The 57,671-nt window shown below is 53.3% G+C and carries 56 protein-coding genes (1 of these 56 cut by a window edge); 17 read left to right on the forward strand and 39 right to left on the reverse strand.

The window, feature by feature from the left end:
- Positions 1 to 428 precede the first annotated feature (428 nt).
- The 4 genes from AACY98_RS09825 to AACY98_RS09840 all read left to right on the forward strand — a co-directional run bounded on the left by AACY98_RS09825 (position 429) and on the right by AACY98_RS09840 (position 3,733).
- On the forward strand, positions 429 to 1,043 hold the full coding sequence (locus AACY98_RS09825) for a DUF3592 domain-containing protein (RefSeq protein ID WP_339804617.1): 615 nt from the start codon (positions 429 to 431) through the stop codon (positions 1,041 to 1,043).
- Between the two features lie 370 nt (positions 1,044 to 1,413).
- Positions 1,414 to 2,433 carry a hypothetical protein gene (locus AACY98_RS09830; RefSeq protein WP_339804619.1) on the forward strand — a complete coding sequence of 340 codons (1,020 nt, stop codon included), beginning with the start codon at positions 1,414 to 1,416 and terminating at the stop codon, positions 2,431 to 2,433.
- Positions 2,434 to 2,746: 313 nt separating this feature from the next.
- Entirely contained in the window at positions 2,747 to 3,154 is a 408-nt protein-coding gene (locus tag AACY98_RS09835) for a hypothetical protein (protein ID WP_339804621.1), read from the forward strand.
- 180 nt (positions 3,155 to 3,334) lie between these two features.
- Positions 3,335 to 3,733: a hypothetical protein gene (locus AACY98_RS09840; RefSeq protein WP_339804623.1), complete on the forward strand. Its 399-nt coding sequence runs from the start codon at positions 3,335 to 3,337 to the stop codon at positions 3,731 to 3,733.
- A gap of 12 nt (positions 3,734 to 3,745) precedes the next feature.
- On the opposite strand, the gene AACY98_RS09845 is transcribed toward AACY98_RS09840, so the two are convergent.
- Positions 3,746 to 4,432, reverse strand: a complete 687-nt coding sequence (locus AACY98_RS09845) for an SMI1/KNR4 family protein (RefSeq protein ID WP_339804625.1) — start codon at positions 4,430 to 4,432, stop codon at positions 3,746 to 3,748.
- 291 nt (positions 4,433 to 4,723) lie between these two features.
- On the opposite strand from AACY98_RS09845, the gene AACY98_RS09850 reads away from it, so the two are divergent.
- The gene (locus AACY98_RS09850) at positions 4,724 to 5,389 is read left to right on the forward strand and encodes a hypothetical protein (RefSeq protein WP_339804627.1); all 666 of its coding nucleotides are present in this window, start codon (positions 4,724 to 4,726) and stop codon (positions 5,387 to 5,389) included.
- A gap of 74 nt (positions 5,390 to 5,463) precedes the next feature.
- On the opposite strand, the gene AACY98_RS09855 is transcribed toward AACY98_RS09850, so the two are convergent.
- Both AACY98_RS09855 and AACY98_RS09860 read right to left on the reverse strand, forming a co-directional pair.
- A complete protein-coding gene (locus tag AACY98_RS09855) occupies positions 5,464 to 5,784 on the reverse strand; it encodes a DMT family transporter (RefSeq protein WP_126980097.1) in 321 nt (106 codons plus the stop codon).
- A 252-nt stretch (positions 5,785 to 6,036) separates the two neighbouring features.
- Positions 6,037 to 6,825 carry a hypothetical protein gene (locus AACY98_RS09860; protein ID WP_339804630.1) on the reverse strand — a complete coding sequence of 263 codons (789 nt, stop codon included), beginning with the start codon at positions 6,823 to 6,825 and terminating at the stop codon, positions 6,037 to 6,039.
- A 129-nt stretch (positions 6,826 to 6,954) separates the two neighbouring features.
- Between AACY98_RS09860 and AACY98_RS09865 the strand changes: the two genes are divergently transcribed.
- The gene (locus tag AACY98_RS09865) at positions 6,955 to 7,332 is read left to right on the forward strand and encodes a hypothetical protein (protein ID WP_339804631.1); all 378 of its coding nucleotides are present in this window, start codon (positions 6,955 to 6,957) and stop codon (positions 7,330 to 7,332) included.
- A 77-nt stretch (positions 7,333 to 7,409) separates the two neighbouring features.
- Here the strand turns inward: AACY98_RS09865 and AACY98_RS09870 are convergent, their stop codons facing one another.
- Positions 7,410 to 7,811, reverse strand: coding sequence for a hypothetical protein (locus AACY98_RS09870; RefSeq protein WP_126980094.1), 402 nt, complete (start codon positions 7,809 to 7,811; stop codon positions 7,410 to 7,412).
- 375 nt (positions 7,812 to 8,186) lie between these two features.
- Positions 8,187 to 8,765: a hypothetical protein gene (locus AACY98_RS09875; protein ID WP_339804634.1), complete on the reverse strand. Its 579-nt coding sequence runs from the start codon at positions 8,763 to 8,765 to the stop codon at positions 8,187 to 8,189.
- A gap of 316 nt (positions 8,766 to 9,081) precedes the next feature.
- Between AACY98_RS09875 and AACY98_RS09880 the strand changes: the two genes are divergently transcribed.
- Together AACY98_RS09880 and AACY98_RS09885 are read left to right on the forward strand one after the other, a co-directional pair.
- A complete protein-coding gene (locus AACY98_RS09880) occupies positions 9,082 to 10,434 on the forward strand; it encodes a hypothetical protein (protein ID WP_339804636.1) in 1,353 nt (450 codons plus the stop codon).
- Between the two features lie 50 nt (positions 10,435 to 10,484).
- A complete protein-coding gene (locus AACY98_RS09885; protein WP_339804638.1) occupies positions 10,485 to 11,216 on the forward strand; it encodes a class I SAM-dependent methyltransferase in 732 nt (243 codons plus the stop codon).
- A 68-nt stretch (positions 11,217 to 11,284) separates the two neighbouring features.
- Here AACY98_RS09885 and AACY98_RS09890 read toward each other — a convergent pair whose 3' ends face one another.
- Positions 11,285 to 11,698 carry an OsmC family protein gene (locus AACY98_RS09890; protein WP_339804639.1) on the reverse strand — a complete coding sequence of 138 codons (414 nt, stop codon included), beginning with the start codon at positions 11,696 to 11,698 and terminating at the stop codon, positions 11,285 to 11,287.
- A gap of 229 nt (positions 11,699 to 11,927) precedes the next feature.
- On the opposite strand from AACY98_RS09890, the gene AACY98_RS09895 reads away from it, so the two are divergent.
- The 3 genes from AACY98_RS09895 to AACY98_RS09905 all read left to right on the forward strand — a co-directional run bounded on the left by AACY98_RS09895 (position 11,928) and on the right by AACY98_RS09905 (position 13,776).
- Positions 11,928 to 12,188 (forward strand): hypothetical protein, encoded by a 261-nt coding sequence (locus AACY98_RS09895; RefSeq protein WP_126980089.1) that lies wholly within the window; start codon positions 11,928 to 11,930, stop codon positions 12,186 to 12,188.
- A 118-nt stretch (positions 12,189 to 12,306) separates the two neighbouring features.
- Positions 12,307 to 13,017, forward strand: coding sequence for a hypothetical protein (locus AACY98_RS09900; protein WP_339804642.1), 711 nt, complete (start codon positions 12,307 to 12,309; stop codon positions 13,015 to 13,017).
- Between the two features lie 60 nt (positions 13,018 to 13,077).
- The gene (locus AACY98_RS09905) at positions 13,078 to 13,776 is read left to right on the forward strand and encodes a hypothetical protein (RefSeq protein ID WP_339804644.1); all 699 of its coding nucleotides are present in this window, start codon (positions 13,078 to 13,080) and stop codon (positions 13,774 to 13,776) included.
- A gap of 87 nt (positions 13,777 to 13,863) precedes the next feature.
- Here the strand turns inward: AACY98_RS09905 and AACY98_RS09910 are convergent, their stop codons facing one another.
- Complete coding sequence (locus AACY98_RS09910; RefSeq protein ID WP_339804646.1) at positions 13,864 to 14,505, reverse strand: hypothetical protein; 642 nt, start codon at positions 14,503 to 14,505, stop codon at positions 13,864 to 13,866.
- Between the two features lie 165 nt (positions 14,506 to 14,670).
- On the opposite strand from AACY98_RS09910, the gene AACY98_RS09915 reads away from it, so the two are divergent.
- Positions 14,671 to 15,360 carry a tetratricopeptide repeat protein gene (locus AACY98_RS09915; RefSeq protein WP_339804648.1) on the forward strand — a complete coding sequence of 230 codons (690 nt, stop codon included), beginning with the start codon at positions 14,671 to 14,673 and terminating at the stop codon, positions 15,358 to 15,360.
- 50 nt (positions 15,361 to 15,410) lie between these two features.
- Here the strand turns inward: AACY98_RS09915 and AACY98_RS09920 are convergent, their stop codons facing one another.
- The 9 genes from AACY98_RS09920 to AACY98_RS09960 all read right to left on the reverse strand — a co-directional run bounded on the left by AACY98_RS09920 (position 15,411) and on the right by AACY98_RS09960 (position 22,082).
- Positions 15,411 to 15,902: a DUF2514 family protein gene (locus AACY98_RS09920; RefSeq protein WP_339804650.1), complete on the reverse strand. Its 492-nt coding sequence runs from the start codon at positions 15,900 to 15,902 to the stop codon at positions 15,411 to 15,413.
- A 165-nt stretch (positions 15,903 to 16,067) separates the two neighbouring features.
- Positions 16,068 to 16,532 (reverse strand): D-Ala-D-Ala carboxypeptidase family metallohydrolase, encoded by a 465-nt coding sequence (locus AACY98_RS09925; protein ID WP_339804652.1) that lies wholly within the window; start codon positions 16,530 to 16,532, stop codon positions 16,068 to 16,070.
- Positions 16,529 to 16,855, reverse strand: a complete 327-nt coding sequence (locus tag AACY98_RS09930) for a hypothetical protein (RefSeq protein ID WP_339804654.1) — start codon at positions 16,853 to 16,855, stop codon at positions 16,529 to 16,531. Before AACY98_RS09930 ends, AACY98_RS09925 begins: the two co-directional genes overlap by 4 nt.
- A 5-nt stretch (positions 16,856 to 16,860) precedes the next feature.
- Entirely contained in the window at positions 16,861 to 17,253 is a 393-nt protein-coding gene (locus tag AACY98_RS09935; RefSeq protein ID WP_339804656.1) for a hypothetical protein, read from the reverse strand.
- A gap of 142 nt (positions 17,254 to 17,395) precedes the next feature.
- A complete protein-coding gene (locus AACY98_RS09940; RefSeq protein WP_339804658.1) occupies positions 17,396 to 17,782 on the reverse strand; it encodes a GtrA family protein in 387 nt (128 codons plus the stop codon).
- A 38-nt stretch (positions 17,783 to 17,820) separates the two neighbouring features.
- Complete coding sequence (locus AACY98_RS09945; RefSeq protein ID WP_126980080.1) at positions 17,821 to 18,936, reverse strand: NTP transferase domain-containing protein; 1,116 nt, start codon at positions 18,934 to 18,936, stop codon at positions 17,821 to 17,823.
- Between the two features lie 49 nt (positions 18,937 to 18,985).
- Positions 18,986 to 20,389 (reverse strand): hypothetical protein, encoded by a 1,404-nt coding sequence (locus AACY98_RS09950; RefSeq protein WP_339804660.1) that lies wholly within the window; start codon positions 20,387 to 20,389, stop codon positions 18,986 to 18,988.
- 78 nt (positions 20,390 to 20,467) lie between these two features.
- Positions 20,468 to 21,256, reverse strand: a complete 789-nt coding sequence (locus tag AACY98_RS09955) for a hypothetical protein (protein ID WP_339804662.1) — start codon at positions 21,254 to 21,256, stop codon at positions 20,468 to 20,470.
- A gap of 10 nt (positions 21,257 to 21,266) precedes the next feature.
- The gene (locus AACY98_RS09960) at positions 21,267 to 22,082 is read right to left on the reverse strand and encodes a glycosyltransferase family 2 protein (RefSeq protein ID WP_339804664.1); all 816 of its coding nucleotides are present in this window, start codon (positions 22,080 to 22,082) and stop codon (positions 21,267 to 21,269) included.
- Between the two features lie 201 nt (positions 22,083 to 22,283).
- Here AACY98_RS09960 and AACY98_RS09965 point away from each other — a divergent pair, with 201 nt between their 5' ends.
- Complete coding sequence (locus AACY98_RS09965; protein ID WP_339804666.1) at positions 22,284 to 23,849, forward strand: hypothetical protein; 1,566 nt, start codon at positions 22,284 to 22,286, stop codon at positions 23,847 to 23,849.
- Positions 23,850 to 23,904: 55 nt separating this feature from the next.
- Here AACY98_RS09965 and AACY98_RS09970 read toward each other — a convergent pair whose 3' ends face one another.
- From AACY98_RS09970 to AACY98_RS09980, 3 genes are all read right to left on the reverse strand, one after another.
- Positions 23,905 to 25,482: a hypothetical protein gene (locus AACY98_RS09970; protein WP_339804668.1), complete on the reverse strand. Its 1,578-nt coding sequence runs from the start codon at positions 25,480 to 25,482 to the stop codon at positions 23,905 to 23,907.
- A 170-nt stretch (positions 25,483 to 25,652) separates the two neighbouring features.
- Positions 25,653 to 26,483, reverse strand: coding sequence for a class I SAM-dependent methyltransferase (locus AACY98_RS09975; RefSeq protein WP_339804670.1), 831 nt, complete (start codon positions 26,481 to 26,483; stop codon positions 25,653 to 25,655).
- A gap of 28 nt (positions 26,484 to 26,511) precedes the next feature.
- Entirely contained in the window at positions 26,512 to 28,035 is a 1,524-nt protein-coding gene (locus AACY98_RS09980) for a hypothetical protein (protein ID WP_339804672.1), read from the reverse strand.
- A gap of 329 nt (positions 28,036 to 28,364) precedes the next feature.
- On the opposite strand from AACY98_RS09980, the gene AACY98_RS09985 reads away from it, so the two are divergent.
- Positions 28,365 to 28,970, forward strand: coding sequence for a hypothetical protein (locus tag AACY98_RS09985; protein ID WP_339804674.1), 606 nt, complete (start codon positions 28,365 to 28,367; stop codon positions 28,968 to 28,970).
- Positions 28,971 to 29,083: 113 nt separating this feature from the next.
- Here the strand turns inward: AACY98_RS09985 and AACY98_RS09990 are convergent, their stop codons facing one another.
- Genes AACY98_RS09990 through AACY98_RS10015 form a run of 6 tightly spaced genes read right to left on the reverse strand, consistent with a single transcriptional unit; the run spans position 29,084 to position 41,569 of the window.
- Positions 29,084 to 34,423, reverse strand: coding sequence for a hypothetical protein (locus AACY98_RS09990; RefSeq protein WP_339804676.1), 5,340 nt, complete (start codon positions 34,421 to 34,423; stop codon positions 29,084 to 29,086).
- Positions 34,424 to 34,425: 2 nt separating this feature from the next.
- Entirely contained in the window at positions 34,426 to 37,407 is a 2,982-nt protein-coding gene (locus AACY98_RS09995; RefSeq protein WP_339804678.1) for a lytic transglycosylase domain-containing protein, read from the reverse strand.
- 1 nt (position 37,408) lies between these two features.
- Positions 37,409 to 38,131 carry a hypothetical protein gene (locus AACY98_RS10000; protein WP_339804680.1) on the reverse strand — a complete coding sequence of 241 codons (723 nt, stop codon included), beginning with the start codon at positions 38,129 to 38,131 and terminating at the stop codon, positions 37,409 to 37,411.
- Positions 38,132 to 38,176: 45 nt separating this feature from the next.
- Entirely contained in the window at positions 38,177 to 38,647 is a 471-nt protein-coding gene (locus tag AACY98_RS10005; RefSeq protein ID WP_126980067.1) for a hypothetical protein, read from the reverse strand.
- The gene (locus AACY98_RS10010; protein WP_339804683.1) at positions 38,647 to 40,932 is read right to left on the reverse strand and encodes a hypothetical protein; all 2,286 of its coding nucleotides are present in this window, start codon (positions 40,930 to 40,932) and stop codon (positions 38,647 to 38,649) included. The genes AACY98_RS10005 and AACY98_RS10010 overlap by 1 nt, the downstream gene beginning before the upstream one ends.
- Positions 40,925 to 41,569 carry a hypothetical protein gene (locus AACY98_RS10015; RefSeq protein WP_126980065.1) on the reverse strand — a complete coding sequence of 215 codons (645 nt, stop codon included), beginning with the start codon at positions 41,567 to 41,569 and terminating at the stop codon, positions 40,925 to 40,927. The genes AACY98_RS10010 and AACY98_RS10015 overlap by 8 nt, the downstream gene beginning before the upstream one ends.
- Between AACY98_RS10015 and AACY98_RS10020 the strand changes: the two genes are divergently transcribed.
- The gene (locus AACY98_RS10020) at positions 41,568 to 42,980 is read left to right on the forward strand and encodes a hypothetical protein (RefSeq protein WP_339804684.1); all 1,413 of its coding nucleotides are present in this window, start codon (positions 41,568 to 41,570) and stop codon (positions 42,978 to 42,980) included. The two genes, AACY98_RS10015 and AACY98_RS10020, sit on opposite strands and share 2 nt — an antisense overlap.
- 138 nt (positions 42,981 to 43,118) lie before the next feature.
- On the opposite strand, the gene AACY98_RS10025 is transcribed toward AACY98_RS10020, so the two are convergent.
- From AACY98_RS10025 to AACY98_RS10050, 6 genes are all read right to left on the reverse strand, one after another.
- Positions 43,119 to 43,793, reverse strand: coding sequence for a DUF3592 domain-containing protein (locus tag AACY98_RS10025; protein ID WP_339804686.1), 675 nt, complete (start codon positions 43,791 to 43,793; stop codon positions 43,119 to 43,121).
- A gap of 260 nt (positions 43,794 to 44,053) precedes the next feature.
- On the reverse strand, positions 44,054 to 44,560 hold the full coding sequence (locus AACY98_RS10030; RefSeq protein ID WP_339804688.1) for a hypothetical protein: 507 nt from the start codon (positions 44,558 to 44,560) through the stop codon (positions 44,054 to 44,056).
- Positions 44,561 to 44,723: 163 nt separating this feature from the next.
- Positions 44,724 to 44,957 (reverse strand): hypothetical protein, encoded by a 234-nt coding sequence (locus AACY98_RS10035; RefSeq protein WP_126980061.1) that lies wholly within the window; start codon positions 44,955 to 44,957, stop codon positions 44,724 to 44,726.
- Between the two features lie 66 nt (positions 44,958 to 45,023).
- Positions 45,024 to 45,551, reverse strand: a complete 528-nt coding sequence (locus AACY98_RS10040) for a hypothetical protein (protein WP_339804691.1) — start codon at positions 45,549 to 45,551, stop codon at positions 45,024 to 45,026.
- 186 nt (positions 45,552 to 45,737) lie between these two features.
- Positions 45,738 to 46,181, reverse strand: a complete 444-nt coding sequence (locus AACY98_RS10045) for a Bbp16 family capsid cement protein (RefSeq protein WP_339804693.1) — start codon at positions 46,179 to 46,181, stop codon at positions 45,738 to 45,740.
- 31 nt (positions 46,182 to 46,212) lie between these two features.
- The gene (locus AACY98_RS10050) at positions 46,213 to 47,259 is read right to left on the reverse strand and encodes a major capsid protein (RefSeq protein ID WP_126980058.1); all 1,047 of its coding nucleotides are present in this window, start codon (positions 47,257 to 47,259) and stop codon (positions 46,213 to 46,215) included.
- A gap of 389 nt (positions 47,260 to 47,648) precedes the next feature.
- Here AACY98_RS10050 and AACY98_RS10055 point away from each other — a divergent pair, with 389 nt between their 5' ends.
- On the forward strand, positions 47,649 to 48,080 hold the full coding sequence (locus tag AACY98_RS10055; RefSeq protein ID WP_339804695.1) for a hypothetical protein: 432 nt from the start codon (positions 47,649 to 47,651) through the stop codon (positions 48,078 to 48,080).
- A 242-nt stretch (positions 48,081 to 48,322) separates the two neighbouring features.
- Here AACY98_RS10055 and AACY98_RS10060 read toward each other — a convergent pair whose 3' ends face one another.
- From AACY98_RS10060 to AACY98_RS10090, 7 genes are all read right to left on the reverse strand, one after another.
- A complete protein-coding gene (locus AACY98_RS10060; RefSeq protein ID WP_339804697.1) occupies positions 48,323 to 48,745 on the reverse strand; it encodes a VOC family protein in 423 nt (140 codons plus the stop codon).
- A gap of 118 nt (positions 48,746 to 48,863) precedes the next feature.
- Positions 48,864 to 49,778 (reverse strand): toxin-antitoxin system YwqK family antitoxin, encoded by a 915-nt coding sequence (locus AACY98_RS10065; RefSeq protein WP_126980055.1) that lies wholly within the window; start codon positions 49,776 to 49,778, stop codon positions 48,864 to 48,866.
- Between the two features lie 583 nt (positions 49,779 to 50,361).
- Positions 50,362 to 51,498 (reverse strand): toxin-antitoxin system YwqK family antitoxin, encoded by a 1,137-nt coding sequence (locus AACY98_RS10070; protein WP_339804700.1) that lies wholly within the window; start codon positions 51,496 to 51,498, stop codon positions 50,362 to 50,364.
- A 34-nt stretch (positions 51,499 to 51,532) separates the two neighbouring features.
- Positions 51,533 to 52,324 carry a toxin-antitoxin system YwqK family antitoxin gene (locus AACY98_RS10075; RefSeq protein ID WP_339804701.1) on the reverse strand — a complete coding sequence of 264 codons (792 nt, stop codon included), beginning with the start codon at positions 52,322 to 52,324 and terminating at the stop codon, positions 51,533 to 51,535.
- 184 nt (positions 52,325 to 52,508) lie between these two features.
- Positions 52,509 to 53,150: a toxin-antitoxin system YwqK family antitoxin gene (locus AACY98_RS10080; RefSeq protein WP_339804703.1), complete on the reverse strand. Its 642-nt coding sequence runs from the start codon at positions 53,148 to 53,150 to the stop codon at positions 52,509 to 52,511.
- A 767-nt stretch (positions 53,151 to 53,917) separates the two neighbouring features.
- A complete protein-coding gene (locus tag AACY98_RS10085) occupies positions 53,918 to 54,607 on the reverse strand; it encodes a toxin-antitoxin system YwqK family antitoxin (protein ID WP_339804705.1) in 690 nt (229 codons plus the stop codon).
- A 108-nt stretch (positions 54,608 to 54,715) separates the two neighbouring features.
- Positions 54,716 to 55,774, reverse strand: a complete 1,059-nt coding sequence (locus tag AACY98_RS10090; protein WP_339804707.1) for a toxin-antitoxin system YwqK family antitoxin — start codon at positions 55,772 to 55,774, stop codon at positions 54,716 to 54,718.
- 164 nt (positions 55,775 to 55,938) lie between these two features.
- Between AACY98_RS10090 and AACY98_RS10095 the strand changes: the two genes are divergently transcribed.
- Entirely contained in the window at positions 55,939 to 56,958 is a 1,020-nt protein-coding gene (locus AACY98_RS10095; protein ID WP_339804709.1) for a hypothetical protein, read from the forward strand.
- A 105-nt stretch (positions 56,959 to 57,063) separates the two neighbouring features.
- Here the strand turns inward: AACY98_RS10095 and AACY98_RS10100 are convergent, their stop codons facing one another.
- On the reverse strand, positions 57,064 to 57,671 hold the 3' portion of the coding sequence (locus tag AACY98_RS10100) for a hypothetical protein (RefSeq protein ID WP_339804710.1). It continues 163 nt past the right edge of the window; 608 of the gene's 771 nt are visible here — the last part of the coding sequence; its start codon lies off the right edge, out of view — the gene reads right to left on this strand; its stop codon occupies positions 57,064 to 57,066.

A 57,671-nucleotide genomic window follows, 5' to 3' on the forward strand; every position in this document is an offset into this window, starting at 1 on the left:
CCTAATTTTTTGAGATCAATGATTTATAGGTTGTTGACCAAAATAATTGCATTTACAAAGAAGGCATATTTAATGAACAAAACGCGCTCTGCGTAAGAGGACTTTCTCCCGAAAATCCCGCGAAGATGCCCTGCCACAGAGGCATTCGGCATTTTCATGACAAGCATTAAAACACCGCAAACAAATGCATTAAAAGGCCTTAAAAAATAAATCCGCGTAAAAATACATGTTGTATTTATGTAAAAAATCAAATGCCACATGACTGCGACAGGCTTACGTTTGCTGCCCTTGCTCACAATCAAGTTGTTTTCAGTAAACGCATGGCGCTCAGATGGGCCAATATGCAGGACAATGCTGCACGCTTGTGATCGCGGGAGCGGTTACCGCGCCATGATCATCTGTGCCCCGGGCAGTACATAACCGCCAGCATGCGTGCTACACTGCGGCAACCAGCGCTGGTTGAGAGAATCTCAGCGTGGCGATGTTTTGAGACTGATGTGTTTGTTGTACCGATGGCTGCCACACCCAAACATTTTTTTATCATTCCCTGGATACTGCTGGTTGTCAGCATGTGTTTCATCTATATGGGCGTCAAAGACCTGTATGGCGTCAGCGCTGCCTATCTGTGGGGCCAACAGGCGCAGGGCCAGGTTACTCAGACCAGCGCCGCAGGCCGCACCCGTTCAACCACATACTATTACACCATTGAATACCAGGATGCCCGCGGCACCCTGCACACCGCCAGCAGCAGCGATATGCGGCCTTATGAAACTGGGCAGCACATTGAAGTGGTCTATTCGCCAAGCTCCCCCACCAAAGTCTACCTGCCCGATGTGTACCTGTACTGGGCCGCTGACGGGCTGGGCTATATCACGCTGGCCTTGTTCATTGCATTGTTTGGATTCAATGAACTCAGCAAGGCGCTGGCCGGCAGCAGGCACCAGGCGCTGGTGAACAAACTGCTGGCTATTGACAAAAGCATGGTGCCACTGGCATTGATGCTCACCGTCATTGCCCACCTGGCCGGCAAGCCCACGTTTTAAGCTGCGCCTGGCAACGCACAGGCTCAACGGCTGGCCCTGAAAAGAGCCTGATCAAGCACTGGCCTGACATGTTACATGGTGTCACTCAGATAGAACATGACCAGCCACACTGCCGTCTGCCTTAACCTGCTTTTGCCACCTGCCCTGTTTTGAACAACACTGATGCAGGCAACCATTCATGCACCACGGCCTGTACATAGCCAGCAATAACGTTATCGGTTAAGATTAATGCTGTCACTAAAAAACACGTCTGGATACAGGAAACGCACGGCCTGACAGGACCATGGCTAAGCGGTTCACTGAAAACCACCCGGACGCAATATGAAAAACTGATCACCTACCTGTGGCGTGAACCCAAGGAAGTAACAACATGGACATCATCACATTTTCCCAACAAGCCCGTAACTACCTGCAAAACTGCGACCCGGCCATTACCGGCCAGCTCATTGATGCCAACTTGCTGCAATGGCAAGCCAAACGCAAACACCGCAAAACATCGGCATGGCTGTATGAAACGCTGCTGCGCCACGCCTCACGCGGCACCGGCAAGGGTGACGCCCTGGGCAAATGGTACCAGCCACGCACCGAAGCGGCGGATACTGCGCCCACACTTTACCTGCGCGATTATTTAGCCCCGATACTGTTCAACTTTAACCCGCAACAGGTCGCAGCCACTTATGGCAAAGAGCCGAAAAAAGTATGGCAGGCACTGGGCGGTAAAAAAAATCTGAAAGAATTGCTGGCGCCGGACGGAAAAGCACCGCAGAAAAAAACCATCAAAGCCTGGAAAAATTTTGTTCAAATCATCTGTGACGCCGCGGTGTTTTTTGCCGGTGACGACCAGTACAAGGCCTTTAAAAGCGCGCTGAGCGACGCCCATGGAGACGATGTCAACGCGCTGCTGGTGCCGGTGGAGCTGTTGCACGAGGCCATCCCCTCACTGGATAAAGGCCTGGTTTACAACTTCATCAAAGAGCTTGGCTACACCGATTACGTTAAACCCGACGCCTCGCTGATCAACCTGTGCATGCGGGCCGGGCTGGTTGACCTGAAACAGGTGCAGCAACGCATGCAGAAAAAACCCAAGACGCTGCCCAAGGCACCGAAAAAAGACAAGAAGATCAACTATGCTAAGGTAGTCTGCCCGCAAAAGTTTTTCACCACCATTGTGACGCTGTGTAAAGACAAAGGCATTCTGCCTTATGAATTTGACAAGCTGATGTGGCTGGTGGACAGTGGCAAGTTCATTGAACCTGACGGTCGGCTGCGTGAATTCAAGACCAGCAAAAAAGATTTCATCGCGCAGTGCCTGGTCAATGAAGCCATCAATGCAGAAAAACTGCGCCATGGCAAAAAGCCCAAACAGCCCCTGAAAAAACCTGCTGCATAAAACTGCCTGATCATGGGCAGCAGCGCTGCACTCAGGCCTGCATGGCATTCAACCATGCAGGCCTTTTGTAATTTTGTAATTTTGTGATCTTGTGATTTCATAATTTTGTACTTTCGTACTTTTATATCTGCTTGCATCTGAACATAAACTCCACCTGCCGCAGCAGATCGCATACCCACCGTTTTCAGCCTGTGCAGGTATCACCTCATGCGCCCGACCGTATGGGCACAAAGCACTTCTTTGAAAATTGCATGCAGTGCTGGAATGCACCGCTACAGTCAAGACATGTACCACAACAAATGGGTTCCGTACCATGTTTGACGACTACCTTTTAAATTACAAACCAGACCAGCCGGAAGAAAACACACAGCAAGAAGATGCGCAAGCATGCATGGAAATAGAAGCACATACGGAAACGGTTGACCCGCATCCTGTCATTTCTGGTTTGATTTCTTTGGTACTGTTGGCCTATGTTGCAGCCTCCGTGCTATTGGCAGTCAAGTTAAGTATGGTCATGGGTTATCTGGCTATACTTTTCGGTGGCATCGGAATGCTGTTTGGCCTGCTCCCAATTATCATCATTGTCTTTTCTGCCATCGGCATAGCCCGGTGCACTTGGAGCGCTTACAGTAAAACAGACGGCTCGCTTGGGCAGAAGCTGGGTTTTGCTTTGTTTGCGTTCACTCTTCTCAATGTAGTACCGGCAATGCTCTTATTTTAAAAATATTTCCGGCAGCCAAAGTTAAAGCAAGGCAGCGATGACAATCATGTCCTGCAACAGGCACGTATCATTTGATGCGCCCCACGGTATGAGCAAAAAGCACTTCTTCATGAAACACGTACAAAGCCGGAATGCCGCATTAAAGTGCAGACATGTTTCACAACACACAGGAAATTGAGCATGTCCGCAGAACACACTTCAACCAGTACGCAAACAAGCCAGCGGAATACGCGTGAACCTGCACACACGGCAAAAGTCAACGCCCCGAACCCCATTGCCTTGATTCTGCTCTGCGTGGTGTTGGCAGCGCTTGCTATTGCGTTTATTCCAGTACTCATGTGGACAGCAGACGCACTCAATATCCTGATTATTCTTTTTACTGGTAATCAATCTTATGCCGTGATGAGGTGGGTTTTCGGTCTGTTATATGTCTGGCGCACTGCCCGCGTTGCCCGCTGGATCTGGATCAACCGCAAAATGGATGGTCCTGGAAGCAGGTTTCGCATCGCCTTGTTGGCCCTCATTCTTTTCTGTGTGTTGCTGTTGACAATTTTCTTTACACAAATCAAACCACTTTGATACCGCGCAGGCTTAAAACACCGCATCTCCTGCCGCATACGCCTGAGGCATCCATTGCGTACCGGTGGCGTCGTCGCCATAACGGGCATAGCCCCCCAGATCGTTAAGTGCCTGAACCGGGTCGCTGGTGATGCGTTGGAAAAATTCTGGCAGGCTTGCGGCGTACAGGCTGAAGCTCAAACCATCCTGGTCGAAATAATAGATGCCGCCATGCTGCGCGCCGCCCAGCGCCAGTAAAAAGTAGTTGCCCGAGTTGGGTACTTCACCGAACATGACGGCTTCATGCGCCCATGGCGGAACCCGGGCGTTCAGTTCGCCGGCGTCAAACACCTCACCGTCGATCCAGTCCTGAAAATAGTCTCCCATGCGCTCCCACATTGCAGTGGCAAAAACGCGTATGCCCACGGCATGAATCCCGATGGCATTGTGCTCGACCGTATCGGCATACAGCTCGGCACCGTTGTAGTGCGTATAAAAGTCAATGAATGCCTGCGGCGCATTTTCACCCAACTGCTCATGCATCAGCGCCATGTCCGCAGCAGATGCCGGCGCCCCCAGCGTGCTGGTCACATGCGCCACCCACTGCGCTGTACTGCTGCCATCTGCCGGGTGGCACAGAAAGCGCTGATTGGGCTGGTTGATAAATTCACTTAATGGCCTGAGCCATTGGGGTACGGCCTCATGCGGCGGTGTATGCATTCAATTTCTCCACAAATGTTCCACAGCCTGAATCGTTTTGCCATACATTCAGGAAACAACAGTATTGTAACAATGCCCGTGTCTCAACTATATATATCAGCACTGGTTGGATATTCAATGTCTGATTTTTTAAGAGCGACATGTTATAAATAAAATAAAGTATCATTGATTAAGGCGTTATGCAGGCACGGGACAACGTGACGCGTTTCATGGCTTGTTTCATTTACCCTTTGGATTTGCCGGTACGGGGTTTAGTTGCACTACTTAACCTGGTGAGAATTAACCAAATCCTTGCCTTTGTTGCGCATCTTGATTCTCACCCTCACCGCCATAAACGCAGCTCTGCCATGGCACGCGTTTTATTTCTGTATTTTTGAGGAGATTGTTTTGAAATCAGACTGGATCATCCGCTGCTGCAAGTGGTATATTTTGTGCAGTATTTTGTTACTGAGTGGGTTCGTCCATGCCCGGCCATTGAGCCTATACGGTCTGACTCTGGGGGAAAAACTTGATCTGCCTGAATGTTCCCCTATGGCACGGATGGAGGATATACAGAAAACCTGTATCCAGAACAGTATGTTTCATCAGACTTTTGGCACGGTCAATGCACGCGGTGGCTCAGTGTTCTACCCTTGGAACTCTCCGCCGGGCATCGCCACCCATGACCCGGTTGACGTTTTCGTTGACGAACAGGGGCGTCTGCTCTGGCTGCGCTTCAGAACAAACGGCGTAGCAACTCAGGAAAAAGTGTTGTCTGAATTGATTGCTCAATTTGGGGAACCCACTGAGCGTCTTCACGCCCGCGATCTTCTTCAGTACGGATTGCCTATCGGACCGGAATCACTGTTTGCCATATGGGAAAGAGACGACGCACGTATCACCTTTATCGGACAAAGCCGGAGCGGTCGTTTAGGCAGCGTCATGCTCACTGATCGCCGTATTATTCCAGACGAGTAAAACCGGCACTTATGCATACACAGCATCAGCCCCGTGCTGCGTATGCAGGCCAGGTCCTGGCGCAGCCCAACGTTTCAGGAGCTGGAGGAGACCTTCATCAGCACCAGACCGCTGACGATCAGCAGCGCGGCCAGCACACGCATAAGGGTGAGCTGCTCGTGAAACACGATCACGCCCACAATGAATGCACCCACTGCGCCAATGCCGGTCCAGATGGTGTACGCGGTACCCAGCGGCAGGCTGCGCATGGCCAGCGCCAGAAAGTAAAAGCTCACCACCATGAACACCACGGTCACGATGGAAGGGGTTAGTTTGGTGAAGCTGTGCGATTCTTTCATGAAGGTTGCCCAGACAACCTCGGAAACGCCGGCAATCAGCAGATAAAACCAGGCCATGGATAACTCCTTGACTCAGGCCGTCCTGCATGCTGTGTGATGCCACAAGGGTCGTCCCCTGTGGGGGGTTAGAGATGGAAATGGTAGCAAGCTGCCAGCAAATAATTTCTGCCGGCAAACGCCCGTACGGCTCCCGCAATACCGGCTGCATGTATTGCCGGTATTGTGATCATACCGTAGCTCTTATTTTAACACAGGGCCATTAATCCATGGCAGCCCATGCCCATCATCCCCAGGGCGTGTGCACATGCCCTAGTCTGCGCTGTAAAGGTCCCGCACTTCGGTGCCCTGCTCATTCTCAATCAACACCAGGGTATCGACCCCGCCGCCAAAAAACAGTTCCACCGTCAGTTTTTGCGGACCCGCCCAGGTGTATGTGACCGATACTTCTTCCTGGCTGCGGTCTTCATCGTCTTGCAGGCGTGAGACTTCTGGCTTTAAATACTGGCCATTGCCGTTTTCAAGCGTGCGTTGCCGATAGTCGGCATACGCCTGCAACAGGTCGATACCTGCATACCGGCAAGCGGTGCCGCCGTCGTAGCCGTCATACTGCCCGTTTTCGTCGTAATAGATCAGCCGTTCACAACCCTGCGCACCGTGGGCCGCCGCAATGGGGGTGTAGACCATCACCCACCCGGTGTCCAGGATTTCATAGCGGAAAACAGCCGATTCAATATCCTGTTCATTCACCCGGTACGCCTGTTCCATCAGCACGACCCAGTCGCCTTCCTGTACCTGAAGAAATGCGTTGCCTGCATCCAGCGCATAGACTTGCTGCTCCGACTGGCCTATGTATACCCAGTCGGTTGTGCCGTCAGAATCACCATACGCCAGCGGAGATAAACGCAGCACACTGCCGTCTGATTTACGCGTGAGCACCATCTCCGCACTGTTGCAACCGGGTTGTACCTGTTCGCACTGCGATGCCAGTTCAATGACATACGATGTGGTTAGCCATGTGGGCGTCTGCGCCACAGCCGGCGCGCCGGCAAACAACAGCATACCTGCGCATAAAAAGATCATCCATGTGTTTTTCAGCATGGCATTGATTTTAATTTCAAATTTGAAAAGTGCGTAAATAACGGCCAGCCGAAACAGGCCCGCCCTGTACATGGCGGCGGATACGGCTAAAATTCAGCCTTCTGTCTGCTAAGAAACCAAGGAACCGCTGTGAACCATGATCAAGTGATGCTGGGCTACTATATTGCGCTGTTTGCCGTGCTGCCGCTGGCCTTCCTTGTTTTTCTTTACCTGATGGTGCACGTGCTGAAAAAGGTGAATACGCTCAACCTTCCGCCCAGCACAACCGTCGTTGGCGGGCAGGTTTTTATCAGGTCAATTCCTGCCATCGTGGTACTGATCATCCTGACCATACCGGTGTTTTATTTTAGCCACCTGGTCAAGCAGGAGGATTACTGCAAAACAGTGATTGCGGTGAACCACATCACCTCCCGGGACAACCGCATGCTGCAAGAGCGTTGCAGCAGTTTTGATATTGGAAAACTGATTGAAGAGGTCAACCAGCAGGCTGCACAGGCAACACAATAGTCTGAGCAGGCCATGGCCCGTGCAGATGCAAAAGCAAGGCAGATGTAACGCCTGCCCGGAAGTCTATGCCAATCAGTTTAACGGGCCGGGCGTGTCAGCAGGTTCATGCCTGCCCCGATGAATTTGCAGGCTGTGGAAACACAGAGCATGGCAAACAGAAAAAAGGCCACCAGCGCCACCATTACCGCGAGCCCCCGGCCAATGACCAGTGCAGGGATATCCTGGGTTTCGTGCAGCAGTGGCTGATCGGCCAGCCAATTGATTATGGTGTTGATCAACACGTTGCCTTCCATCAGGTAGTAGGCCAGATAAAGTTCTCTGAGGATATAAAAAATCAGCACCGCCCCCACCAGAACCAGCGCAGCGCCAAACAATGACCGCAGCCAGGAAAAAGACCAGTTAAAGCTCCACGAACGGGTACTCTCCAACTGCATCTGCTCCAGCAGCTCCTGTTGTGAAATGGTTTTGGCTGGCTCCATGCGGGTCATGCTCCTGTGGTATTGAATGTCATGTCTGGCGGCTGACACCAGCCTGCCTTACGGCTCTGAATGCCATCATGCCAGAAAGCAGCAGATTTTCAGGTGAAAACCGGGGCTACCGCTCGGATACTGTGTTTTGCCCCAGGCAGGCCAATGCTGCGGGTATATCCGGTGCAACATCACGGCCTTATGGACGAGGCAAACTAACCACTATAGCAGGTTCGCAGGCAATGCACCGCCATCACACATGGAGCCTGTGCCTGTTGGCTGCTTCATCACCGGGCGGGCAGGTGCCGCCCGGTTATACAAACCGCTGCAAAGCAGTATCTGTGCGTTGCAACAGCATGGCTGGCATTGCTGCCTGTTTACGCCAGGTTACACCGGAGCGGCGGGATCAAAACCTGGAATGCTTTTCAGCCAGATGACGATAAACCCGGCTTTAGAGGCACCATCGTCCCCATTGAACAGCACGCCAATACCCGGCTCCAGCTCCCACTTGGCTTCAATGGCGCCGCTGGCCGCGTTGGGGCCGGAGCTTAAGGCAACCCGGTTCAGTGACTGCGGTTTGCCAAAACGCGTTGTCAACTGTTGCAGGATCTGTTCCTGCGCTGTGGCTTCGGTAAATACCAGCAGATGCACCAGCTCACCCTGCTGGTTCAGGCTGCCCATCATCAGCGCGTCGGTATACGGCAATGGTTTTTCGGCCGGAGGAAAAGCAATACCGACCATTTCTGTAGGCATTGAACCCAGGGCCGTATTGTCACGCAGGTGCCTTTGCATGCACAGCTTGGGCACATTGCCCAGCGCCTCGTAAAGGTGCTGCGTCTCTTCATCGATGGCACAGTCGGGCAGATTCAGTGGTTTACCCAGCGTTAATCCGAACAAGTCGGGTGTTTCAGCCCGTGCCACCACGGCTGCGCACACCCATACCAGAACAAGGAACAGTTTTTTCATGACCACACCCCTTGATATCACGGCTATAAGTAACGCCCTTTATTTTGCCTGAAAACATGTATTTTAGGGTTAAGATATATCAAAACAGACAATTTCCCTGCCGGCCTGCATTAAAAAGAGGCGATGCAGCGGATGCCGCCTCCCTGATGGAACAGAGAATAGGACTTGTGGTTAGCAAATTCTGAGAAATCAGCCACTTTAACTTCCTAAGGCCTTAAACAGATTCACCAGGAACAGAAGAATTTTTTCTCTGTCATAAAATGCAGTTCAATAACCATGGCAATGAAAATATGACCCCGGACGAAGAAAGAGCCGCATGAACCGCCACACGTCAACACACAGACCATCCCCACAGCGCAAGAAAAAATCTGGTTTTACTGTGCTGCCATTGCTGCTGGCAGCGCTTTCTCTGTCTTTGTGGTCCCGCGCTCGCAGAAATGCACCTGATAAAACGGATGAACAGCCGAAAGAACCACCGGACAGCGATCAAACTGCTTCCGTTCAGCAGAGCGAGACCGGACCATCCAGCTCAAATGAAAACACAGAACAGGAAGATGCATCAACCTCGCCTCCGATCCCCATGCACCATCTGGAAGGTGTTCTGGTATGGGTTCAAAAGCGGATATGGCCTCTGGGCGCATCCACGCTGGCTTTGTCGGCGCTTTCACTCTTTCTGTATTCTGTACTGCTCAATTCACCGGTCAATATCACTTCGCCGTCGATGATTGCTGCACTGCCGGTGATATTTGCCCTGACCATTGTTTTGGAAATATTTCTGGTGCTGTTGGTACTGTCCCCCACAGCACTTTTATTCATACCGCCCAATAAAGATAAAAAAGCATTCATCCATCAATTTCGTAAAAAACAGAATACAAAAATACCAAGTCAATGGTTACTGTCTTCGCTGGCAATTGTTTTTTTATTATTGATCGCTTTATTTGGTGCTACTCAGTTTTTCCAGAAAAATAGCTTTTTGGCTTCAATAGCAGTTATTGCAGCTTGTATAGTGGCACATATCGCATTCATGTCGGGATGGGGAACAGAATCCTCTCATACCCAATGGAGTTGGAAAAATTTCCAGAACCTGTCAACAGATTATTGGCTGACATTGATTTACGTAGCCGTGCTCCAGCTCCTTCTGAATCTGACTGCCATTCAAATTTCCATTCAAATCGTAGTGGACTGGAAATTTAACGATCTCCTGCTACTTCTTTTTGCATCACTTTTTTCGATTTTTATCGTACTGATTATTGGCGTATTTCAACTCATTACTATCAAAGTTGCTGTCAATGAAAATTTTTATGAAAAACTTAAATCCCAAAAATCTGTAACCACCTTTCTGTTTGGCTTGCTTTTTGTCTTTACTGCTTTTCTGGGCGCGTACTGCATTGACGCCATTTTCAGGCAAACCGCCTCCGGCGGGCGCAAATGCGTTCAACTGACATGGGTACAAGATACAGCCACGGGCGTGCCTTCTGTGCCTTCCGCTCTTGTCAATCCGGACAACACAGCCATAAGCCAGCCTCTGCGAATCCTGCTGCAAGCTGATGGAGATTATCAGATTGAGCTGATTGGGGATACTTCCAAAACTGTTTATTTTGTGCCCCGTACCCGCGTTGCAGCGCTGGCAAGCTGCCCGTCCACCGCCGCGCAAAAGGTGCAGGAGTAATTTCAGCTCAAGCCCCATTCCACCGCTGGGGCTGCTGGTAAAATCTTGTTATGAAAGAGAACAAATACGATGACCCGCAGTTTTTCAGCCAGTACAGCCAGATGTCACGATCGGTCCAGGGGCTGGAGGGTGCGGGCGAGTGGCATGCGTTCAGGCAGTTGTTTCCTGAGCTGAAGGGTAAGCGCGTGCTGGACATGGGGTGCGGCTTTGGCTGGCACTGCCAGTATGCGGCACAGCAAGGCGCACAGTCGGTGATCGGCACCGATATTTCGGACAACATGCTGCGCGAGGCACGCCGGAAAAATGCCTTCCCCAATGTGCAGTATGAACGCGTTGCAATGGAGGATATTGACTTTCCGGATGCCTCGTTTGACGTGGTGATCAGTTCACTGGCGTTTCATTACGTAGCGTCATTTGATGATATTTGCGCCAGGGTGTACCAGCTGTTAACGCCGGGAGGTGATTTGGTTTTTTCGGTGGAGCATCCGGTGTTCACGGCCCAGGGCACGCAGAACTGGTATGACGATGCACAAGGCAGGCACCTGCACTGGCCGGTAGACCGCTACTTTAGCGAAGGCTTACGCCAATCCCGTTTCCTGGGGCAAGAGGTTACCAAATACCATAAGACGCTGACCACCTACATCAACGCGCTGCTGCAAACCGGCTTTCGGCTCACGGCACTGGTTGAGCCTGAGCCCGACCCCAGGCTGCTGGCACAGCACCCTGAATATCAGGATGAACTGCGCCGCCCGATGTTTTTGCTGCTGTCTGTCAGAAAATAAAGCACGCTGCCTTACCGGCCATGCGCTGCAATATCCTGGCCGACCCTGACCTACCTACGCACGGCAGCTTACTTCACCATCAGCGTGGTGTTGATGGAGATGGTACCTGTCAGCAGTTTATGAATCGGGCACTGGTCGGCAATTTCCAGCAGGCGCTGGCGTTGTTCTGCGTCGAGCTTGCCGGTAAATGCAATGGTCCGGTTGAGCTGGAGCTGCGCAGGCTCAGGAGCCAGCTGTTCGTTGTCCACCTCCACGGTTACGTCAATTCCCTCCAGCGGCCAGTTTTTGCGCTTGGCATACATGGCAACCGTGATGGATGTGCAGGCTGCCAGTGAAGAGCTCAGCAGTTCGTGCGGTGTCGGGCCGGTATCACCCCCGCCCAGATCCGATGGCACATCAGCCACCCACTGGTGAGTACCTGATGACAGGGTGGTCTGATATGCGAGTTGCCCCAGATGGGCCTTGATGACAGATTCGCTCATGATCAATGGCTCCTGACGTTAAAGTAAGCAGCATTGCATTGCTCTGCTGCGCGAATTTGATTGATTTATGAATGATTGTGCCCATATTAGCATGAATCAAAAAACACGCGCTGCCGGAATATGGATCGGTTTCTTTTTATACTAGTGTCATAAATATATTGTTATGCAATACCTATATTGAATGGGCCCAGCCTCTAAGGCATGAATAAACCCTTGATCAGGACAGAATATGCAGAAATACAAAATAGGAGATGAAATGGCCAGCAAGTACAAAGGCTCAGGACACGTGCTGGCCGCAGTGACCAACGGCCGGGTGGTCGGGCTGGTGTATATTCATGATGTTTTGCCTGACTATGATGATTCCTCCAGCATGCATGACCTTAAGATTGCCGCCAACGACCCTAAAATGAGCCCCGTTGTAAGCGAGCTCAATGCGCTGGGGCACGTGTATGTCGGCATTTGCTCGGCATGGGAGCTGATGGTGCTGTAGCCTAGCTCTCAACGGATGCCAGCGCCTTGACATACCCGACCTTCCCCACCCAGAACGCTTGCGTCAACCTGGCAAAGCCGATAAAGTTCACTGAAATAATCAGTGGAGGCTACGCACCGTGCATGACAATACGTTGAAGCGTTTTAAGGATGTCACAGAAACACTCAACACCATGGAAACCAGGTTCCGCACCCTGCATCATGCTTTTCTTCAAGCACAGGGCCAGTGCGAAGAATCCCTGCAGGGTTATCTTGCCCGCCATGCCGCACAGGAAGCATTCGGCACACCGGCCGATGTGCAAACCATTGAACAGGCGCAGCATTATGCGGCTGTTCCGTTTCCGGCAGACCTTGTCAGTTTTTACCGCAAAACCGGTTCGCTGCACGGTGGCAGGCATCTGAACAACCTCACCATTTTCTCGCCTGAATCTGTGCTGGAGCGCACCCGCAGCGACAGCCCTTATGCCCACTCAATCGGCCTGCTGGACACGATTCACTATTTATGGGACCACCTCAGAGAGGCTGAGTCCATGGACAGCTACACCGCGATGATGAGCCAGGAGGAATATGACAAGCTGAACCGCAGCTACATGGCTGTGGGCTACTGGTGCGAATCTATGGATGACGGCCAAGAGGATGGAGACATGCAGCAGTGCATCTTTTACGACCGGCAGGGGCTATTTCGCACGGTATTTGTCAATTTACTGGATGAGTATTTTGATATTGCCCAAAAGATCGAGCACAGTGCAGAAGCTTGTACCTGGGACGAGATCATGAACCACGCCCTTGATGAGGCGCTGGCGGCACGCTTAACATCGCCCAGGTTATAGTGAAGCGCGTTGCATTCATTCAAAAAAACCAGATACCCTTACCCGTGAAGGAACCGCACCATGCACGACACTACGTTGAACCGTTTTAAAGAGGTTGCTGAAACATTCAACGCACTGGAAATTGATTCACGCACCATGTCTCATCCGCTGTTGCAAAAAAATGGCAACTGTGATGAGCCTTTGCAGGAATATATCAGGCGCTATGCCAAGCTGGCCAAATTCGGTACGCCGACAAGCGCACAGGCCATCGAGCAGGCGCAGCGCTACGCCGCCATTGCGTTTCCGGCAGCGCTTGCCAGCTTTTATCAGCAGGTAGGCGCATTCATCGGTAACGAGCATTTGTGCGACCTGACCATTTACCGCATTGACACGGTGCCTGAACGCGCCCGCGATGAATGGCCGCCTTATGAGCGCTTTTACTCGTTCGGCCTGCTGGACACAATCAATCTGGCATGGGGCAACAGCAGAGATGAATTTAAAATCGGCAGTGATACTGCCATTGTGAGCCAGCAGGAATACGACATCCTGAACCAGAACTACATGGTCGTCGGTTATTGGGCACACCCGCCGGGAGCCGATGCCTGCACCTACATCTTTTACGATAAGCAGGGTTTGTTTGGCACGATATATGTCGACCAGGATGAGTTTGACATTTTCCACCTGCTAGAGAAAAGCACCGCCGCCCAGACCTGGGACGAAGTGATGAACTATGCGCTTGATGAGGTTCTGAAACAGCGCTTTGCCATACCGATGATCTAAGCAGCCATCAAACCGGCTGATATGCAATGGCGCACAGGCCACCTTCCAGCCTGCTAAACAGGCCATGGTACTGGTGCGCCTTGTCAATCAGTCAATGACAATCTGAAATTGAGACATGAACATATCACGCAATTCTTCAGGTGTTTGACTGCGCTGCCTATACACTTCAGAAACGATGTAGCTGCTCAATTCACCCATAATCTGGAACTGCATTTTTCCCGATAAATTGTCATGTTCATTTGAAACTCTTTGTTCAAGGTAACTCTTGAAAAAATCTGTCAAACCCTGCTGAGACATGCCTTCATCACGCATCATCGCAGCCCCCTGCATCATCTGCCCTATCCCCAACGTCATCTGGTTCAAGCCTGTTTGGATTCCATCCTTCTGCTGTGAACACAATTGCAGAAAATCAGGCCTGCTCTGTGGATGCAGCTCCCACAAATAGACCCCGCGGCTCACTCCCATCATATAGAATACACGTTCCTGCCGTGAAATACCGGAAGGCACCAGTTGCTCAACCATCTGTTCAAGTGATATGTTCCGGCTGACCATGTCATACGCCTGCGAATTGAGTGTGCTGATTTGCTGGCAGTTCACATGCAGAGGCGGTATGTTGCCCTGGGCATAAGCGGCATTTCTCAGCAGCAGTAAAAACAGCAGCCCCGTCACTGCCACAGATAAACGCAGCGCCCTTGTCACCATATTGGTCATCATATATTTTTCAGTCATAAAGCCACTTGCCCTCCCAAAGCCAGAACGCCCGGCATTTCAAGGCGCTCCAAACAAGAGCTGATTATACATTCAGCGTTAATACGCCCCAGCGCTTCAGCTTGCTTTTTGGCATGCCATGCTTTACCATCTGGCCGAATACCGAAACCCCTCACAGGACGTGCCATGCTGAAAAAATACATCGTGAGTTTGCTACTGTTACTGGGTGTCACCTTCGCGTGCGCGCAGGAATATGGGCACTACGACCTTAAAAAAATACTGGTGACTTCACCAACGTCTGAGGGAAATGCCTATGCCGTGGATATGCAGTATCTGGACCAGATACTCAACGACCTGGCCAGCCACGCACTGAGCTACCCCACCCGGTTTGACACACCACAAGACAAACAGCGTGCAACAACTGATGTCAAAACCATCGGTGCCATATTCGACATTCTGCTGGACAGGCCGGAACCGGATGCTGGCCTGCTGCGGCGCGCCGGCATGTTTTACAGCATCGGACATAACCTGGACATTGCCGACTCTGCGCATAAAGCGGATATGACATTTCAGCGCCTGCTGAGCAACTTTCCCGATGACCCGCAGGGCAACTACATGTACGGCAATTTTCTGGCCGGTAGCGGTCAATCACAAAAAGCCGTGACCTTTCTGGAAAAGGCCCTGAGTCTGGGCATCACAGATGCCAACTATTCACTCGGGCTGAATTGCCTGATGCTGGGCGATACGCCCAAAGCACTGACCTATCTGCAACGCTACCAGCAGCAAAACCCCGACCATCCGCACATTGCAGACCTGATTGAGGCCATTGAAGAAGGCCGCTATGAAATGAAAACAGAAGAAGTGCCTGCCTTATGACCGCAGCACACGCGCCCATAGCGCCGCTGCACAAATCTGCTTGTGGCGCATCACTCTTCGTGCAAGCGGGCGTTGTAAAACCCGTTACACGTCAGTAAGTGGTTTCGAGTTGTGTCAGCGTATTGTGCATAGACTCCCGCCAGCCGGTCAGATTCTTCAAGCAGCTCGGTAAGCACTCGGATGGTGTGGGCGGCGGCAGTGCAATTGCCGGCAGCGGATCCACCGGCAGCCTGACGTACACGGGCGAGTTCTGCGCGCACCCCGTCACGCTCAGCAACAGCGCCGTCACGCTCAACCATAATCTGCTGCAGCCTTTGCTCGTTTTCATATCGCTCCACTTCTTTAAGATCCAGTTCACGCTGTCTTTCCTGCTGCATCTGTGCCTGTTGCTGCAACTTGTACTGCTCAAACGCCAGCGTGATCCGGTCGGTCTGATTGTGCGCAGCTTCCAGTCGCCATGTCTGCACCGCTGCCCACAGCAACAGCCCGGCCATGGCAAGCACCACGGCCAGCTCAGGCAGATATTTTTTGATGAAATTCATCTGCACGCCCTCATCTGCACACCCGGCTTTATTTACGCTTAACTTTGTGCCAAAAACTTTTCCACCCGCTGTAAATGGCCTGCCCGAATCCAGGGTTCTTCACCTGTACACCGACACCAATGAAAAAGAACAGCACACATACAAGCACTGCGGCAATTGCATCCATCACACACCTCCTGTTTCAATTTTTCGGATACCGGGCACATACCCCACACCACGTCGCCACGAAAGCACCTGCTGCCGCATTCTGCTGCCAATGCCTAGGTGCACCCAATCGGTCGCCCCCTGTTCAAAAATGAGCTGGTCAAACCGGATGCCGCTGCGCTCAATGGCCTGGCAGACCTCCTGCACACTCTGGCCCTGAACCGTAAAGTCTGCCGCCAGCCCTTGGGCATGGTCAGACGTTGCCACACCGCCCACCGCTTGATTGAGCGCGGCGGAACGATAACCACTTGAAACCAGAAGCGGCACCTTGAATAAGGCCCTGACCTCCTCCAGCGATTTCGCCAGTTGCATCAGGTTTTGCAAATGCGCAATATCAGGCTGGTTGTTGATCTGCAGGCGTTCGGCTGTGGCTGAGCGGGTAAACTCGCTGAGCCGGAAATGCGGGCTGAGGTGCATATTGCTCATTCATCCTCTCCAAAGGTTTCAGGATCAAAAATCTGCGTATCAAACTCCTGACCGCCTTTATGTGCGTACTGGCGCCATGCCGGTGCACCATCCACCAGCAGCCAGATCACGCTCCCCACCAAGGCCAGGCTGCCAACGCCCTGCAATGTACTGCTCAAATACGGCTGGCAACCGGCAACCGATGCGCACAAGATCAATGCCGTGTATTTGAAACGCGGCCGCAAGCGGCTGCCACACAGATTCAGCCGGAACACGGAAATGGCAATCACGCCAAAACACAGAATGCCTGTGACCAGCGCCGTTAGATAATAAAACGTTGTCATCGCTGTCATTCCTTTCCATCCATCTTGCGGTCAACGAACAGCTTCACTTTTTGCACAAACCACTCGCCGATCTTGTACCAGTCATCCCCAATCAGCCCAATGATCAGCGCCACCGGCGCCACCAGCCAGTCTGCCTCCACACTGGGAATAAAGCCGGCGGCTATTTTGGAAATACCGGCCGTCAGCAAAACAGCGGTAAAAACCACCCGTACAAAATAAAACAATGCGCTTGCCTTACCTTTAGGCTCCCTTCTGCCCAGCGACCAACCCGCCCCGGTTGCAGCGGCAAAAGCAATCAGGATATAAGGCCCGATAATGGCCGCCATGGACGGCCCGAAAATAGAGGCCGCCATAATCACAAATAACTGCATCACATCCGTCTGGTTGTTTGTATCCATCTTTTCTCCTCTTACGTATGTGATGTTAGACGCCGATAGCACTTTTATGTGAATGGTTGAATAGCCAAATCATGGCTGGCAAAGGCAAGAAAAAGCCACCTGAAGAGGTGGCTTGCATATTGATTGATATGAGCTGGCCTTTTTATTTTTTAAGAATCACAAGCTTAAAAAATGTCGAGTTGATGACAAAGGAAAGCGCTGTGATCAGCAGTTTGCTCAACAGCTCATTCACGCCGTAATCCACCAGCCCCTTGACCATTGCCGAATAGATCAGGATGACAATAAACTGGTAGACATACCAGGTAATGTATTTTTTTAATGAAATGCGATGCGCTGCAAACAGATAGCGGCCTGACAAAAACCAGACCACAATGACGGATACGACCGAGCTGATGGCATTGGCGTAAAACGGGGAAAGCTGTATGGCCCAGATTAAAAAAGCGTACAGTGCAATATCGAGCAGCACTGCGCATATGCTGGAAAAAGCATAACGCATCAGATAATCAATCAGCTGGCGCAAATTCATCATCAGTGAACCACATCACTTCCGCACATGAATTCTGTACATTATTTACGGTATTTCTCAAGCGCCTGTTCAGGCGAAAGATGAATGAATTCATCCGGATGCATGGCCTTGTCATCCACATAAAACCCGAACCGCGCATACGGCTTGCCAAACCGTATGCCATGATAAGGCACCTGATGCACTTCAAGCCAGTCCATCGTTGTTTGCCCGACCTCGGCCACAATGCGGGCCTCGTTGTTCTGGAATGTTTCCATACGGCGTGATGTATAGATAATGATCTCCCACCCGGCCCGCTCAAACTCCCTGAGCCTCATGATCACGGGCCGGTTTGGCTTTTTCATAGCGTAAGACACGCCCGGCTCGTCTATGGTGATGGTATTGTCCAGATCCACCACCAGCACGGGCGCCAGGTTTTCAACCGCAAGCTGCTTGACATCCACTTCCCAGAACGCTTCAAGCTGTTGCGGCGTTCCCATGGGTTTGAACAGGCTGACACGATCCATCAGCACACATTCCCCCGCATCCAGATATGTCTGATACAGCGGGGCCACGTAATACTCGCCCTGTTGGGTTTGGGTCTGGGGCTGCGCCAGGGCATGCAGCGCACGCTCGCAGAAAAGTGCTGCATCTTTAAAGTAATAAAGCCCGACAGATGCCCACTCGGAAATGCGCTCTTTTTCCCGCACCTGAAGCACCTGATCATGCTCGTCGACCTCACAAAACGACCATGAATCCCCCTGTGCCTGCGCACAGGGAATAATGCCCTGCACCTGCGGATCGTTCATTTTGCCTAGCAGCGTCTGGCTTTCAAAATACGTGTCGCAGTTATAGATGACAACGGAACTCTCAGGCAGAATATGCTCAAAAGCAAAACTTGCTGTCTCAAGCTGGCCTCTTGTCAGCGCGTCAATCTCCAGCCAGACCACCGATGAAAACGGATAGTGCATGGCAATTTTCTGCTCCATTTTCTCTTTGACCCGGTGTTTCTTTTGCGTGATGAGCACCAGCCGGTCCTGCCCGCAGATTGGCAGTGAGCGTAAAGACCACTCCAACAAAGTAGAGCCATACAGCTCGATCATCGCCTTGGGCAAGGTGCCAAAAGAATCACGGAACCGGCTTCCCTCGCCGGCAGCACACAAAATATACGTTACAGCCATCAGCTTTCCTTAGCGCTTCATACGCCTTTCATCTATGACAAAATTCTTTTCAGGTGGTTGAGAAGCGGTAAAGCTCCATCGCACGAATCAACTGCCTGTGCATTCTGAGCTCATCCTCTGCATGCAGCGGCATCATGCTCAGAAACAGGCTGCCTTCATACAGGCGTAAACGTTTAACAGATATATTGCGCTTTTTCAGGTAGTCCAAAAACGTCTGCTCCAGCAGCACCACTCCCGGCACATGTGCATCCTTTAAACCCAGAGTCAGATCACGCTGCATCACCACATCCATCATGTCGTAGACCATCAGGTCATAATGCCCCAGGAATGAATGGCTCAGCTTGGCCAGGTCGTACCACGCAGGCATATAGTCATCTTCTGCCTGCGGTGAGACACGACCTCTGGGGTCGATGAGCTTGATGTACTCTTTGGTACTGTCAAACAAAATGTTGGAGAAAAACAGATCCCCATGAGAAAACACCAGCGTATCCTCTTTATGCTGCTCTATATCCTTTTGCAGCGCTGCAACATACAGATCGGCAAAATGCGCTACAGAACCCATACCGTTCATCTGGCACATCACATCCATTTTGGGTACACAGGTATGTTGCAACAACATGTCCACACGCTTTTTCAGCTTGTCGACAAACAAGGCTTCAGCCCGGCGGGCGTAAACCTCCTCCCCCACTTTTTGCGCCGGGCAACTTTGCAGGTATTGATCCAACAGGCTCATTAACAGCTCGCCGTCATGCCGGTTGGCAAATACCCCGTTCAGTAAAGATTTAGCCACATCCAGGCAGGGAACCGCCTCAATTTCATAACCACTGCGGTCTGCCTCCATCACCAGATCGCCCACCTGCGGAAAATAAGGCCGAACCGGGGCCGGAAGCTGCCTGAAAAAATCATACTCAGCCTGCATTTTCTCCACGACAGATGAAAGCTTTAAAAAGAACACATTGCGACTGGGCTGCAATGAATTAAAGTAGCGCAGGGAAAAGCCGCTGCCAAATAGCCGCAACGCCGTTGCCGTGTGCCCCAGATTCGCAATCTGGTCATCGCCGGCTTGCACCCGTGCTGGCTCTGAGGATTCCAACGTTGCTTCCATCAACTGCTGATAGGTCATGCAGGCTGCAACAAACCGGGCTGGCTGGTCAGCAGTCTGATTGGAGTACTTCTCCACAAACAAGGGAATATCCGTTTGCATGGCCTTATGGAACAGGTTATCCACCCAATCCAGATCCAGTGGATAGTAGGCAAAGTTGTAAATCACCACCTTTTCATCGTCTTCCGGCAACCGGGTCTGCGCCTGCAATACCTTCATGCACAAAGCCTGCACCTCGCTCCACTTTGAAGGACACGCGGCATCCGCATACAAAAAGCGGCTATGCTCAAATGCAGGAATGCTCTCTACAAGCCCGCCATATGTGCGTTGCCCCAGGCGCAATTTACGCACATCCTTTGTATGTAAGACACTGCTTACGAACGAGTTGGGCAAAAGTTGGGGAAAAAATATGCAAATCATCTCATCAACTCAATCTCTAAAAGAACATGCCTGACGGTCTTTTTTAAGCCAGCGCACAATACTCAGCATGACCAAAAGTACGGCTGCCACATAAACAACCAGCATCAGACAGTTATAAACCTGTGTCGCATTAACACCCAGCGCTATGCCAAAGCTGCCGCCCACCCGGTTGATGATGACAGCAACGGCATCCCCGCTGACAGGGATAACCAATGCAACAGCCATCCACTCGAACACCCAACCGATAACGGATAAAGACAACACCATGCTGATCGTGCCCTTTTTCTCCCAGGGCAGCTTGTTGAGGTTTTGGCGCAATTGATAAGACTGCCTTAAAAACCAGGCATCTTTCCTGTTGACCCGATTCAGCTCCAGAAGATTGCGCTCCAACCGCCTCAAAATAGGAGACAGCGCAAACATGATGCCCCACATCAACGCAAGCAACAGCAGCAAAGCAAAAAACAGAATGCGTGAATCCGACAGTGTGGTAAAGAAGAATATCACCACAACCAGAATGAATGCGTCAAAAATGCGAACCAATATCAAAGCCAGCAGCGTTGGCACTGCCTTGCTGCGATCCTTGTAAGCACAAAGAACAATGACGGTGAGCTCATACACAAAGACTCCAACCAGATAGCCCAGCGCCGCCCCTACAAAATGAATCGTATTGGTGCGAAACAAAGAAGGACGCAATACCCCCAGACTGATATACAACCGCGCTGCACGCACAGCCGTTGCCACCAGCATGAACAGTAGAGCAAATCCCCAGCACACCCACAATGAAAGCTGCTGTTCCATCAGATACTCTTTACAATGCAGAACTTGTCTCAGCCAGAGAACCGGCCAGAGGAATAGACTGGGACGTATATTGCGGTTTACTGGGCTGGTGTATGCTTGAGAAAAGCGTTTGCGAATCCCGCATATACTGCCATGTCAGCCCCAGCAGACGCCACCCCTGGCGGAAAATCTTGGCATTTGAAACCTGGTCATCCTCCCGCCACGTCAATGGGAAAAACTTCATCGGCACCTTTTTCCAGATGCTGTAGTACAGCATATATACGTTGAACGTCAGGTCATCCGGGAAACCCATGTAAAACCGGGGCTGCAAAAACCGGGCGCTGTACATGTTCAGCCCGGACCCCATATCCAGCACCTGAGCGCGCGTCACCAGCGAAATCATCTTGTTAAACGCGACATTGCCAACCGTTCTGAAAGTTGAATACCCCTCCAGGACTGAACCTTTAGCAAACCGGGCCCCCAACAGATTATCGTATTGCTCGTACTCCTGACGCTCCAGCAACGGCAGCAAATCCTGTATGCTGCCCTGGTCATCGCCGTGCAACACCACCAGGTAATCATGTCCTTGTTCAAGGCAATAATTAAACGCCACCTTATGAGAGCCACCCAGACTGTAATTTTCATCATTTCTCAGCAACGTGGTTTTACACCCCTGAATCTGCTGCAGCCCCTTTTGGGCTGCCTCCAGTGTTCCATCAGGGCTGCGGTTCTCAACCACCACAATTTCACTGAAATGTTTGGCAACTTCGGGTGGAAACTGATTCAACACCCGCCCGATTTGCGCTTCGCACCGATAAGCAGGAATAAAAACCATGATATTTGGCATAAAAGCACCGTCTCCTCGCAGCTACGTGAATAGGCAGATTCACTGTCAAGTAAATGATTATAGCGTTGCAGCACCACCTTTTTGAATATACAAGCGCCTTTATATTTTGATCTGCAGAATCGGTATAATCTTTTCTTCATATTGAAACACCTTGCGGCTTAAGCTCCACTTGGAGCACATCATCCCGACATACCAGAAATTATGCGACTGCGAACATGGTTATCAGACACTATTCATAAAAAAGCACTGTTCATTGCTTTGGTTCACTGGTATGTCACCTTTTTCTTTGAAAAAGACCTGTTCATACGCTCTACGCTCGAGAGCAAAACCTTCACCGTAGCCAAAATCATCGTCATATTCAGCTTCTGGCAAATTGCAGCCTACATGTTCAGGCGGTACAAGCGCGAAGCCGACTACCGCCGCTTTATCCATTTTTCCGCTATTTACTTTCTCTTTTCAATGGTCGTGCTGCTGATGATATGGCCCGGAAATTGGGGCTGGGAAAAAATGGGGCTCATCGGCGTTGTCAGAAACTTTGAACAATATGCATGGCACCATTACCTGATGATATGGTTCTATTACTACGCCACGCTGCTTTTGCCAAGCCCGGTAAGTGTCATCATTCTCCAACTGGCATGCCTGTCACTGATTGTTGGCTATTTTGTCTACTCTGTATCTGAGACAATCCATCGCAGCAAGCTGGCATGGCTGGCTTACATTCCATTTATCTTCCCGTCAGTCCTGGCGCAAAACTACTTTCCGCTGCGGGCAACCCTCTTTGCTTATATTGTCCTGCTTTTACTTGTCATTTTAATCAAATCAATCAGCCGACAAAAAAACGTTACCTCCAAGCTGTTCATTGCGCTATCCATACTCACTGCCCTTATCTCCACCATTCGCGGTGAAGGTGTCTACTTTCTGGTTGCCATTCCAATTCTGTTTATTATCATTTTTTGGAAAACCTCAACCCGGTTCCAAAAAACACTTTTCCCGATACTTACAGCCATTCTCTTCCTGATTGTCAATTACCCGCAATCCAAAATCATGGGGCCAATTGACCATCAGAAATACATTCTGACCACTTACACCGAACCTTTGGGGTCCTTAGTCAACAAGGCAATGCAGGACAACAGGCCCGACTTGATAGAAGACATTGACAAATACCTTCGTGTTTCCAACTTCAAAGACGTCAGTGGTGCCTATGCATACTGGCACACCGATCTGATCAGGGAAGGCTTTTATGAAGCCGACAAAACCGATTTATATCGCGCACTTCTCAAACTGATTTACACATACCCGGACGTATTCATCAAAGACCGGTGGGCAACCTTTCAATTTGGCCAAACGCCAATCGTTGTGACAGAAACGGTCGGGTACACCGCCGGCTCAGCCCCATCTGAAGTTTATGACACTGTTTTCAAAGGCGGGCTTTCTGACTATCTTTCACCGAAAACAAGAGACAGAACGCTCCAATTCATTGCCCTGCAAACCAGCAAAACGGCACGGGCATTTTTTCATAACATATTGATTCCACTTGGGCTTATCGTATTTTTGTCGCTTGTTTTACTGATACTGAAGCAATACAAGACCCTTCTATGTGTCATATGCCCCCTGCCCATGGCAGTCCTGGCATTTCTCGCAGCACAAACCGGATTCTTCATGTATTACTTTTCAGTTTACTTGTTTGGATATGCAGCCTTTTTTGTTGCAGCCATCTTGATGATCTACAAAATGACTAAGATGATACGCTTGTCCTCCAGAGCCTGACCTGAAAAGGCACCATATTGATTGAAATAATTTGACAGACTTTAAAATAGCTTTTCTACAATAACTGCACTAACTTGCCAGAAAAAAACGAACTATGACTTGCTGAGAGTTTCACACCAGCAGTCAATATTACTTGGAGAAAATGCAATGTAATAACATCTCCTTCGTCAAGCTGCTCTAACCACTCTCCTGTAATCATGCAAGATCCATCACTTCTGGTAGCAGAAAATAAATACCTTGAACCTGTATTAACTCCATTTTTGAGCAAATCAATTCGCATAAAAGGGGCTGCGATAGCCGTGCCAGAGACACCAGAAAAATAAAGCGCTGATTTAAAATCATAAATCCCCGCAACAGGAGCGGTAAATCGCCCGTCAGAATACCCGGAGCCCATATTGAAATTAACAGTGGTTAATCCGGTTACCTGGGTTAATGACTCATAAGCAATTGTTTGTACTACCCCACCCGTGACACAAAATGCAACTTTAGGCGCATTGAGACAAACCCATCCATCCCTACCTGTCGAATCCGGATCAGTCATATTGGCATCTACCGTGTTCTGCCACAATGTCACACCGTCAGCACCCAGCAGCACAGATCCTTTAGGATATCCCCCAATCTCTGCGCAAAACTCCTGGTTGAAAGGTACACTGATCCCAGCATTGACATTTCTCTGCATTTGGCTGATACCCTCACGCAAAGTCTGGCTCACTTGCATCTGGCCCTGTGCACCAATCTCCAGACCGTCTCCTAAGAGCACATTGACACCATCCACATTCACTTCAATACCCACGCCTGGCTTAACAGTCAGGTTACCATCCTCGTCATAACGCAATCCATCTCCAATATAAATCGTCACTTCTGTACCCCCTCCCATCTCAAGATTAGCAATACGCCTCATTAAATTACTCAGCAAGCCCCGTAAATCAATCAGAATAGCGGCATTCCTGTTAATCGCATTCAGCAGCTCTGTTTTCAGCCGCAGTTGGGCTTGTGCATCAAAATCAAGCCCATCGCCGGGCTTAACCACAATGGCACTGTTATATGCTCCCAACCCATCACCGATGAGCAAACTGACACCCGCTGCATTACTGATAATGCCCATATTCGCATTGACCATCAGCATGTGTTGCTCAGTGATCAGTCCATCCCCTACTTTGACAGCCTGCGGCAATCCACCTGCATCAAACCCCAGCAATGCATTTTTTCTCTGGCTGACAGACGGCAGTACAAACTCACCCTCATCAGCCTCAGGCAACTTGACTGCCCGCCCAGCCTCATACACAAGCTCCTGTGCAATCATCGTAAGCTTATCCAGCGCCGTTTCATGCTGTTTGGCAGGAAAAATGTCTCCCTGCACATAATTCACCAGTTGGGTTACAGGCACTTTGCGTAAAATTGTCAGCATTTTGCCCGCAGCCAAAGGTTGCGCCAGTTCGACTTGGCCATCACCAGCCTCTGTCGCAATAACATGATAATCAACGTCTGGCGCCAGACAAACTTCATTTGCTGCGTCTACCACTACCACATGCAAATGCTCGCTTTCCAAAAAAGGAAATCCAACGGCAAACACGGTAGAAATGTCATCGCCCCTGTAAGGCCCGACCTGGCTGCTGCTTGTACTGACGGTCATCCTCTATCCTCTTTTCTATACCCTGTGTGCTACAGAATCAGAGGTTAGCAGGAGCGTGATGATTGATGTGAACGATCATCAATTTAAGAAACAGAATGAACCATTCTTGGTGCAAAAAAATAAGCCATCCGAATTTTCGAATGGCTCCTTCAAACTATTTCAACTCAATGCTAAAGAACACGTACCGCTGCTTGGTAATGGCTGGCTGTATAAGCTATAAATTCAAACTTGATTTCTGTTTGCTCGACAAACTCATGCCATGCTTTCGCCTCATGTTCTTGCCAGCCGGGGTAATTGAAGTACTCATCAAACTCAATGACTGTTCCGCTAACAATTCGCCCTTTAAGGGCATTAAATACATCTATTGTGCTCGCGTATAAATCACAGTCAATATGAATAAATTTTGCCGGCCCTTTAACTTCTGCTAAAAATCCTGGTAACGTTTCTGAAAACAGGCCTTTATGTAACTTACAATTATTTCGAAATTCAAGTGCTTGCCCTGTCGTGTCGAATCTTCCCTGTGGAAAACCTTCTACCCAATTTTCAGGAAGCCCTGTAAACGTATCAAATCCATGAACAACTTCATCCGGAAATTTATCAGCAATAAAGTTCAATGACCTCCCCTGATAAACACCAAACTCGGCTATAAAACCATCCACATGCGCTTGGTCGAGTGCATAGTTGATGGTCTCAAACTTATCATAAAAGTACTTCGCATTTTGAATATACTTTGTCGCATAGGCTGCTGATTCCTCTGCAGCCAATACACTTTTTCTGTAGATCAAATTCATCCGGACATCATCAAGAGCCGCAATCAATTCTTCTCTACTAGGCCGCTCAGGAACTCCAGCTAATAATTCAGAATTAGATTTTTGAATTTTTTCGAAATAGGTATCAAAAAACCTATGCAGATCAGACTGAGGGTCACTGACTAGTTCATGAAAAATCTGGTTAGCATGCCTTAAACGCCGTCTCTTTAGATACTCTCTAATAATTTTCACTTTATCTCCAACATGCCATAAAAACCAGTTAATCTATCCGCCACACTTTCACTCTGCACGGCGCTGAAGTTGTTGCAGATGTGGGTGAAGTAAACAAATTACCAGTCCCGCCGGCAGAACCAAACAAACTATTACTGCCTGTTTGAATCACAATATTATCATTAAATTGAGCCGCAACAACACCAATTCCGCCTGCGCCTGTAAGTTGAGAGAACGAAATTGGACTCCATTCTCCTTTATCATAAAGCTCAATCTGACATGTTACATAATGCTCTGGAAAGGGGTTGGGGGAAGTATAACGGTTATTAAATGATATTGTTGCCGGATTCGCTGCACTCCCACCATTCGGATAAATAATTGCAAAGCGGTCTGATAAATATTGTGCTAATCCATCTTCATTCACCACCCTGATCCATCCATTGGCGCTACCTGAATTCGGGTCTGTCATATTGGCATCCACTGTGCTTTGCCACAAAGTCACCCCATCAGCGCCCAACAACACCGCCCCTTTGGAATAACCTCCGATTTCTGCGCACAAATCCTGGTTAAAAGGAAAAGTTGTGCCTGCTGTTACCTGGGTCATCTGCCCACTCAACTGGCTCACACCTTCACGCAAAGCCTGGCTCACCTGCACCTGGCCCTGATTACCGGTCTCCAGTCCCTCACCCAGAATCACGCTCACGCCATCAGCATCCACCTGAATGCCCAGCCCCGGTTTCACGGTCAGCCGTCCCTGTGCATCGTACCTGATGCCGTCACCAATATATATAGCCACTTCGCCCCCCTCTCCTGTTTCAAGATCCTCTACACGCTGCGTCAAATGCGCAATCAGCCCTTTCAGTTCGATAATGCTTGCACTGCCGGAGCTGACCGATTTGATCAGTTCCTCCTGCACCTGTGCTCTGGCCTGCTCGTCAAACTCAAGCCCCTTACCCAGCTTCACAACCACCGCGTTGTCAAACATGCCCAGCCCGTCGCCAATCAGCACACTCACACCGGCTTCATTACTGACAATCCCCATGCCTGGTTTTACCATCAGCATTTGTTCTGCCAGTTTCAGCCCACTGCCAATCGTCACGCTTTCAGGTAACCCCTGTCCGTCAAATCCCAGCAGCTTGTTTTTGCGGTCATTCAGAGCAGGTAATTCAACAGGCTGCTGCTCCTCACCATCGGTTGTTTTCACGGCGCGGTCTACGCCATCTTTAAGCTGCTGCGCAATCATGGTCAGTTTATCCAGCGCCATTTCGTGGCTTTCTGCCGGAAAAGCATCTCCCTGCACATAATCAGCCAGTTGTGTCACCGGCACTTCGCGGCGAATCATCAGTGCTTGCCCAACAACCAAAGGCTGCGACAAGTGAATGCGTCCTTCCGACTGCCCTACGCCTGCCACGGTATAGTCACGCCCCAGCACCAGCACGGTTTTGTGCTGCTCCTGTTCATACCATACGTGCAGATGTGCAGCATCCAGAAATCGGAAATTCACCGCAAACACAGCCGTTACACCATCGCCCTCATACGGCCCGGCTTTACAAATGTCGGTGGTTACAGTCATGGCATATCCTCATTCATCTTCGCTCCTCTATGCTACGGGGGTTAGCTTACGAGACCTGGTGCCGCTAATGTGAACGCCTCTTGCATTGCCTACGCCTGCCACATCAGCCAGCCACATCAATTCGCTCAATATTTCCATATCAGTTTAGTACAGCCTAAACTCATGTGTTAACATATTTCTTCCCTTTTATTCACAAAATCCCTGCATGCCATACACCACGTGTATGCAGTGCAAGGCTATTGATTTGTATGAAACAAACTGCCTGCACCCGCTCCACTATCAGACGCCTATTTCTTTACCTGCTGATTCTTTTTTGCAGCTCCACGGCCATGGCGCAACAAACCCCGCGCGTCACGCTCTACGGCTTGACCTTAGGTGAAAAATTAACGCTGCCAAACTGTCAGCTCCCCGCACGGCTTGCCAATGCACGTGCCCTTCAAATATTGCCCACCATCCGCACCACCTGTGTCATTGAACACCTAAGCACATCAGAAAAAGGTGCATATAACAATGTCATTGTGCGAAAAGTCATTGCATTACCAGCCGACTGGCCTTTCCCATGGCTAGATTACAATTTCATCATGGCTGAGCTTGACCCCCAAAGCGGTACCATCATTGGCCTGGGTGCCGGAACCCGTGGCATTGCTGTACAAGAAGAGGTAGTACATGCCCTTACCATGCAACTCGGGCCACCATCATCTTTAACCGACGGTACAGATAATCCACTCATGGTGGCATCCCCCGGCTCAATAGAAGCCCAATGGCTGTTCAACCGAAGTGGCATCAGCATCACTTTCACTGGAGAAGCCGGAGAATCTGCCAATAACCGTACCGGCATGATTCACATAACCATGAAACCACCGCAAAGAGCACAGCCGCCTGCATCAGCGCCGTACCGCTATGCCCCAACAGGTATACCTTTCAGGTCTTACTGATACCCACCTGAAAGTACCTTTACATGGTCATGAACAACCTCTAACGCTTCTCCTTTTGCCGGTACGCTTGCCAGCAAAGTTGTACATGCCCATGCACTCGCTGCAAAACAGCGCTAAAACGACCTGTGTTGCACACCAGGCGCCTGCCAGCCATTGCCCAAAGGCTTATGCACATCCTCACCGCGCGGCATCAACCCTTTGCGCCGGTAGCGTTCACGCACACGGTTTGGCCCCGTATTGCGAAACATATCGTTCACAGCCTCAAGCCGCTCGGGGTAACGCATGTACATGCTGTGCTGTACCTCGCGCATCAATTGCGCTTTCATCTCACCAGGGTTAAGCGCCTCCTGTATGCGGTTGGTCACCAGATAATCCAGTGCCTGGCGGCTGTAAAATAAATCCACTGATGGTGTGTTATACAGCAACGCCCCCAGCTCTGAGGCTGCCGCTGCATCACCACGCCTGCTGCTGGCATAAAGGGCTTGCAAATGATCCATGCGCATGGCGCCATAACCGCCTGCATAATCCCCCTCCACGCTGCCACCGGCCTGGCTTTGCCTGTACGCCTGTGCATACAGATAATCAGCATAAAACCCTGCAGCACCGCTTTGCTCCAGCGCTTGCTGCCATACATAGGCTTCCCCTGCCGGCCGCGGATTTTTACCCTGCAACACGCGCTGCGCACAATCCCCCACGTAATGCAGCATGCCTGCAAGCGTCATGCTGTTGGCAATCTGAGTCATCGGGTTAGCACTATCGCGCACAAACTCAGCCATGGCCTGTGCATTTTTGCTGTAAACGCCATTGCCCCATGTCAGATACAGCATCGCATTGGCCACCGAATCAAACTCTTGCATCACCCGTACCAGTTCGCCTTCGGCCGTGCCTGCAAGCGTACCGTCGTACAAAGAGGCTCGCGGCACACGCTTGCTTCCCAGCGCACCGACTGCACCATTCATCTGGTCTTGCAGCAGCGCGCGGTAGCTGTCAGCCAACTGCGCCCGGGCACTTGCAATTGCTTTTGCAGATGCCTCCTGCCCACGTGCCAGCAGATCTTTGGCAAATGCACCATCAGGCACAGCCGCCAGCGCCTCAGGCGTCAAAAAGCGCCGCCCATCGCTGGCCAGCGATACCGCCTGCCGCAGCAGGTCCCAGCGCCCGGCATCCATGTCATACGCTGTCAGCAGGCTCTGTATCCGTTGTGGCAGCACGTCAAAACGGCCGTCGCTGCGGCCTGCCAGCAAAGCCGCGTACTCCACCGTAAACGCCCTGCGCATCACGTTTTGCCACTGGGTCTGTGCATCCCAGCCAAACAGGTTATGCAGCCCCTGAAACAACTTCCCGGCCATCAGCCCCGGCGCATCCACCTGCAAGGTCAGTTGCCCCATGATCGACTGCCCCAAAAACTGCATGCTTTGCAAGGCACGTTTCTGCTCGGCCGCATTCAATGCTGTCAGCGGCTGTGCAATCGTGCGCCATGCATGTGTCAGCAGGCCATCACCATCGGGCGCATACAATGCGGCCATATCCTGCGGCAAATCCTGCAGCAAACTGCTGCTCGCCTGCCCCAGTTGCTGCACAGCACGGTAGTTTTGCACACCGTCCTGCCATTGCAGCGCCAGCTCATGCCCGGGCTGCGTTGCAGAGCCATCCAGCAGCCGCATGGCATCATCAATCTCCCGCCCACCGGCGCTGAACAAGGCAGCACGTACCGGGTCTGCCGCCAGTGATTCATAATGCCCATTCACCAACCGCTCCAGCATGACCTGCGGTTGTGTTCCAAACCGTTGGACCAGTGCCAGCCGCTGTGCTTGGTGTCTGATATGGTGCGCCAGCGTCCCCAATACATCACTTGTACCAAACGCACGCTGGTATTCAAACTGTGCATCTGCATCCTTGAAATACAGCCAGTGTCCGAATGCATCAGACGCAGGCGCCTGCGCCCCACCATGCTGCCGCCGGCTATGGTCATGTAAAATACCATTCAACACACGCGGTGCATCAACCCGCTCGTGCGCGCCCTCCTGCAAGGCATCAAACACAGCCTTCAGCACACCATTCTCTGGCCGGACACCGCGCTGCAAAAAAGTCCGCTCCATGTCCAACCGTGGTATCACAAAGTCGCGCCACTGCGCATACCCGGCATACGAAAGCCTGGCACTGTCATGCACCTGCGGCATCAAGACATCGTCAGCCGCGTTCAGATAAACACCTTCGGCCTGCAACTGCTCACGGATATGCTGGTTGAGCAGCATCACAGAATCTGCGGCATCCCGCACCTGCGGACTGTAGCCACTCAGGTCACGTTCTGTAGCCTTATCGGCCAGCACCCGGTAAATATCACGCGCGTGCCGCCTATCCGCCAGAATGCGCCAGCTTCCGCCTTCCAGTGCATCGCTGCGCAAAAAAGCCTCCCACTGCAGGCTGTATTCCCGCCCCAGTTGCCGCACAGAAGACACCTTGTTTTCAGCCGCATGGGAGTCTCCCAGCAGCATGGCCACAAAAGCCCGGGTATCCGAAACCGGCTGGTTGCGGCTGTCAGGCATTGCCGCTTTTTCACCCTCAACCAAACCGGCCGCCCCTGCACCATCCTTGCCGACAGCCATCTGCGTCTTCATTTGGGTTTGCATTTGCGTTTGTGTCTGTGCCTGCTCCTGCGCTGGGGTCAGCACCGATTCAACATCTGTCAGCCGGGCCGTAAATTTACTTTCATCCAGCAAACGGACCCGCTGCTGCTGCATGGCCCGCTGTTCCAGGTCCAGCGCCACACCTGTAGCCATCTCCTGCATCAGCGAGCGAGCATCCAGCTCTTGAACATCAGGCAAACCGTCAAACCCCTGCCGTTGCACCGCAGCCATACGCTCCTGCATCGCATGCAGCACCGCACGCACCTGCTGCGGCGGTACACCAGTCAAACGCTGCTCCAGCACCTGCGCCAGATGCTGCATATCTGCCGCCTGGTGTGCAGCCTCCACCAGCACAGCACCCGTGCGTTGCGCCGTCGCTATTTCATGCTCACCAGCAGCAATCTGTTCGGCAAAAACAGGTTTGCCCGTCTGCCCGCCAGACACATCTCCCTGCCCTGACACCGGGCCTGCCTGGGAACGGCTGTGCCTGGCCTCATTGCGCAAAGCCGCCAGCGCAATCGCACTCAGGTCCGCATCGGTCAGAGCCATCATCTGCCGTGTCGTACCAAAATGGCGGTAAACCCAGCTTCGCACTGTCGCTTTCACCTGCTGCACCAAAGACAGATCAGGATAATGCTGCACCACATTAGCCAGCATTTCCAGATGCACCGCACCCTCAGGGGTATAACGCGGCACCTGGGCACGCGCGCGCTGTGCCCATGGTTCAGAGCGCAACAGCGCATCGTCAAGCTGCTGCCTGATATCTGCCAGCACCTGTGGCCCCACCATGCGTTCAAAACCGGTTCGCACCCCTAACTGGTGCAGCAAAATACCCTTCACCTCCGGCCCCGACACATTATCAGCAACCATGTACACATCGCCATCGGGGCGCAACACCGTCTTCACACCGGCGGCATACGGGCCGCCCGGCACATCGGCCACAGACGCCACCACCTTAACCCGCCCGGCCTCCAGCAACCTGCGCGAACTGCGCCCGAACGCATCGCGCACCGCCCCATGTACCAACGCTACCGATTGAACTGATTGAACTGACTGCGCCGCCGGCATCCGGTCTGCGGCCTGCTGTGTACCCATTGCCCCTGCACGCTCTGTCACTGCCGGTTTTTCTGTGACCGGTGCCAAAAACGCCTGCCGCCTTTGCTGTTGCTGCACATGGGCCTGTATCGCCTGCTCCAGTTCCTGCACACTGCGCGCCAGCACCGTTTTGCGGCCTGGCGGCTGGTTGTCCACCGGCTGCCCTTTGGTCGCCTCTGCACGCAGTTGCCGGGCCTGCAACGCTGCCCGCGCGTCATAGCCTACCTGGTTTTGCGGCTGATGGCTGCGCTGCGCCACGCTCACTATATCGGCGTTATTAAGTTTGCCGGCATCGGCGTCCAGCACCGGCCTGACATCTAGCTGCTGCCCCTGCACCATCTGAACCACAGCCGCCTGCGCAACACTCCTGCGGGTCTCAGGCGCAGCACTGCGCAACTGGTCTACGCCCCGCCCAGGCGCAATCTGAGCCCACTCCAGCGCCTGCTGCATCACACGCTCACGCCGTGCCTGCACCTGCCCCCCGTCCGCATCCCTGCTTGCAGGGCCGTGCGTTTTCAAATCATCCTGCCAGGCACGCGTATAGTGTTCAATCCACTGCCCCACCTTCGCTGGCGCATTACCTTGCTGCGCCAAAAACTCTGCCGTGCGCTGCACCTGGGGTGACAACACCTGTGCCCCATCTTGAGCGGTAACTGGCTGAGCATCTGCCGGCGTGACCATATCCGTACCATGCGTCGTAGGCGCCGCCACATGCTCTGCAACAGCAGGCATATCCCGTGTAACAGCCCCAGCCGTACCGGCTGCGCCTTCTGGCTGGCGCAACTGGTGCGCCATGACCAGCGTATCGCCAATGTCATTGAGCACAGCAGCACGTTCTGCCGTGGGCAACCTGTCCACGCCCCGAACAACGCCCAGCACCTCATCCAGCAAATCCCCGCCTTTCTGGCGCTCTTCATGCAGCAACCGCACCAGCCCCGGATGCATCGGACTCTGCGGTTTGACTCCCGCCAGGCGCCGTACGCCCTGATACGCACCGCTCGCCATGCGGTTAATACCCACCCCGGCCACAGAACCCACCGCCACATTTTTAAAAGAATCCTGCAAACTATAATTATCCAGCGGGTTCATCTGCCGGATATGGTAATAAGGAACCTCCCGGGCCGTATTCATGATCACGTTATCGACCAGGTCTGTGGTAACACCGCGTCCCACATGCGCTATGCGCCCGATCGTTGACTGCTGCATCACCTCGCGCTCCAGTTGTGCCGCGCTGCCGCTCAGGACCCGACCGATACCCAGCCTGGCAGCGCCTATTCGCACAAACCTGCCTCCGGGAATCAGCGCAATGCCCGCCTCAACCGGATCACTCACCATCGGAACAACAAACCCAACCGCCATCAGCGCACCGCCGCGCAAAAACCCATTGTTATCACCGATGATGGCCTGCCGTGCACGCTGCCGCTGAATGCTCTCAACCCATTTTAGCAAGCCCGGTTCGGTGTACTGTTCACTACTGAGCTCAGCCCGCCCCCGTTCACTCAACGGCCCCAGGCGTTCCTCCGCCATGCGCAGCGCTTCCGTTGCCGATAACCGGGGTAACGAGCTGTCCTCATTCAACTGCTGAATGCTGTAATTGCGCAGCGCTGAAACACCGATTGCATCATGATGGGACAGTTGCACCTGCGCATTCATCTGATCGGAAAATGACGCACGTAAATCCGTGATCGAAAATTCATCTGCCGCAGTGCGGTAATTTCTGAATGGAATCATGGTTAACCTTGTATCCCGTAATACATATCCGTGCTGAAAGATTCTTTAAGCTCGTTACGATCAAGCTCTTTTAACTCACTCAGCTTTTCAGGCGTTATACCCAGTGTCTTCCAGGGTAAAACCACTGGCTTACCATCATTGGTATATGCACGGTATTGCTCACCGGTTTTTTTATCCACAAAAAACAATGCCACACCAGAACCATCATGCGCTGTATACAATTTGATGCTGCCATTGAACCTGGAAATATCAGCCACTCGACCATAGGGATCCAGCGAATTCGCCAGTCCCCGCGCATGAATATCAGGCGCATGGTCTGTAATCCAGTTTCTAATGCCTGAATCTGCTAACATTCCTACACGAACCCCGCCCCCCCTGATACCCAATGCTTCTGCGGCTTCGACAAGCTCCCGTGGCACCAGCAATCCATCATGCAGCACGTACCGGCTCACAACAGCCTGGGCAGCCAAATCAACTGCATCATCAATACTCATACTGTCTTTAGATTGCATCAAATTGAGATATGCCATCCGTTGTATCAATTCTCTACGTGCGTCAGATGCAGCTTGCATATGCCAGTTATCCGGCTCCAGCGTTTTATCAAGCAAAGCGACCTGATCATTCACCGCTTCTTCTAGTTTTTGAGTATCCTCTGTTGATAGCCTCCGCCCTGCAATCAAGGCTTCAACCTCGGGCTTCGCCATACCAGCTGCATGTACAATACCTTCAAACGCTTTGGGCGAGGCCGACAGTATCGGCATATACAAATCTGCCAACCGGTTGTCTCCTGCAAAAATTTCACCAAATGCCTGCCTGAAATTTTCACCATACGTGTCATACATGATTTTAATGTCACGTGCAACTGCATCCGGATGACCATTCATCAGATAATCCTGCCACGATGCCACCTGCTGGTTGTCCAGAAACCGCACCGCACGCCCATCCCGGCTCCACTGGTACTGCGTTTGAAACAAAATCGCATTGATCTGGTTTTGTGCCAGCATCATGCGTGCCATTGCATTTTGCTGTGCGGCCACATCGTTTCTGTTCATCGCGGCAATATATTCCGCCTTGGCCTGAGCATGCATACGTGAGAACCCTTCCCTAAGCGTCAGCATCTCTTCACCGCCAGAGAAAAGAGCATGGTATGCCGGGTCAGCCTCCCTCAGCTTTAACTCCGACTGCGCCGCAAGCGCCATCGCGGCCGGATTGGCTGCGTCAGACATGCCGGGAATATTCCCACCGTTCAGGTAATAACGCAGCATTTGGTTGCTGGCCTGCATCACACCCGGCCTGTATGCCATTGAATCTGTTTTCAACTGATATTCAGCAAACTTTTGGGGCGCCTCATCGCCATAAACCTGCCTCAGACTCTCCAGCGTCACCTGGCCTTGCTGCTCGGCAGAAGGCATCTGCCCCTGCGCCATCAGCACCATACACTGGTTATACGCGGTTTGGACAGCACCGGCCTGTTGCGCGCGCTGTGCCTGTTGCTGGCTTTGCAGCATGGTATAAAAACGGTGCTTATCCTCTGCGTTCAGATACTGCCAGTAGCGCGGCAATGCCTCCCCTTGATCAGACCCGACAGCCGGACTGAATGCAGGCTGAGCCGCTCCGGGTTCGGCCTCAGGCACTGCGCCAGAGACCGACTTTGCATCAGTTGCCTCGTTTGAGCCAGAGGTAGCTCCGGCAGAATACAACCCATCGCCTGACACCCCCATCGCCTGCGCAGCCCGCAAGTAATTACGCGTCTCCTGTGCGGGTGGCTCCCGACCGGCCAGCACCGCTCTGCTGGCCGCTTCACCCCCGTTGTAGTTGGCAAGCGCGGCCAGCATATTGCCATCAAAACGCCTGTACAACTCCCCAAAATACTGCTTGGCAGCATCCAGCGCGTAATCAAAGTTACGCATATCCTCATGCGTATACCGCCTGCCGTCTACAGATGACGTGAACGATTCGGCTGTCGGAGGTATAAACTGAAATGGCCCGACCGCTCTCTTATTCGACTCCCGATCATCCCTGACCCGGCCAAATGACAAATTTTCCGCAACCAGCACCGTTCGCAGCGCCATATACAGCCATGTATTCCCACCCGCTGCAGCTATAAGCTTGTTATTCTGCTCATCGGTCAGTTTAAACTGCTCCAGCGAACGCTTGACCCCTTGCGGAACAGCCGATGGATTCGCCACATTGACCGAAGTACCCCCCATCTGCTGCGACACCTGGCTGACATCCTTGCCATCCAGCGCCACGCTTTGCTGAGCTGCTGTGCCACCGCTACTTGCAGCACCGGGCGTCCTGATGCCCAGATCCTGCTGCATGGCAGATAACCCTGCGTCAGGCACCTCGCCACGCCTGATCTGCGCCTGCACAGCCGAAGCGGCCCAGGTACTGCGCGCATTATAAAAAATCGCATCTTTGCTGACCTGATCTATGTTCTGATTCAATGCCAGCATGTGCTCCAGCGAAGACGTCCGGTCATCAAACAGCGCCGGGTCATCCGCCAGCTCAGAAGCACTGTTGCTGACAAACTGAGCCAGCCCGAGCTTATCCCGCTCCACAAGCATCGTTCTCTGATAATTCTGATTGCTTGTTGAGAACCCCCGCCGCATCTCCTGCGCCTTGGTCGCAAAAAGCGCTCTGGCCCCGGCCGTTCTGAACGAATTCAAACGCTGCGCAAACCAGGGATCAAACCCCTTGTCCAGCTCCTGATTCAGGTCGGTATCAAAATCCCACTCCTGCTGGCGCTGCTGCATCTGCTCATTCCACATGCGCTGGCCTTCTTCCAGCATGCCCTGGGCCCGCATCTGCTCCTCAAACTCCAGTTGCGCCTGGCGTTTTTTCTCCATTTCGGCCACCACCTGCGCGCCTACCTGCCCCATTTGCCCTACCGCTGCACCCACAGGGTCCTTGCCGCTGACCTGCGCGGCCCCGCCGCTCATCGACGGCACCACCTGCCTTTGATAAAAAGGAATCGCCGGCATATCAAACCCCTCCTGTGCCGCGCTGATAACCGCGATAGCCTTTTGACAGCCGCTGACTGCCGTAAGCAGGCGTTTTCAGCAACTGGCTGGTGGCACTGCCCCTTTTTTTAATACCATCCGTGCCAAACGCCCACTGCGTCAGCGTATCCATTGAGGTAAAGCGCCCGCTCTGTTTGGTCATTGCCGGGTATTTTGACGTTTTACTTCCCGCCGATTGACCTGAATTCTTCTTGAACTGATCCTTCACCGGCTTGACACTGTCAAACAGACTGTACAGACTCACCCCGGTATTCACCGCCGCTGTCAGCGCGCCCATTTTGCCCGCCTTATAAGCCTGGTCACCCTCCCAGCGCTGCACGGTAGCCTGATTTTTCAGCCCGGTCGCGTCAATCAGCGCGTCCGTATGCACGGCGGCCACATCAGCCTCCAGATTGTCGTAAGACTGGCGCAGCATATCCAGCCGCGAGCCGCTTAAACCCACCCCCGACTGCGCTCCCGCAGCCAACTGCTCGCCAATCACCTGCCGTGCCTGCGAGCGCAACACATCCCCCCTGACCGTTGAAGCACGCAGGCGGTTGTTTGCCTGCTCCTCCAGAATCCGGGCATTGGCCCGCCCGGCATCCCTGGCCGAACGCCCCTGGCTTAATGCCCCGTATGCCTGCATCGCGCCACTGGCCAGCGTTCCACCTGCCTGAGGCGCTATCTGCGAAAAATCAGCTCCCATTACTTCCTCCCTCCTGTCTGCCGTACCAGCCGTGGCCGGCCTCCATCACACCGCACATTCCACCTCATGCACCCGTGCATACATATACGCATCGGCTCCATTGGCAAAAAAACGCCGCATCGTACCCTCACGTGTAAACCCCAGCAGCCGCACCCACTGGTTGCCGGCCTTAAAATCCGTGCGCACATACGCCTCCAGCCTGGTCAGCGGCACACTGCCGATATACCCTTTGGCGATGCGGCACCCGGCCCGCATGCAACGCCCGGCATGGCGCGACAACAGCGCCCACACCATGCCGCGCCCCTGCCACAACAAAAACGTACCGTAACAACCCATCACCTCGCCCTCATGCAGCAGCGCATATGCAGGCAGCGGCGAAGCCGCCATCGATGCATAAAACGCCCCCGAATCCAGCGCCTCGCGCATCGCCTCCTGCTCAGGCTGCAACACAATGGCCTGCAAATGCGCCTGGGTCAATGCCTGAATCTCCAGCCCCAGCTTCAACCCCACTCCCATCACCGGTCCTGTGTGGTCACCTGCGGGAAAATACCCACCAGCGTTGCCGCATACGGCTGGTCACTGACAAACACAACATAGCCGTCCTCACCATAATCCCCCGGAAACTCCACCAGCTTATCGCCGCTGAACAACGGCACCGCCTTGCTCATCGCGTGCTGCGGCGTTCTGAACATCAGCGTATCCAGCTTATCCAGGCTGGCGCCATAACGTCCGCTGCCCGTATCCAGCAGCCGGAACACCGCCTTATTGATCCGCTTGGTTTTGCCCTGTGCCGTACCATCGGCCGCAGCCGCCTCAATGCGCATCGAGCGGTAAGTGGCCGTATACGGCAACCCCACATGCACAACAGACGCAGCGCTGGCCAGCGTAATCGCACCATCCCGCACCAATGCATTCGACTGCACAGCACCATCGGCCAGCACCGCCACCTCGCACCCTTCCAGATGCGACAAGCCCTGCACCACCTGAGTCGGCGTACCACGATATGACAACCCGCAATCCAGATAAAACTGCTCGCTGGGATCCTCCCCGCTGCGATACATCGCATCCATATACTCGATACAGCGGCACACCCGGCCATTCACCATGCGCTTCACACACAGCCACAGCTCCTCGCGGTCCCCCTCAAAAGCCGGAATTACCCCGACCGACTCCACCTCGCCACTCACACTGTGCCGGTGCCAGCCCTTCACCTTCTGCTCGTTATTCCAGGTCAGCCCGATCAACTGCCTGTCAGAGCGCACCATCCACACCACCGGATCAGGCTCCTGCGCCAGCGCCATCGCCACAATCCCGAATGCCTTGCGCCCGCCAGACACCACCACACCATCGCCAGCGGTGATATGCTCGGCCACCACAGCCGCATCCTCCGACACATAACCATCGGCCCCGATGTTGTAATAAAACTCACGCGCTTTCAGCCCCGCACGCTGAATAAACAAAATTGAACTGCCATTCTTCACCGGCTGAATCGACTTGGAGCCATACTCCGACTGCAACACCGCGCGGATATTGTTTGGCCCCAGCGCATCACCATTGCTCAGCTCGCCAATCGCAAACTCGCCTGCGGCCGTACCCGCAATTAAATCCTTATCCGGCAGCAACCACTGAATGTCATTGATCTGCCCGGATGCCAGCGTGATACTGATCGCCATATCCGCTGTCACCTCACTGTTATCCTGAGGCGAAAAATCCGTAAAATCTTCAACCACCGAAGCCCACACCTTCTGCCCGCGCGCAAACCACAGGCGCGAACGGAAAAACGCCACCGAAGTCGGATACCCCTGCGCCTGATCCCATGCCCCCAGCGCCCAGCGCGTCGTCCGGTTCTCATAACCGCACACATGCAACGGCAACAACGACTTGCTCCACACCCAGCCTTCCACCTCATAGCTGCTGATCACATTCTTGATCATCACGCTGCCATAACCCGGATCACTGTACTGCCACAACACCCCCACCATGTGCACAGGGTTAAGCTCCATCACATTCGGCCCATCCCACTCCAGCCCTTCGGTATGCACCGGCTGCACCGTGCCGGTATAGGCATTGGTCTGGGATATATAATTTTTACCGTCAGAGCGCCGTAGATTACCAGGCCACACCGGCTCACTGGAAATCCATGGTTTCACTGCCGCATGTGCAGGCGTTTCCAGATATACCCACGTATCCAGCATCCCGCTGTGAAAAATCGGAGCCGATGCGGTCAGCCTGACATAACCCGACTGGGCATTCGCATAAATAGTCGTGCTTGAATCATTCAAATCCTTGAACGGCCCGTTTTTCGTCTCGTAATACAAAAACTCAAACCCCGTGGCCGACGTCCGCCTGAGCGTACAAACCGGAAGCCCCGGGCAGCACAGATACAGCACATCCCCCGCCTGCGCATACTTCAGTTTGGTGCTGCCATCGGCATTAAAAAGATGGCTCAACGTATAAGACGTCGCCACCTCCACCGGCAAACCACTTGCATTCAACAGCAACCCGCGCTCACCCGTGCTCGAATCGGTCGTATAAAAACGCGCATAACCAACCCCGAACTCCACCATATACGCCTGAGACACCGAATACTCAAACGGAATCAGCACACACTGCCCATTATCCTTACTCGTCCCGGCAAACCGCGTTCCGGCACGCTTCTTCAGCGGCCCCTGAACCGTGGGCACAAAATTCTCCAGCAGCGAAGCCGCATTCGGATACTTCTCAAAATCAACCCGGGCATCCAGCAGCGGAGAAATCTCCCCCGCATTAAAATTCGTCAGCGCAGGAGACGCCTTAGCCATAGAACCCTCCACTGCGTGCACTGTCAGCCGCCTCGCTGCCTGTCATGCCACCCGACTCGCGCGCCGCCAGCCAGTTACCCTGCGCGGCCACATCCGGAGCCGTTTCCACCGCATCCTGCCTGATCGCACGCCGCAGCGCCTGCTCATACTCCTGCCACAGATTCTGCTTTTTCGTATTCGACTGCGTCAGCGACTCACACGCCTCCAGCGCCAGCTTGCACGACAGCACCTCCACAAACAGCGGACTGAACAACCGGTAATCCTCCACCCGCGCCACATACCGTATCCGCAGCGGCGGCGCCCAGTCGCTCAACAGGCGATCCCCCTCAATCGACCACCACGGCTTACCGTGCCTGCGCGCCAGCACCAGCAAATCATTCAACTGCACCAGCGCCAGATAATCACGCGGCAGCAGGTAAGTAAACTCATAACCAAACGCCGGCGCATCAACCAGTGCCGGCAACTGTGCACGCCGGATCGCAAACTTCCAGTGGTATGCCGCCAGCTCCGCATCGCGCACATCGGCAAACAGCGCCTTCATCACCCGTGCGGCCTTCACATCATCTTCCAGCAACAAAATACGCTCAGCCCCCAGCTTGGTCAGCGCCTTGTTGGCAATAGCAACCGGATCCGTCATGCCCACCTCTTTTCTCTCATCATCATTTTCAATACGCCAGGCACACTATAAAAGCCGCCATGCTCGCTATGTGAACGCAGCCGCTACAATTCCCACAAACTCCCTCACACCGCTACCGCCTCAAACAACCATGCAAAACACCCCCACCCCCATACGGCGCTGCCTCACATTTCTGGCATCTGCCCTGCTGCTCGCCCTGGCCAGCAGCCAGGCCAGCGCAGACATCCGCGTCACCGGCATAACCACCTCTGACGCCCAAACCCGCCATGAGAACCACTTTCCCTTCATAGAAACCACAGACCCGGCCCGCCAGCGGGTGGCCGACAGCATCAACCTGCTGCTGCAAATATCCGAACTGCGCGCCAACTCGCCGCAAGCCGATACAGCCGGCCCCTACCCTCTGGACACCCGGCATGAACTGCAAAACCAGACAGAAAACCTGCAGCAAAGAAACTACCGCGTCATACACCAGACGCCCCGCTTCCTGACGCTGCAAACCGACATCGGGCCGCGCACCAACACTGCACAACTGCAACCCGGCTTCAGCCAGCGGTACATCCGCAATTACGTGTTTGATCTGGACAGCGGCCAGCCTGTCACCTTGAACCTGCTGCTCAGCCGCGAAGGCATCATCTGGCTCAATGAACAACTCATGGCACAGCGCAACGCCGTATACGAACAACTGCTGGCCCGCATACCCGCAGCACCGGGGCATAGAACAGAACACGAAACAAACACTGAAGCAGACCCGTCACAAAACGAATACACCCGTTATGAAGACTGCCAGCTCTGGTCCGTGGAAGAAGCCGGTGGCACCGTCATGCTCACCTCCAACGCGCAGGCCCTGCAACTGCTGCCACATACCCTGGTCATGGAAGACCTCGACACCTCCTGCCTGGGCGGGCAGACCACGCTGCACGGCGTCAACGTCAAGCCCGGCTGGCACAATGAAATCAGCTATGCCAGCCTGGCGCCCTACCTCAGTGCTTACGGCCAATGCCTGCTCAACGGCAGCGGCCCATGCCAGCCGCACTACCCCCTCAGACCGGAACCCGGCCTGTGGAGCGGCACCCTGCCGGACGGCAACCACATCACACTGGTCGTCACCAGTTACGACCCCCATTACATGGACGGCATGGGAGACGACCTGAACGGCTACATCATCTGGAACCGGAAGCACCTCTATCCGGTACGCGTTCACAACGAACGGCGCGACTCCAGCTGGCGCGAGCCTGAACCCGATACCGGTACCGACACCGTCCCTCAACCCATCTTCTCCGGGCCGTTTCGCTTCACCACGTCCGACCAGGTTGAACAATTTTTACAACTGGCCTTTACCACAGACGGCCTCTGGGAGTACGTCTCCACCACCAGCGATACGCAGCACACACTCAGCCCCGGCCTGCCATAACCACCGCGGCTCATCATTAAATACCAACAACCAGAAAAAAACCGGGAACGATGATCCCGGTTTCAGACAACGCTTCTATTCTCTATCAACGGCGGTCCCGCGCTATAAGCAGCCGCCCTTGCGCACAACTGCCATCCCTCACGCCCTTTCAGGAATGAAAGAAGTATCCATCGCATACTTTTTATAATTATTGATATCCACATACACATCCAGCATGCGGTCATCCGGAATGAACGGGTCAGGGTCCACCCACAAATTCTTACTGAAATAAACATACAGCTTTTTATCCTGAGGATTCTGCCACTCCGACACCAGCCGGTACGGGTGCCGCCCATTCACCGAAATACTCTGGTTACGCTCCACCCGCGTCAGCCGCACCGAAAGCCTCTGCCCGCTCTGCCTCAACCGCTGCAGCCTGGCCTCTCCTGAGCGCATCAGCCACATCGGCACGACACCCACCAGGAAAAAAACACCGCCAAAACCCAGCAAAGCCACTGCAAAAAGCCAGCCCTCCGAAAAACTGCCAATACGCGCCCCATCCGGTTCAGCCGGCTGGTAATACACCGGCACCCGCTCACCAATAACATAAGCAGGCGGGCTTGATCCGATACTGCCATGAAACATAATCTCCTGCCCGTCGGCCGTTTCAAATACAACCACCGGCTTGTAATGCTCATACCCGACCAAATCCACCACTTCGCCCGTCGTCTTCACCGAGCCCATACGAAACAGCAATGTCTGGCAAGCCAGATAACCACCTGCCAGCAAAAACACCAGACCGATAATCGCAAAAATCCTAAGCGTCCATTTCAACGTTTGACTCCTTTACATCACCATGCCACAACCACTGTGTTCAGGCACAGACAGACAACATCTTGATCTGTTCGCCCATCCTTGCTGCCTGCGTGGCATTATAAATAGCGGCAAAGCCTTTACCCCCTTACACGAGCAGATTGCTCGTTTTTCGCATTGACACGCAATAAAAAACTCACAGGCACATAAACCCATGAGGTCTGAACCAACCAGCAAACCGCACAACCAGCGCCCAATGGCCGATTGCTCAGCTCAATGACTCAATCCGTTTGCGTTCGAGTTTGCGCCTCGCGTTCCTTCTCTGTTGGCACAAAAGACGTATCCATCACATACCTTTTGTAATCGCGGGCATCCACATACACATCCAGCATACGGTCATCCGGAATGTACGGGTCAGGGTCCACCCACAGCTGCCTGCTCAAAAAAACATACAGCACCTTGCTGTCTGGATGCACCCACTCCGACACCAGCCGATACGGATGACGCCCATTCGCCGCCAGATTCTTATTCACTTCCACCCGCGTGAGCCGTACTGAAATCTTTTTGCCGCTGCGCGTCAGCAGCTTCCACCTGATCAGGTAACGCACGCTGCGCACTAAACCCGATACGCCAATCAAAAAGAAAGCAATGCCCCCCACCTGCATAAACAACAGCCCGAGCCATGTCCCCAAACCTTCTGCCAGACCTGCAAGCATACAAAATAAAATCAGGCCAGACCACAGCAGCCCCACCACGGTCAACAGCACACTCGCATAAATCGGCATCATCCATCCCCACCAGCCTGCCGTTAGATGCGGCAGCCATCTCACTTGTTTACAGGAAGAACAAGAGGCAGATCAACTGCCCCCTCGTCACATACCCCGAAACATTATACGCAGGGATAACACATGCTCAAAACCCCGCGCCTCACCCGGCTGGCCCTTTTACCCTTCAGCCCTTTTCTGCACGCGCCCTGGCTGTACGTGCCGTTGAAGCTGGCCGGGTACTTTTAGAAGCATCCGCTTTGCGCACCGCCTTCTTTTGCACCACGGCAACAGGCGCTGCCTCAGCAGGCTCCACCCGGTCTGCCCAGTGCGAACAATCACGCCCGCTCACAAACACCTCACCCGGTTGAATCAGCACATTCTGCACCTGCCCCATCTCCCTTGCCTGCCACTTCACCATCACCGCCCACCTTTCAAAAAACACCGCCAAATACGGCACTCACGCCCAACTCATACCCCATCAGCCTCACACCTTCACAAACGACAAACGCCTGTCAACCGACGGCTGATTCGTAATGAACGCATAAAACCATGCATTCTCCAGCGACTGCTGCACTTCATAATACAAACGGAACCGCTTCTGATACCCCCCCGGCGGAAACACCTGCACTGCAAACAAACTGCCCACCTGCACTGTCGAAACATCCACCGTATCCGTTTCCAGCACCGTCTGCGCATTCTCCCAGTCGTCACCGGCAGCCGTCTTCACCACCATGCGCACCATTCCCGCAGGCCGTTCAGGTGCCTGGCCGTTGCCCGCATCCTTGGGCTGCAACAGCATCACCCCCAGATAAGCCGGCAGGCCCGAACCATCATCCAGCGCCAGATCATAAGGCGACGTCTTGATCGCATCCAGATCCAGCGTGTTATCACCCCACTGTGAAACCGTCACCTGCTGCGCCACAGAAAACCCCAGCCGCACCGTCTCACCACTCACCACAATACCGCCGATCTCTATCGAAATATCAAACCCATCTTCAACATCCACCGCCATCCATCACCCCTTTAGACATACCTTCAAGAGCCGCCCCAGTGCCACCAGTACAAACACAGACACAGAAAAACGGAGTGCAGGCCACACAACAACGTCCACGCTTCATTGCCCCATTGCCTTATTGCACCTGCATCGCCTGCACTCCGTCACCACCAACCGGCCCTGCTGCGGCCGGCTCCCTGCTGTTTACAGCATGGCGCTGCCCGCGGCCAGCGCATGGCTCACATGCGCATCCTTCACCATAAATGCATTCACCACCCCATTGGTCAGTGAACCATCCACGGTATAACGCACGGCCAGATACTTCCGGTACGCATCCAAAGGCAAACGCAACGCACACAACCGCTGATACGGCTGCAAGGCACTCACGTCCACCTCACCCGAACTCACCACCACCTTCGCGCCCGTCATCTGCGCGTTATCCGCCGTCTCCAGCGTCACCGTCAGCGTACCGGTACCGCTGGCCGCCGCAGTCGCCAACTGCACCACCAGCCACACCGGCTCACCTGCGCCCAGGTCCACCTTGGCGTTTGGTGTTGTACCGGCAAACATATTCAGCACATTGTCTGAAAGTGCATTGGCCGACACCACCTGCTTGTTAGAAAACTCCAGTTTGCTATCCAAAATCATCTGTACACTCCTTACCGTGTCACCCGCCCCCTCAGGGAGCAACCACCACATCCTCATTGTTCATAATGCGATCCACCTTGCGAATCGGCACACCGTCAAACACCACCTCGCTGGTGCGCTTGCCAAACTGATTGAGCCCCTGCTCAATCGACAGCACATTGCTCGTCTTCTCCATCGCGGCAATCTTGAGCAGCGAAAACAACGTGCGGTTCACGTAAAACGCAGGCCGTACCGCATCCAGTGATGGCAGATGATCAATCGCACGGCTCATCAGCTTGATGATCGACGTCTTCGCATCCAGCGCCTGCGAACCGCTCAGCCCCTCCAGGTCATTCACGCTGATATTGGCAACACGCACCACATAACGCCAGTCACGCACCGTCAGCCCCGCATTCCACTTGATATGCGCACGGTAGGCCTCAAAATACCCACCCTTGTCATCGGTCACCGTCACCTGGCCCTTATCGTCAAACGACAGCCCGGCCTTGGAGCCTTTCGGGAAAATGCCATGCACCGTGTTATCACCCCAGCCTACCAGCCAGATCGAAGTCAGAGGCCCGGTCGTGCCACCCGCACCCAGCACATTCTGCGCACTCGCTGCCGCATTGGCACTGGCCAGCTCGCTGTAACGCACCGCCAGCCCGGTAAACTTCGCCGGCTCCGCCGTTGCATTACCATAAATCAGCGTCTGCGCCATCTCCTGATTCATCGCCTCAAAAAAAGCCTGGCTCTCCGACAAACGGAACTGCTCCGTATTGCCATTCAAATCCGCCAGATCCTTATCCACCTCTGAATACGACTCCAGCATCCCGCATGTATCGGTAATCTGCACGGTCGTTGACTTCGACGGCTGCACCCCCTCATACAGCTTGCGCCACGCCACATTGGGCATACCGGTGCGAATGGTGGTCTTGTGCCCGGTCGGCAAATTCCCCTCGCGCCAAATCATGTCAGACAAAATCGAATTATTCTGATTCAGAATCTCAACAATCTTGTCCACCTTCCCGTTTTCATCCAATCGTTTGGCCCAGTCATTCAACGTCAAATTTGAACGCGGTGCCTCATTCGCAACGGCCATTCCTGCTCCTTCCATACATATAAATAAAGATACAGGCGCAGCATAAAACCCGGTGCCCTTTTTATGTGAACAACACACCCACACAACAAGGCGCATAGAACGCGCTAGAATGAAAATTCATTTAAAAATGGAACCCCTCAATGAAAAAAAGTCTCTTCATTATTTTCTTCAGCTGCTTCTTTATGCATTTGGCATCTGCACAGCAAAGCATCAATTTTGACTACCTGAACCTCGGGCAAACCCTTGCGTACCCGCTGTGTCAGAAAGACATAGAAAATTCACAGCCGGCCTGCATACACACGATAGGTTTTGCGCACGCCCAGAAAAGCATCGTTGGTTATGGTGACCGTGTAGGAGGAATCCAGGGGCTGAAAACCTTCAGGTTAAATGTGGCGGCAGATTTTGACCAGGCGTTGCGTACACAGCTTCAAAACAAAGGCATTACCATCAAAAACGGATTCTCTCCGTGGCATATTGAAGGGTTGGCGGACAAAAATAACAGGATACTGCAATACAGCTTTAACTATTGCACTTCGGACTTTGAAAAAATTTTACAAACCATGGATCAGCAGTTTGGGACCCATCAATTCAACGATTTAACCGCTGAAGCAGAAAAAATCATCAGCGGTCAGCGATTCGCCCACCCGCATGGATATGAGCTCTATGCACAGTTTTACACCTGGACGGCAGGCGACAAAGTCATTGTGCTGACCACCAACCCTGAGAGATCCTGCTTTGAACTCGCCGTTATGACAACAGACTACTTTAATCAAAAAAGCAACGAGCTGAAATATGAACCACAAGTGATTCACTACCTCTGAAATTACCCGGCAAAACAGTCAGGTGCATTCTGTTATCGGTAGATGAGTCAGCGTATCCAGGTCATTTTTTACATGAGGATGAATGATACGCGTCCATCTGCCGCTCAAACAAAAAATCATGACCAAAGCACCTGAAACTTTTCACACAACCGAAAAACCTCACTGCTAAAAAGACTGTTGACACAGCCAACGCAAGGCCAGTTTGATCTGTTGCATGGAAAAACATTTTTCCCAAAAACACCTTACCTCGGGTTACACACCACCTCATACTTGATACCGTCAGGGTCCTTGAAAAAAAACGCATAATAATCCGGCCCGTGCTCCTCAAACACACGCGGCGCATGCACAATCTGTGCGCCGATAGCCGCCACCTGTGCATACATATCGTCCACCTGCGCGCGCGACGACGCCCTGAACGCCAGGTGATGCAGCGCCCCGGGCTTTCTGCGGTGTACTTCATCATGTGCAAAAGCACGCCGCGGCGAGCAAATGCCAAAGTCATACTCCGGGTGCAAATACTCCACCACATACAGATCATGCGCCTCAAGCACAGCACTCACCTTGCGGTTGATATCAAACCCAAAAATCGGCATCAGCCGGTCATAAAACGGCTCGGCCACCCGCATATCCCGCACCGTCACCTGTATATGGTCTATCGCCAGCATCGCTTTACCTTTCTGTCAACATCCGCTCCGACTGCGTTATGCACAGCCCCGCATACCACTCATTCTACCTGCGATCACATATCCGCCTGCCCATAAAAAAAGGAGCCGAAGCTCCTTTTCAATCCCCCCCTGCGGGCATCCTGATCAGCACGCCTGCCGGCACACCGCCACCGCCCTCATGCTCCAAGGGATGAGGTTCTCCATAGTTTTTCTGCCAGATCTGCATTCCTGCCTGATCCCACTTATACCAGGTTCCCACCTCTTTGCCCTTGTAGTACAGCCCCTCTTCTTTTTTCTGTCCGCTTTCATACCAGTAACTTGTCCACAAACCATGAAACTGGCCCTGCAAAAATGAGCCCTCGCAAATCTTGTTGCCTTCCGTATCCCATTCGGCACACAACCCCTGCTGCTGCCCGGCGTAGTACTCACACTCGGCCATCACCTGCCCGTTTTCATACCAGTCGGTCCACACCCCCTGCTGCAAGCCATTCACATAAGTACCTTCCGTCTTTTTGCCGCCATTTTCATACCATTCGGTCCACAGACTTTCACGCCGGCCATTCAGATACAGCGCTTCAGAAGCCAACTGCCCGCTCAAATACCATATTCTCGACTTGCCCTGCAACGTGCCATTGTGAAAAAAAGACTCCTGCACCTTCTGCCCCTCAGGGTTCCACACCAGATAGGCGCCGGTAATCCTGCGGTTGACATAACCAAAGTCGGTCAGCTTCACACTGCTCTCACCGATCACGGTATACGCACAGGTGTACTTTCCGTCCCCCTCCTCGTAAAAATCCTGCACCAGGTAATGTCCGCCGATCGTCACACCGAGAAACTTGCGGTACAGCTTGCACATCTGCGTAAAAGCATACACCCCGCCGCGCACAACCACCTCACCGGGCTGCCATGGCGCCAAAGCTGTTGCCACGGCGTCAATCGGCGCACTCTGCCGGCAGACACACCCCTTTAACGTATAAACACCGGAAAGGCCTGGCAGCCCCGCACCACTGAACCCAACATTATTCTTGTCCATAACGATTCTTTGCCTCCTTGTTAAACAACGTGCCTTATTGCTGGCACATGCCTATCGAGAAAACACAACCGCCCTGCCCACAGACGCCATTCTTTGCATCACATTTCAGCCTGCATACGGTCTGACAAAACCACCATGCATGGCCTGATGCCACAGACATTCAGTGCGACCCGTTTAAAAGAAATAAACACACACTGAAAGTAATTACAGTCTAACACCGCTGTGCCAATTACGCACATGCCATATACCAATCAGGCAACACATCGCAGGTACAACCAGCCGCAAAACAGCGGCTGGCACAAAGCCTCTTTGGCCCTTTTCCCTCTGAAAATATACAACCAGCCATGCCGGCACACACCCTGCCAAACCCCTTCTTGGCACAAGGTCTCAAATGCCCCTTCGCCAATTGTATTTATACCTGCTTGCGCACCCCAAACGCACCAGATGCCCCAACAAACCGGCCACAACCATAAAAAAACCACCTGCCGTCATGACAGGTGGTCCATTGTCGAACCCGGTACCGCCTTATACAGAAGTTGCTACCTCAAACACAGCGGCATCCGGCAGCCCTTATACCAGGTTATTATACCGAGCCGCCATAGTTCACTTCATCCAGCAGCTTGCCGCTATCGTCCCACTGGCTCCATATGCCCACTTTGGAACCACTGCGGTAACTGCCTTCACTGGCCTTTTGGCCATTGGCATGCCACTGAGTCCACTGGCCTTGTTGCTTGCCATCCAGATACTGGCCCTCTACGGCTTTCTGGCCGTTATCATGCCACTGTGTCCAGGTACCCTGCAACTGCCCATCCTTGAACTCACCTTCGGTCTGCTTCTGACCGTTGTCATGCCACTGAATCCAGGCGCCGTGCTTGCGGCCATCCTGGTAGTCCCCCTCCTCAAACTTTTGCCCGTTGGCATACCACTCGACCCAATGCCCCTGCGGCTTAGCGCCATCGTAGCTGCCCTCTGAATTCTTCTGCCCGTTGGCATGCCAGCGCACCCACAGGCCCTGCATCTCACCATCCTTGTATGCACCTTCTACCGACTTCTGGCCATTGTCATGCCAGCTGGTCCAGTTGCCCTGTTTGGTACCTGCCACATACGATCCTTCTGACTTCTTCTGGCCATTGTCGTACCATTCGCTCCACAGCCCCTGGCGTTCGCCATTGCTCCACTCGCCGGATTCCGTCTTGGTGCCGCTCTCGCTCCAGTTTGTCCATACACCATGCGACTTACCGGCTACGTATTCACCCTCTGCCGACTTCTGCCCATTGGCATGCCAGAACACCCAGGGGCCGCTCTGTAACCCGTTCTCATAGGCGCCCAGCACCCTTTCCTTGCCATCGCAAGACCAGCGCACATAGGCACCCGAAACATCCCGCTCATAAGGTTTAAAAAAATCACCCCGCTCCACATCTTCACGCTTGACCACCATGTACGGATCGGTCAGCTTCAACTCCACCGGCTTGCCGGCCTCATCAGTACGCACATGAAAAAAATCCTGCACCAGGTAGTGGCCATCAACCGTCATCCCCAAAAACCGGCGCACCACCGACTTGGCGCCACAGGCCTCAGATATCGGTTGCGTTGCCACCTGGGCCCCCATCTCCCACGGTGCAGCCAGCGTTGCCGCCGCATCCACCAACGGAATCTCCTGCGCAGATGCGCCCCATGCCAAAGTAGCCCAACAAGCCAAAACTACCAACTGCTTTTTCACTGATACACTCCTGGTTAAAAAAACCTGACAAAACTCACAACGCTGGCACCATGCCACCGTAATCCATCTTTTCAATCAACTCACCGGACTCACTCCAGCGCTGCCACACACCGCGCCTTTGACCCTTTTCAAAAAAGCCCGACATCGACTTGTGACCGTTCTCATACCAATAACACCACACCCCGTCAGGCTCGCCATCCTGGTAAGCACCTTCCGAGGCCAGTTGCCCGTTGTCATACCACTCCTGCCACAGCCCCTGCTGGTGGTCATGCACGTATGCCCCCGTTTCCCGCATCTGCCTGTTATCATGCCAGACCGTCCAGCGTCCATGCGCCAGACCATCCTCATACATACCCTCGATGGCTTTGGCGCCATCCTCACCCCACATCACCGCATCACCCGATTGCCGCCCATGCACAAAGAACAGTTGATATTTTTTCCCACCATCCGGATACCAGCCCAAATACGGCCCCGAAATCGCCTCACCGCGCCATGCATCAAACCCGGCCGCAGATACATCGCGTTGCTGCATCAGTTCATACGGATCGCTGAACTTCGCATCGCCATGTGCATAAAAATCCTGCACCACAAAAAAACCATTGACAGACACCCCGACAAAACGCCGGTACACCTCAACCGGCCCGCCCCCCGAAGGCAGGCTCCCTGTAGCCACCACTTCACCCACACCCCACGGTGCTACCGCAGTCGCCGCTCTATCTATCTGCGCAGACACATCCCCATCCGACCGCTCACCCGACATGCCGGCACAGCCGCCCAGCAGCAGCGCAGCCATCATGCCCAACAAACCCATCCATACCTTACGCATATGCAGTCACCATCCACAATTTATCCATGCAGTGGCTGCATTCTACAAATAAATTCATATTCACCATTTAAAACTGAACACCTGCAAACAAACACCCTGATATATGCCCATAAAAAAAACCACCTGGTTTGAATCAGGTGGCTTTCCATACAAAGAACAAACCGCGTTTTGACCACACCGCGCATCACGGAATCCATTCAGCCTGCCCCTGCTCCCCATGGCGCAAGACGCCATCCACATTCCACAGCCTCAGCTCTCCATGCAACGCACCGCGTTCAAACTGAGCTTCACTACGCTTATCGCCATTAGAATGCCATGTCATCCATAACCCCTGCGCCCGACCATCATCAAACATCCCCTCCAATACCTTTTCTCCACGAGGATGCCATATCACCAAAGGCCCCGAAATCGAACGATATGATAGAGCAGGGCAGCCCCAGCAAAATGTATGATCAGAACTGAAAACATCCCAAAAACCAAACAAATTTTCATCAGAATAAACATCCGCCTCCGCCATTAATACAAATGGATCAGTCATCTTCGCATCACCCGTATCCAAACGGTAAAAATCCTGAGCCAGATACCCTCCGGCAGCACCCGCTCCCAGAAACATTCGATACACTTCATACCTATTCTCGACCCACTCTCCTGTATCTAGGCGCTCATATCCATACACCGGCTTTATATCACGGCGTACCTCACCCGATTCCCACGGCGCAGCCGCAGTCACTGCCTCATCCATCGATGGCGATGATGCATTTTGCGCTCCTGCCGCAACACCCAGCATCAGCACCATACCCCCCAACATCAGCAAAACCTTTTTCACCACTGGCTCCGTCTTCAACTTTCTTGCCCCAATCATCAGTTTAACTGTTTTTTTCTATCTCCCTGTCATTTCGAACAGGCAAAAAAAAAGCCACCGGGGCGGGTGGCTGGCACTGGGTGCCAAAAGTAGAAAGACTGCTCTGGAGGACAGAGATACAGACTTTCTTCAACCGAAACGCTCTTCAACACTCAAAAATACATCATCAACTCCATTTAATGCCATAGGCAGCAGGCTCCATCTGCCGCAAAACACATCCGTTTGAACACAAGCCGACCCACGAGCCAATCAGACTGTCCGTCAGCAACACGCCACCCGGCATACACCGACATACGCCAGCATCGGTTCAGCACCATGCCGGCATTCACACAAAATCGGAACCGCACAGGTCGCCATCATGCCCAAAAAAAATAACCCCATCTATGCCATAGCCACTTTTCCTTGTGCCTATCTTTGCACCTGTATGCATACCCGCACACACCCATTTTTCGGCCAGATGTACAGGCCACACCAGCCAGGCCCACACCCTTTTTCACAGGGAAAACACCTTCGCCCGGCTTGCAACACCCCATTGCCATACACATACCACACACAACCCGACCAGGCTACCGTCACCAAAACAGCACCCCTTTATACAGCGCGCATCATGGAAAACACCTAGGCTTTTATATCGTCCCCAGGAGTTGCAACACCGGCTCATACAACAGCGCCCATAAAAAAACCACCCGGCCAGTGCGGCGGGTGGTCTTTTCACACCATCTGATATCCGTTCAATTCACCGATTCTACGGTCACGCTCCCATGGTCCTGCTCATCCACCAGCTTGCCGTCACGGTCCCACATGCGCCACAGCCCCACTTTACGGCCATGCTCATAATACAGCTCGCTGCGCTTTTGCCCGTTATCGTGCCAGGTCGTCCACAAGCCATGGGGCTGATTCCCCTCAAACTGCGTTTCCTCCCGCTTCTGCCCATTGTCGTACCAGGTCATCAGCGGGCCCTGCAAACCGCCATCTACATAAAACACCTGCTGCTGTTGGCGCCCATTCAAATACCATGTCACCAGCGGCCCCGAAAAAGACCTGTACCCCGGGCGCAGCACATCCTCCTTAAGCACCACCTCCTGCGCATCCATCAGCACAAACGGCTCGGTATACGGCTTATCATTCTCCTCATAAAAATCCTGTACCAGATAACCGCCCTCAGGCGTTGCCCCTAAAAATTTGCGATACGCATCAAACACCACAAACACCTGCGCACCATGGCGGCGGTACAAATCACTCAACTGCTCACTGCTCTCGTAATCATCCGAATACCGGCTCACCACGTCCCCCACCTGCCACGGCGCAGCAGCCGTAGCCGCCTCATCCAGCGCCGCCGCACTATTGCTTTCAACCGTGCCCTGTGCCCCGGCCAAAGCCCCCGCAAACAACAAAACCCCCGCTGCCAGCCACTTTTTCATCTCATATCCTTGCATCATCTTGTACCGCCAACATACACCCGCTATACCCGCACACATCGGCAAAACCATTTAAAGAACCATTTCACAAAACCATTTTATACCAGCCCTTCACTCTGCTGGCACACCATAATCCTCCTCATGCACCAGTTGCCCGTGTTCGTTCCAGACCCGCCATACACCGCTCAACTGGCCATTCCTGAACACCCCCTCTTCGGCCTTTACACCATTTTCAAACCAGCTCACCCACAACCCATCCTTCTCATTATTCAAATAACGGCCCTCGCTCCACTTATGCCCGCTGGCATACCATGTCGTAGCAAGCCCCTGCCTCACATCATTCTGAAACTGCGCCTGTTCATAAGCTCCATCGTCATACCACCATGTCCACAAGCCCTGGCGCACATTATCCACATAGGGTCCTTCCTCCCGCTTCTGCCCGTCCTCATTCCACACCGTCCAAGTGCCCTGCAACAGCCCCTTTTCATAATGCGCCTGCATCGACATCACGCCATTCTCATACCAGTATGACCATAACCCGTCAGCCACGTCATCCAGATACGGCCCCTCTACAGACTTGCCGCCGCCTTCATACCACTGCACCCACCCCCCTTGTGCCATATCATCTTCATAACGCCCCTGCATCTGCCGCTCACCGCTCTCATACCAGTACAACCACAGCCCCTGCGCCATATCATCGCGGTAATCCCCCTGCACACTCATCTCACCACTGTCATGCCACCAGCGCCACTGTCCGTACGCCACACCATCCTGATACTGCCCGCTCATCATCGGCGCACCATCCGGATGCCACAACGCATAAGCCCCCTGCACCGAGTGGCGGCACGCCGCCTTGAAACACGCAGAAACCACCTCATTGCGCCGCGTCACCACATAAGCATCAGACAACTTGGCATCGCCCGTGCGGTAAAAATCCTGCACCAGATAACCACCACCCTCCACCATGCCCAGAAAACGCCGGTACAGCAGATACACACCCTGCGGGGCAGCAACCCTGCCTTCAGCCACCACCGCACCTGCAGACCATGGCGCTATAGCAGTCGTTGCAGCAGCAGCCTGTGCATCCAGCAACGGCCCGCGCATGCCACTACACGCGCCCAGCACCAGTGCAACCACACCGCTCAACACACACAACCCCATCCGCTTCATACCGCCACTCCCTGTCACGCCTTGAATCCACATCCAAAAAACATCGTCAGATTCATTGTATACAGATCCTGCAATACACCCGCAAAATCGGGCTCCCCACATATAATCAGCAGCAACGGCAACCCGCCTTGCCCCACCATCAACCCCCATAGGAACACACTGACATGCAGGCACACCAAGCCGCCACCTTCGCCATTCAGGCCATGCTGCTGTTTGTAATGCTGGTCCTCCCGCCTGGCACACACGCCAATCAGACCGCATCCGAAAACAGTGCCGCTGCCCAATATGCCCAATGTACCCAACAACATCTGGAAAACCTGCGCCAGCAGGCACTTGCCGCATATCAAAACCAGGGGAAAACCGAGCAGGCCGCACAGGCGGCCATGGAACTGCTGCAAGATGCCGTCGATGCCGACTGCCTCAACCGCCCCGAAAACCCCAGCAGCGAAAACCAGACATCCTCGGCCGACCTGGCAGCCGCCACCGCCTACGCTTGGCTACTTAATGACAGCATGTTCTACCTGCTGCATGCCCCGCAAAAAAACATATATAGCAACACATACAACAACGGCTACACCTGCCTGAGCGTGCTGACCCCGCTGCTCGACGAAGACTACACCCCCGTAACCTGGTTGCCCGAAAACCTGCGCCGCGCCACCGCCCACAACACAAGCCAGTTAATTGCCCACTGCACCGACACCATCACCCGCGCCAACTACTGGCAAAACCAAGTCAGCCAGGCCAACCGGTATACAGCGCAAGCGCCATGCCCGTTTGACAGCACTGCCACACGCCTGAACGACAACCTGTGCATCCGCTTTGACACCGGCCTCTACCCCGAAGCCGCCGAACGCATGCGCACCAGCGATGACGACGTCCCCCTCCCTGACTGCAACGCATCCCCCACCGCACAAGACTGCCCGGTCTTCATCGTCTCCACCCGCACCAACGGGCGCATCACCGCCACCCGCTTTGCGGCCAGCCAGTCGGCCCTGGCCGACATCAGCAACACCTGCACCTTTCAGCATATCGGCGTCAACGCCACTGGCGACCAGTTTGCGCTGCTGGCACCCTACGGCTACGACTGCTTTGGCGGTTCAGCCCGCTTTTCCATTGAAGAAATCTACGAAATCCAAGATGGCAAGCCAGTACTCATACGCAACAACAGCATGGGGTTCCACTAAACAGATAAAACCCTGACATAAGGCATATAAAAAAACCCGCCATCAGGCGGGTCGTCAATTCATTTGGACTACAGGTTCTTTACCTCAACAAAACCTTTACCCTGATCAGCCCCGGTCAAACAGCACCTCTGCCGCACTCCTTGCCTGTGCACGGCCACTGCCGCCCAGCCCTGCCGCGTCATCCTCGGCCAGCCCACGGCCAATCTCATACAGCAGTTGCACCGTCGCCTTCACCCCTACCGCATCCTGCAGTGCGTTAATGATGTCATCAGCCCGGTCCGCCGGCAAAAACTGCGCACGTGCACGCCGCGCCAGCTCAATGTTAGCGTCATAGCGGCCCTGCCACTCCTGCTTCAGCGCCTGCGCCTCGGCCTGGTGCTGTGCCTCCTGCGCTGCCTGCAGCTGTTCCTGCTGCACCTGCATTGCACTCACCTGCTGTGCCATATACGCATTCCAGCCCTGCGCCAGCGTTTCCGCCTGGTGCTGCGTCAGCCCCGCCTGGTACAGCAGCGGCGCCATCTCCTTGGCAAAAACACCATCGTCCCCCTGTGGCAGCGGCAATTCATAATCCTGCGGCTGTTGTGGGCGGCCAATCTGCTCATAAAACTGCGCCCACTGCTGCGGTGTGGCATTCTGCCCCGGCATCTGCACGCCCTGCGGCTGCTCAGCACCATCGCCAAACAAACCGGCTTTATCCCCGGCTTGATTCCCGG

Origin of the sequence: Saezia sanguinis, from assembly GCF_963921665.1 — a bacterium.
Lineage (GTDB): Bacteria > Pseudomonadota > Gammaproteobacteria > Burkholderiales > Burkholderiaceae_C > Saezia > Saezia sanguinis.

Bases quoted from the DNA above. Each gene is read 5' to 3' on its own strand.
- AACY98_RS09825 (WP_339804617.1), top strand. From the start codon at position 429: ATGCGTGCTACACTGCGGCAACCAGCGCTGGTTGAGAGAATCTCAGCG.
- AACY98_RS09830 (WP_339804619.1), top strand. From the start codon at position 1,414: ATGGACATCATCACATTTTCCCAACAAGCCCGTAACTACCTGCAAAAC.
- AACY98_RS09835 (WP_339804621.1), top strand. From the start codon at position 2,747: ATGTTTGACGACTACCTTTTAAATTACAAACCAGACCAGCCGGAAGAA.
- AACY98_RS09840 (WP_339804623.1), top strand. From the start codon at position 3,335: ATGTCCGCAGAACACACTTCAACCAGTACGCAAACAAGCCAGCGGAAT.
- AACY98_RS09845 (WP_339804625.1), bottom strand. From the start codon at position 4,432: ATGCATACACCGCCGCATGAGGCCGTACCCCAATGGCTCAGGCCATTA.
- AACY98_RS09855 (WP_126980097.1), bottom strand. From the start codon at position 5,784: ATGGCCTGGTTTTATCTGCTGATTGCCGGCGTTTCCGAGGTTGTCTGG.
- AACY98_RS09860 (WP_339804630.1), bottom strand. From the start codon at position 6,825: ATGCTGAAAAACACATGGATGATCTTTTTATGCGCAGGTATGCTGTTG.
- AACY98_RS09870 (WP_126980094.1), bottom strand. From the start codon at position 7,811: ATGGAGCCAGCCAAAACCATTTCACAACAGGAGCTGCTGGAGCAGATG.
- AACY98_RS09875 (WP_339804634.1), bottom strand. From the start codon at position 8,765: ATGAAAAAACTGTTCCTTGTTCTGGTATGGGTGTGCGCAGCCGTGGTG.
- AACY98_RS09880 (WP_339804636.1), top strand. From the start codon at position 9,082: ATGAACCGCCACACGTCAACACACAGACCATCCCCACAGCGCAAGAAA.
- AACY98_RS09885 (WP_339804638.1), top strand. From the start codon at position 10,485: ATGAAAGAGAACAAATACGATGACCCGCAGTTTTTCAGCCAGTACAGC.
- AACY98_RS09890 (WP_339804639.1), bottom strand. From the start codon at position 11,698: ATGAGCGAATCTGTCATCAAGGCCCATCTGGGGCAACTCGCATATCAG.
- AACY98_RS09895 (WP_126980089.1), top strand. From the start codon at position 11,928: ATGCAGAAATACAAAATAGGAGATGAAATGGCCAGCAAGTACAAAGGC.
- AACY98_RS09905 (WP_339804644.1), top strand. From the start codon at position 13,078: ATGCACGACACTACGTTGAACCGTTTTAAAGAGGTTGCTGAAACATTC.
- AACY98_RS09910 (WP_339804646.1), bottom strand. From the start codon at position 14,505: ATGACTGAAAAATATATGATGACCAATATGGTGACAAGGGCGCTGCGT.
- AACY98_RS09915 (WP_339804648.1), top strand. From the start codon at position 14,671: ATGCTGAAAAAATACATCGTGAGTTTGCTACTGTTACTGGGTGTCACC.
- AACY98_RS09920 (WP_339804650.1), bottom strand. From the start codon at position 15,902: ATGAATTTCATCAAAAAATATCTGCCTGAGCTGGCCGTGGTGCTTGCC.
- AACY98_RS09925 (WP_339804652.1), bottom strand. From the start codon at position 16,532: ATGAGCAATATGCACCTCAGCCCGCATTTCCGGCTCAGCGAGTTTACC.
- AACY98_RS09930 (WP_339804654.1), bottom strand. From the start codon at position 16,855: ATGACAACGTTTTATTATCTAACGGCGCTGGTCACAGGCATTCTGTGT.
- AACY98_RS09935 (WP_339804656.1), bottom strand. From the start codon at position 17,253: ATGGATACAAACAACCAGACGGATGTGATGCAGTTATTTGTGATTATG.
- AACY98_RS09940 (WP_339804658.1), bottom strand. From the start codon at position 17,782: ATGATGAATTTGCGCCAGCTGATTGATTATCTGATGCGTTATGCTTTT.
- AACY98_RS09945 (WP_126980080.1), bottom strand. From the start codon at position 18,936: ATGGCTGTAACGTATATTTTGTGTGCTGCCGGCGAGGGAAGCCGGTTC.
- AACY98_RS09955 (WP_339804662.1), bottom strand. From the start codon at position 21,256: ATGGAACAGCAGCTTTCATTGTGGGTGTGCTGGGGATTTGCTCTACTG.
- AACY98_RS09960 (WP_339804664.1), bottom strand. From the start codon at position 22,082: ATGCCAAATATCATGGTTTTTATTCCTGCTTATCGGTGCGAAGCGCAA.
- AACY98_RS09965 (WP_339804666.1), top strand. From the start codon at position 22,284: ATGCGACTGCGAACATGGTTATCAGACACTATTCATAAAAAAGCACTG.
- AACY98_RS09970 (WP_339804668.1), bottom strand. From the start codon at position 25,482: ATGACCGTCAGTACAAGCAGCAGCCAGGTCGGGCCTTACAGGGGCGAT.
- AACY98_RS09980 (WP_339804672.1), bottom strand. From the start codon at position 28,035: ATGACTGTAACCACCGACATTTGTAAAGCCGGGCCGTATGAGGGCGAT.
- AACY98_RS09985 (WP_339804674.1), top strand. From the start codon at position 28,365: ATGGCGCAACAAACCCCGCGCGTCACGCTCTACGGCTTGACCTTAGGT.
- AACY98_RS09990 (WP_339804676.1), bottom strand. From the start codon at position 34,423: ATGATTCCATTCAGAAATTACCGCACTGCGGCAGATGAATTTTCGATC.
- AACY98_RS09995 (WP_339804678.1), bottom strand. From the start codon at position 37,407: ATGCCGGCGATTCCTTTTTATCAAAGGCAGGTGGTGCCGTCGATGAGC.
- AACY98_RS10000 (WP_339804680.1), bottom strand. From the start codon at position 38,131: ATGGGAGCTGATTTTTCGCAGATAGCGCCTCAGGCAGGTGGAACGCTG.
- AACY98_RS10005 (WP_126980067.1), bottom strand. From the start codon at position 38,647: ATGGGAGTGGGGTTGAAGCTGGGGCTGGAGATTCAGGCATTGACCCAG.
- AACY98_RS10010 (WP_339804683.1), bottom strand. From the start codon at position 40,932: ATGGCTAAGGCGTCTCCTGCGCTGACGAATTTTAATGCGGGGGAGATT.
- AACY98_RS10020 (WP_339804684.1), top strand. From the start codon at position 41,568: ATGCCCACCTCTTTTCTCTCATCATCATTTTCAATACGCCAGGCACAC.
- AACY98_RS10015 (WP_126980065.1), bottom strand. From the start codon at position 41,569: ATGACGGATCCGGTTGCTATTGCCAACAAGGCGCTGACCAAGCTGGGG.
- AACY98_RS10030 (WP_339804688.1), bottom strand. From the start codon at position 44,560: ATGATGCCGATTTATGCGAGTGTGCTGTTGACCGTGGTGGGGCTGCTG.
- AACY98_RS10035 (WP_126980061.1), bottom strand. From the start codon at position 44,957: ATGGTGAAGTGGCAGGCAAGGGAGATGGGGCAGGTGCAGAATGTGCTG.
- AACY98_RS10040 (WP_339804691.1), bottom strand. From the start codon at position 45,551: ATGGCGGTGGATGTTGAAGATGGGTTTGATATTTCGATAGAGATCGGC.
- AACY98_RS10045 (WP_339804693.1), bottom strand. From the start codon at position 46,181: ATGATTTTGGATAGCAAACTGGAGTTTTCTAACAAGCAGGTGGTGTCG.
- AACY98_RS10050 (WP_126980058.1), bottom strand. From the start codon at position 47,259: ATGGCCGTTGCGAATGAGGCACCGCGTTCAAATTTGACGTTGAATGAC.
- AACY98_RS10060 (WP_339804697.1), bottom strand. From the start codon at position 48,745: ATGCTGGCGATAGACCATATACAGGTGACGGTGCGGGATATGCGGGTG.
- AACY98_RS10065 (WP_126980055.1), bottom strand. From the start codon at position 49,778: ATGGACAAGAATAATGTTGGGTTCAGTGGTGCGGGGCTGCCAGGCCTT.
- AACY98_RS10075 (WP_339804701.1), bottom strand. From the start codon at position 52,324: ATGCGTAAGGTATGGATGGGTTTGTTGGGCATGATGGCTGCGCTGCTG.
- AACY98_RS10085 (WP_339804705.1), bottom strand. From the start codon at position 54,607: ATGAAAAAGTGGCTGGCAGCGGGGGTTTTGTTGTTTGCGGGGGCTTTG.
- AACY98_RS10090 (WP_339804707.1), bottom strand. From the start codon at position 55,774: ATGAAGCGGATGGGGTTGTGTGTGTTGAGCGGTGTGGTTGCACTGGTG.
- AACY98_RS10095 (WP_339804709.1), top strand. From the start codon at position 55,939: ATGCAGGCACACCAAGCCGCCACCTTCGCCATTCAGGCCATGCTGCTG.